At 63.4% G+C, this 56,151-nt stretch carries 51 protein-coding genes and 1 riboswitch (2 of these 52 running past the window's edge); of the genes, 34 read left to right on the forward strand and 17 right to left on the reverse strand.

What is annotated here, in order from left to right:
• On the reverse strand, positions 1-1,194 hold the 5' portion of the coding sequence (locus ACGYK2_RS13540) for a nitrilase-related carbon-nitrogen hydrolase (protein ID WP_271688957.1). 237 nt of this gene lie to the left of the window's left edge; the window shows 1,194 of its 1,431 coding nt (coding positions 1-1,194); it begins with the start codon at positions 1,192-1,194; the stop codon falls past the left edge of the window.
• A 205-nt stretch (positions 1,195-1,399) separates the two neighbouring features.
• Between ACGYK2_RS13540 and ACGYK2_RS13545 the strand changes: the two genes are divergently transcribed.
• Both ACGYK2_RS13545 and gltX read left to right on the forward strand, forming a co-directional pair.
• On the forward strand, positions 1,400-2,944 hold the full coding sequence (locus tag ACGYK2_RS13545; RefSeq protein ID WP_271688958.1) for an MORN repeat-containing protein: 1,545 nt from the start codon (positions 1,400-1,402) through the stop codon (positions 2,942-2,944).
• A gap of 65 nt (positions 2,945-3,009) precedes the next feature.
• Entirely contained in the window at positions 3,010-4,347 is a 1,338-nt protein-coding gene (gene gltX / locus ACGYK2_RS13550) for a glutamate--tRNA ligase (protein ID WP_271688959.1), read from the forward strand.
• Between the two features lie 107 nt (positions 4,348-4,454).
• Here the strand turns inward: gltX and ACGYK2_RS13555 are convergent, their stop codons facing one another.
• The gene (locus tag ACGYK2_RS13555; RefSeq protein ID WP_271688960.1) at positions 4,455-5,045 is read right to left on the reverse strand and encodes a gamma-glutamylcyclotransferase family protein; all 591 of its coding nucleotides are present in this window, start codon (positions 5,043-5,045) and stop codon (positions 4,455-4,457) included.
• A gap of 101 nt (positions 5,046-5,146) precedes the next feature.
• Positions 5,147-5,233: riboswitch (glycine riboswitch) on the forward strand.
• 149 nt (positions 5,234-5,382) lie between these two features.
• Here ACGYK2_RS13555 and gcvT point away from each other — a divergent pair.
• The 3 genes from gcvT (at position 5,383) to gcvP (ending at position 9,851) form a co-directional block, all read left to right on the forward strand.
• Entirely contained in the window at positions 5,383-6,516 is a 1,134-nt protein-coding gene (gene gcvT, locus ACGYK2_RS13560; RefSeq protein WP_271688962.1) for a glycine cleavage system aminomethyltransferase GcvT, read from the forward strand.
• Between the two features lie 21 nt (positions 6,517-6,537).
• The gene (gcvH, locus tag ACGYK2_RS13565; RefSeq protein WP_271688963.1) at positions 6,538-6,897 is read left to right on the forward strand and encodes a glycine cleavage system protein GcvH; all 360 of its coding nucleotides are present in this window, start codon (positions 6,538-6,540) and stop codon (positions 6,895-6,897) included.
• 107 nt (positions 6,898-7,004) lie between these two features.
• The gene (gene gcvP, locus ACGYK2_RS13570; protein WP_271688964.1) at positions 7,005-9,851 is read left to right on the forward strand and encodes an aminomethyl-transferring glycine dehydrogenase; all 2,847 of its coding nucleotides are present in this window, start codon (positions 7,005-7,007) and stop codon (positions 9,849-9,851) included.
• Between the two features lie 34 nt (positions 9,852-9,885).
• Here gcvP and ACGYK2_RS13575 read toward each other — a convergent pair whose 3' ends face one another.
• Positions 9,886-12,417 (reverse strand): ABC transporter permease, encoded by a 2,532-nt coding sequence (locus tag ACGYK2_RS13575; protein ID WP_271688965.1) that lies wholly within the window; start codon positions 12,415-12,417, stop codon positions 9,886-9,888.
• Positions 12,414-13,082 carry an ABC transporter ATP-binding protein gene (locus ACGYK2_RS13580; RefSeq protein ID WP_271688966.1) on the reverse strand — a complete coding sequence of 223 codons (669 nt, stop codon included), beginning with the start codon at positions 13,080-13,082 and terminating at the stop codon, positions 12,414-12,416. The genes ACGYK2_RS13575 and ACGYK2_RS13580 overlap by 4 nt, the downstream gene beginning before the upstream one ends.
• 50 nt (positions 13,083-13,132) lie before the next feature.
• Here ACGYK2_RS13580 and ACGYK2_RS13585 point away from each other — a divergent pair, with 50 nt between their 5' ends.
• Positions 13,133-13,789: an arylesterase gene (locus tag ACGYK2_RS13585; protein WP_271688967.1), complete on the forward strand. Its 657-nt coding sequence runs from the start codon at positions 13,133-13,135 to the stop codon at positions 13,787-13,789.
• A gap of 50 nt (positions 13,790-13,839) precedes the next feature.
• On the opposite strand, the gene ACGYK2_RS13590 is transcribed toward ACGYK2_RS13585, so the two are convergent.
• A complete protein-coding gene (locus ACGYK2_RS13590; protein WP_209217039.1) occupies positions 13,840-14,046 on the reverse strand; it encodes a cold-shock protein in 207 nt (68 codons plus the stop codon).
• 331 nt (positions 14,047-14,377) lie between these two features.
• On the opposite strand from ACGYK2_RS13590, the gene ACGYK2_RS13595 reads away from it, so the two are divergent.
• The gene (locus ACGYK2_RS13595) at positions 14,378-15,709 is read left to right on the forward strand and encodes an NAD(P)-dependent oxidoreductase (protein ID WP_271688968.1); all 1,332 of its coding nucleotides are present in this window, start codon (positions 14,378-14,380) and stop codon (positions 15,707-15,709) included.
• 25 nt (positions 15,710-15,734) lie between these two features.
• Positions 15,735-17,048 carry an NAD-dependent dihydropyrimidine dehydrogenase subunit PreA gene (gene preA / locus ACGYK2_RS13600; RefSeq protein ID WP_271688969.1) on the forward strand — a complete coding sequence of 438 codons (1,314 nt, stop codon included), beginning with the start codon at positions 15,735-15,737 and terminating at the stop codon, positions 17,046-17,048.
• 336 nt (positions 17,049-17,384) lie between these two features.
• Here the strand turns inward: preA and ACGYK2_RS13605 are convergent, their stop codons facing one another.
• A complete protein-coding gene (locus ACGYK2_RS13605) occupies positions 17,385-18,023 on the reverse strand; it encodes a TetR family transcriptional regulator C-terminal domain-containing protein (RefSeq protein WP_271688972.1) in 639 nt (212 codons plus the stop codon).
• A gap of 156 nt (positions 18,024-18,179) precedes the next feature.
• On the opposite strand from ACGYK2_RS13605, the gene ACGYK2_RS13610 reads away from it, so the two are divergent.
• From ACGYK2_RS13610 to ACGYK2_RS13635, 6 genes are all read left to right on the forward strand, one after another.
• Positions 18,180-19,430 (forward strand): Zn-dependent hydrolase, encoded by a 1,251-nt coding sequence (locus ACGYK2_RS13610; protein WP_271688973.1) that lies wholly within the window; start codon positions 18,180-18,182, stop codon positions 19,428-19,430.
• 72 nt (positions 19,431-19,502) lie between these two features.
• Entirely contained in the window at positions 19,503-20,963 is a 1,461-nt protein-coding gene (hydA, locus tag ACGYK2_RS13615; protein ID WP_271688974.1) for a dihydropyrimidinase, read from the forward strand.
• A 74-nt stretch (positions 20,964-21,037) separates the two neighbouring features.
• The gene (locus ACGYK2_RS13620; protein ID WP_209217046.1) at positions 21,038-21,823 is read left to right on the forward strand and encodes an ABC transporter ATP-binding protein; all 786 of its coding nucleotides are present in this window, start codon (positions 21,038-21,040) and stop codon (positions 21,821-21,823) included.
• Positions 21,823-22,683 carry an ABC transporter permease gene (locus ACGYK2_RS13625; RefSeq protein ID WP_209217047.1) on the forward strand — a complete coding sequence of 287 codons (861 nt, stop codon included), beginning with the start codon at positions 21,823-21,825 and terminating at the stop codon, positions 22,681-22,683. Before ACGYK2_RS13620 ends, ACGYK2_RS13625 begins: the two co-directional genes overlap by 1 nt.
• Positions 22,683-23,522: an ABC transporter permease gene (locus ACGYK2_RS13630; RefSeq protein WP_271689920.1), complete on the forward strand. Its 840-nt coding sequence runs from the start codon at positions 22,683-22,685 to the stop codon at positions 23,520-23,522. The genes ACGYK2_RS13625 and ACGYK2_RS13630 overlap by 1 nt, the downstream gene beginning before the upstream one ends.
• 27 nt (positions 23,523-23,549) lie before the next feature.
• The gene (locus ACGYK2_RS13635) at positions 23,550-24,530 is read left to right on the forward strand and encodes an ABC transporter substrate-binding protein (RefSeq protein WP_271688977.1); all 981 of its coding nucleotides are present in this window, start codon (positions 23,550-23,552) and stop codon (positions 24,528-24,530) included.
• 243 nt (positions 24,531-24,773) lie between these two features.
• Here ACGYK2_RS13635 and ACGYK2_RS13640 read toward each other — a convergent pair whose 3' ends face one another.
• Both ACGYK2_RS13640 and ACGYK2_RS13645 read right to left on the reverse strand, forming a co-directional pair.
• Positions 24,774-25,325, reverse strand: coding sequence for a L,D-transpeptidase (locus tag ACGYK2_RS13640; protein WP_067265327.1), 552 nt, complete (start codon positions 25,323-25,325; stop codon positions 24,774-24,776).
• Positions 25,326-25,466: 141 nt separating this feature from the next.
• On the reverse strand, positions 25,467-25,673 hold the full coding sequence (locus ACGYK2_RS13645; protein WP_067265226.1) for a cold-shock protein: 207 nt from the start codon (positions 25,671-25,673) through the stop codon (positions 25,467-25,469).
• A 374-nt stretch (positions 25,674-26,047) separates the two neighbouring features.
• On the opposite strand from ACGYK2_RS13645, the gene ACGYK2_RS13650 reads away from it, so the two are divergent.
• Complete coding sequence (locus ACGYK2_RS13650) at positions 26,048-27,025, forward strand: response regulator (protein WP_271688979.1); 978 nt, start codon at positions 26,048-26,050, stop codon at positions 27,023-27,025.
• A 287-nt stretch (positions 27,026-27,312) separates the two neighbouring features.
• Here ACGYK2_RS13650 and ettA read toward each other — a convergent pair whose 3' ends face one another.
• On the reverse strand, positions 27,313-28,968 hold the full coding sequence (ettA, locus tag ACGYK2_RS13655) for an energy-dependent translational throttle protein EttA (RefSeq protein ID WP_271688980.1): 1,656 nt from the start codon (positions 28,966-28,968) through the stop codon (positions 27,313-27,315).
• 353 nt (positions 28,969-29,321) lie between these two features.
• On the opposite strand from ettA, the gene ACGYK2_RS13660 reads away from it, so the two are divergent.
• The 3 genes from ACGYK2_RS13660 to ACGYK2_RS13670 all read left to right on the forward strand — a co-directional run bounded on the left by ACGYK2_RS13660 (position 29,322) and on the right by ACGYK2_RS13670 (position 31,994).
• Positions 29,322-29,759 (forward strand): universal stress protein, encoded by a 438-nt coding sequence (locus tag ACGYK2_RS13660; RefSeq protein WP_168612985.1) that lies wholly within the window; start codon positions 29,322-29,324, stop codon positions 29,757-29,759.
• A gap of 11 nt (positions 29,760-29,770) precedes the next feature.
• Positions 29,771-31,318 carry an alanine/glycine:cation symporter family protein gene (locus ACGYK2_RS13665; protein WP_394374317.1) on the forward strand — a complete coding sequence of 516 codons (1,548 nt, stop codon included), beginning with the start codon at positions 29,771-29,773 and terminating at the stop codon, positions 31,316-31,318.
• 82 nt (positions 31,319-31,400) lie between these two features.
• Positions 31,401-31,994 carry a nicotinate-nucleotide adenylyltransferase gene (locus ACGYK2_RS13670; RefSeq protein ID WP_271689921.1) on the forward strand — a complete coding sequence of 198 codons (594 nt, stop codon included), beginning with the start codon at positions 31,401-31,403 and terminating at the stop codon, positions 31,992-31,994.
• Here ACGYK2_RS13670 and ACGYK2_RS13675 read toward each other — a convergent pair.
• Positions 31,986-32,819, reverse strand: coding sequence for a DMT family transporter (locus ACGYK2_RS13675; protein WP_271688982.1), 834 nt, complete (start codon positions 32,817-32,819; stop codon positions 31,986-31,988). The two genes, ACGYK2_RS13670 and ACGYK2_RS13675, sit on opposite strands and share 9 nt — an antisense overlap.
• Positions 32,820-32,919: 100 nt before the next feature.
• Between ACGYK2_RS13675 and dacB the strand changes: the two genes are divergently transcribed.
• The gene (gene dacB, locus ACGYK2_RS13680) at positions 32,920-34,533 is read left to right on the forward strand and encodes a D-alanyl-D-alanine carboxypeptidase/D-alanyl-D-alanine-endopeptidase (protein ID WP_394374318.1); all 1,614 of its coding nucleotides are present in this window, start codon (positions 32,920-32,922) and stop codon (positions 34,531-34,533) included.
• Between the two features lie 7 nt (positions 34,534-34,540).
• Here the strand turns inward: dacB and ACGYK2_RS13685 are convergent, their stop codons facing one another.
• Positions 34,541-34,963, reverse strand: a complete 423-nt coding sequence (locus ACGYK2_RS13685; RefSeq protein ID WP_067268129.1) for a tellurite resistance TerB family protein — start codon at positions 34,961-34,963, stop codon at positions 34,541-34,543.
• A 122-nt stretch (positions 34,964-35,085) separates the two neighbouring features.
• On the opposite strand from ACGYK2_RS13685, the gene ACGYK2_RS13690 reads away from it, so the two are divergent.
• From ACGYK2_RS13690 to ACGYK2_RS13700, 3 genes are all read left to right on the forward strand, one after another.
• Positions 35,086-36,666, forward strand: coding sequence for a lysine--tRNA ligase (locus ACGYK2_RS13690; RefSeq protein ID WP_276154941.1), 1,581 nt, complete (start codon positions 35,086-35,088; stop codon positions 36,664-36,666).
• A gap of 60 nt (positions 36,667-36,726) precedes the next feature.
• On the forward strand, positions 36,727-37,140 hold the full coding sequence (locus ACGYK2_RS13695; RefSeq protein WP_271688986.1) for a DUF4864 domain-containing protein: 414 nt from the start codon (positions 36,727-36,729) through the stop codon (positions 37,138-37,140).
• A 148-nt stretch (positions 37,141-37,288) separates the two neighbouring features.
• Positions 37,289-39,577, forward strand: coding sequence for a glycosyl hydrolase family 28-related protein (locus ACGYK2_RS13700; protein WP_271688987.1), 2,289 nt, complete (start codon positions 37,289-37,291; stop codon positions 39,575-39,577).
• 59 nt (positions 39,578-39,636) lie between these two features.
• Here ACGYK2_RS13700 and ACGYK2_RS13705 read toward each other — a convergent pair whose 3' ends face one another.
• Together ACGYK2_RS13705 and ACGYK2_RS13710 are read right to left on the reverse strand one after the other, a co-directional pair.
• Entirely contained in the window at positions 39,637-40,308 is a 672-nt protein-coding gene (locus tag ACGYK2_RS13705; protein WP_271688988.1) for a hypothetical protein, read from the reverse strand.
• 128 nt (positions 40,309-40,436) lie between these two features.
• Complete coding sequence (locus tag ACGYK2_RS13710; protein WP_067268122.1) at positions 40,437-40,622, reverse strand: PLDc N-terminal domain-containing protein; 186 nt, start codon at positions 40,620-40,622, stop codon at positions 40,437-40,439.
• 181 nt (positions 40,623-40,803) lie between these two features.
• Between ACGYK2_RS13710 and ACGYK2_RS13715 the strand changes: the two genes are divergently transcribed.
• Positions 40,804-41,160: a PRC-barrel domain-containing protein gene (locus tag ACGYK2_RS13715; protein WP_067268120.1), complete on the forward strand. Its 357-nt coding sequence runs from the start codon at positions 40,804-40,806 to the stop codon at positions 41,158-41,160.
• Between the two features lie 232 nt (positions 41,161-41,392).
• Entirely contained in the window at positions 41,393-41,662 is a 270-nt protein-coding gene (locus ACGYK2_RS13720; RefSeq protein WP_271688989.1) for a GlsB/YeaQ/YmgE family stress response membrane protein, read from the forward strand.
• Between the two features lie 60 nt (positions 41,663-41,722).
• On the opposite strand, the gene uvrB is transcribed toward ACGYK2_RS13720, so the two are convergent.
• Complete coding sequence (uvrB, locus tag ACGYK2_RS13725; protein ID WP_271688990.1) at positions 41,723-43,927, reverse strand: excinuclease ABC subunit UvrB; 2,205 nt, start codon at positions 43,925-43,927, stop codon at positions 41,723-41,725.
• 87 nt (positions 43,928-44,014) lie between these two features.
• Positions 44,015-44,299, reverse strand: coding sequence for an antifreeze protein (locus tag ACGYK2_RS13730; protein ID WP_271688991.1), 285 nt, complete (start codon positions 44,297-44,299; stop codon positions 44,015-44,017).
• 141 nt (positions 44,300-44,440) lie between these two features.
• On the opposite strand from ACGYK2_RS13730, the gene ACGYK2_RS13735 reads away from it, so the two are divergent.
• Positions 44,441-44,752 carry an ETC complex I subunit gene (locus tag ACGYK2_RS13735; RefSeq protein ID WP_067268114.1) on the forward strand — a complete coding sequence of 104 codons (312 nt, stop codon included), beginning with the start codon at positions 44,441-44,443 and terminating at the stop codon, positions 44,750-44,752.
• Between the two features lie 240 nt (positions 44,753-44,992).
• A complete protein-coding gene (locus ACGYK2_RS13740; protein WP_271688992.1) occupies positions 44,993-46,447 on the forward strand; it encodes a sodium:alanine symporter family protein in 1,455 nt (484 codons plus the stop codon).
• A 58-nt stretch (positions 46,448-46,505) separates the two neighbouring features.
• Here the strand turns inward: ACGYK2_RS13740 and ACGYK2_RS13745 are convergent, their stop codons facing one another.
• Positions 46,506-47,888, reverse strand: coding sequence for an amidohydrolase family protein (locus ACGYK2_RS13745; RefSeq protein ID WP_271688993.1), 1,383 nt, complete (start codon positions 47,886-47,888; stop codon positions 46,506-46,508).
• On the reverse strand, positions 47,888-48,583 hold the full coding sequence (locus ACGYK2_RS13750; protein WP_271688994.1) for a GntR family transcriptional regulator: 696 nt from the start codon (positions 48,581-48,583) through the stop codon (positions 47,888-47,890). Before ACGYK2_RS13750 ends, ACGYK2_RS13745 begins: the two co-directional genes overlap by 1 nt.
• A gap of 200 nt (positions 48,584-48,783) precedes the next feature.
• On the opposite strand from ACGYK2_RS13750, the gene ACGYK2_RS13755 reads away from it, so the two are divergent.
• The 8 genes from ACGYK2_RS13755 to ACGYK2_RS13790 form a co-directional block, all read left to right on the forward strand.
• Positions 48,784-50,349: an ABC transporter substrate-binding protein gene (locus tag ACGYK2_RS13755; protein ID WP_271688995.1), complete on the forward strand. Its 1,566-nt coding sequence runs from the start codon at positions 48,784-48,786 to the stop codon at positions 50,347-50,349.
• Between the two features lie 66 nt (positions 50,350-50,415).
• Complete coding sequence (locus tag ACGYK2_RS13760; RefSeq protein WP_168613039.1) at positions 50,416-51,402, forward strand: ABC transporter permease; 987 nt, start codon at positions 50,416-50,418, stop codon at positions 51,400-51,402.
• Between the two features lie 12 nt (positions 51,403-51,414).
• Positions 51,415-52,338 (forward strand): ABC transporter permease, encoded by a 924-nt coding sequence (locus ACGYK2_RS13765; protein WP_168613040.1) that lies wholly within the window; start codon positions 51,415-51,417, stop codon positions 52,336-52,338.
• A gap of 9 nt (positions 52,339-52,347) precedes the next feature.
• Entirely contained in the window at positions 52,348-53,313 is a 966-nt protein-coding gene (locus tag ACGYK2_RS13770) for an ABC transporter ATP-binding protein (protein WP_394374319.1), read from the forward strand.
• Positions 53,310-54,347 carry an ABC transporter ATP-binding protein gene (locus tag ACGYK2_RS13775; RefSeq protein WP_271688997.1) on the forward strand — a complete coding sequence of 346 codons (1,038 nt, stop codon included), beginning with the start codon at positions 53,310-53,312 and terminating at the stop codon, positions 54,345-54,347. The genes ACGYK2_RS13770 and ACGYK2_RS13775 overlap by 4 nt, the downstream gene beginning before the upstream one ends.
• A 5-nt stretch (positions 54,348-54,352) precedes the next feature.
• Positions 54,353-54,985, forward strand: coding sequence for a flavin reductase family protein (locus ACGYK2_RS13780; RefSeq protein ID WP_271688998.1), 633 nt, complete (start codon positions 54,353-54,355; stop codon positions 54,983-54,985).
• The gene (locus ACGYK2_RS13785) at positions 54,985-55,725 is read left to right on the forward strand and encodes an aspartate/glutamate racemase family protein (protein WP_209217105.1); all 741 of its coding nucleotides are present in this window, start codon (positions 54,985-54,987) and stop codon (positions 55,723-55,725) included. The genes ACGYK2_RS13780 and ACGYK2_RS13785 overlap by 1 nt, the downstream gene beginning before the upstream one ends.
• Positions 55,726-55,737: 12 nt before the next feature.
• Positions 55,738-56,151 carry the beginning of an amidohydrolase family protein gene (locus ACGYK2_RS13790; RefSeq protein ID WP_271688999.1) on the forward strand. It continues 792 nt past the right edge of the window, so only the first 414 of its 1,206 coding nucleotides appear in the window; the start codon lies at positions 55,738-55,740; its stop codon lies beyond the right edge, outside the window.

Below are 56,151 nucleotides of genomic sequence, written 5' to 3' on the forward strand. Positions count from 1 at the left end.
CTTGCTGCGCCAGTCGCAAAGTGCCCGCACCTCGGTTTGGTAAAGGTCTTTGACCGCGTTAAATTCCCCCGGCAGGGCCACAGTCCCCATGGCGGCGGCGGATTTGTTCTGTGCCGTCAGCAGCATCTCCCCCGCGTCATCGGCCAAGGCGCGCAGCATCAGGCCGCGCAGGGGAGGGGTGAGCGTGTCTGCGCTGACTTCTGCCCCGAGCGCGGCCAGTTCATCCCGCAGCGCAGCGTGCAGATTGTCCGACAGCGGCACGTCAATTTGGCGGACATTCTCGGCCCCCAATGCATCCCGCGCGATTGCCGCCGCGAGCGCGGTATCGTTCCCCTCGGCCTGTTCGATCAGCACCTTGGAAGCGCGGGTTTTGGCAGCGTAGTCCCGCAGCCCCACGACCAAGGCGCGGTAGTCCCGTTCCAGCGCCTCCGGCTGCGGCGCCAAGGCGCTTTCCACGATCCGCCAGCCCTCCGGCCCGCGCTCCAGATCGACATGGGCAAACGCTGTGTCGAAGGCGGGCATCTGCAATGCCAGCTTGCCGCCGGGGTTCAGCGCGAATGTGGCGCCGTCGAAAACCGTCTCACCCTCGCCGCCGGTCATGTTGAGGTGGATCACCGGCAGTTCCGTCTCGATCACCCGCGCGACCATGTGGTTGAGGCGCCGCTCCATCGCGCCGCGCAAATGGGGCGTGGCATGGGGGATCAGCAGCAGTTCGGCCCCCGTCTCGGCCTGCGTTTCGGCCACGTCGCCCTCCCAACCGTCGGCGCCAATGGGGGAACCGATGCGCAGCCCCTCCACCACATAGGGGCCGCTGATCGGTGCGGGATCGAAAAGCGCGCGGGCGGCTGGGGCGTGTTGCAGCACTCTTTGGGCGATCTTTCCGTTCTGAAGGATGAGGTAGGCGTTATGAAGCTTGCCCCCCTCTCCCCAAGGCGCGCCGAGCGCCAAGGCGGGGCCGTCGGCGCAGTCAGCGGCTAACGCCTCAAGCTGCGCCACAACTTCGCGCTGAGAGGAAGGATTTTGCGACAGCCCTTGCGCGTCATGCCCGGTCAGGAAAAGTTCGGGCAGGGCGACCATCTGCGCGCCAGCATCGCGCCCGGCCTGCCATGCGTCGCGGGCCAATGCCGCGTTTCCGGGCAGATCACCGGCGGTGGGGTTCAACTGCCCGAGGGTGAGGCGGAAACGGTCTGGCATGGCAAGGCTCCGGGCTGGCTGGCGTGGGGTGGGTCTAGCAGATCGGACCGGGGGCGAAACCCCCGTGCGCAGAGCTGACCCGCAGCACCGGGTGCGCGGGATCCGCCCAAACCGGCGTGCCCCTCTTGCAAACACGTTGCCTCTGCCCTCTATCACCCGTAACCTCGGGCCAAATGCCACTTAACGAGATCGGGAATTTCCGCCCATGTTGCACCGCAGCCTGCCCCTCTGTCTGATCGCCCTTCTGGCCACGCCGCTTGCGGCGCAGGACGGGCAGGTGCTGACCAAGGAATATGACGACGGCGGCATCTATGAGGGCACCTTTCAAGGCGGTCTTCAGCATGGCACCGGCACCTATAAGCTGCCCAATGGCTATGAATACTCCGGCGAATGGGTCGAGGGGGAGATCAAGGGCGAAGGTGTCGCGCGTTTCCCCAATGGATCGGTCTATGAGGGCAATTTTGCCAAGGGCAAGCCCGACGGTCTGGGCAAGATCACCTTTGCCGATGGCGGCACCTATGAGGGCGAATGGGAAGCGGGCGCGATCATGGGGCAGGGCGTGGCGATCTACGCCAATGGCGTGCGCTATGAGGGCGAGTTTCGCAACGCCAAACACCACGGCAAGGGCGTGATGCAAAGCCCCGGTGGCTATGAATACAAGGGCGATTGGGTCGATGGCGTCAAACAGGGCGTGGGCACGATCACCTACCCCGATGGGGCGGTCTATGAAGGGGAGATCGAAGCCGGCAAACGCAGCGGCGAAGGCACGCTGACCATGCCCGACGGGCTGGTCTATGTGGGCAAATGGAAAGACGGCCAGATCGACGGCACCGGCACGCTGACCCAACCCAACGGCGATGTCTACGAAGGCACGCTGGTCGCGGGGCGGCGTGAGGGCAAGGGCAAGGTCACCTATGAAAACGGTGACACCTATGAGGGCGACTTCAAGGATGACCGCCGCGATGGGCAGGGCACCTTCACCGGCACCGATGGCTATGTCTATACCGGTTCTTGGGTTGCGGGGCAGATCGAAGGCGAGGGGCAGGTGACCTATCCCGACGGGTCGGTCTATGTCGGCACCTTCCGCAATGATCTGGCCGATGGCACGGGTAAAATCACCTATCCCGATGGCTCCACCTATGAAGGCGAATGGGTCGCCGCTGTGATCGAGGGCGAGGGCGTCGCCACCTATACCAACGGCGTGGTCTATGAGGGCGAGTTCAAGGACGCCCGCAACCACGGCCAAGGCGTGATGACCTATGCCGACGGCTACCGCTATGAGGGCGGCTGGCAGGACGGCCAGCGTCACGGGCAGGGCAAGGCGACCTATCCCGACGGCACCGTTTACGAGGGGGCCTTCAGGAACGGCCAGCGTCATGGGCAGGGCAAGATCACCATGGCCAGCGGTTTCGTTTACGAAGGCGAGTGGACCGAGGGCGAGATCGAAGGGCAAGGAGTTGCGACCTATGCCAATGGCGATGTCTATGAGGGCACCTTCAAAGCCGGCAAGCGGCAGGGCAGCGGCACCATGCGCTATGCCAGCGGCGAGGAAGCCTCGGGCGAATGGGAGAATGGCGCGCTGAGTGATGAGGCTGGCGAGGCCGAAGCCTCGGAAGCGGCGGAGGCGGCTTCGGAAGAGGCTGGCGGTGAGGACGCGGCCACCGAAACACCCGCCCCCGAAGACAGCACCGACGCGGATACGTCAGAGGCCACGCCCGCGCAGACCGGCACCGCTGCAGACGGGGGCTGAGCCCCGCCTTTGCTGGACAACGCCCGCGCCCTGTGGCAAGCCCGCGCGCAACAGGAGTACGCCAGATGTCCAACCCCACAATCACCCGTTTCGCCCCGTCCCCCACTGGCTATATCCATGTGGGCAACCTGCGCACCGCGCTGATGAACTACCTCATCGCGCGCAAGGCGGGCGGCACTTTCATTCTGCGCATCGATGACACCGATCCCGAGCGCAGCAAGGAAGAATATATCGACGGCATCAAGCAAGACCTCGAATGGCTGGGTCTGGAGTGGGACCGGGTCGAGCGTCAGTCCGAGCGGCTGGATCGCTACCACGCCGCCGCCGATGACCTGCGCGAAAAGGGCCGTTTCTACGAGGCTTTCGAGACGCCGACAGAGCTGGACCTCAAGCGCAAGAAACAGCTCAACATGGGCAAGCCGCCGGTCTATGACCGCGCCGCGCTGAACCTGTCGGACGAAGAGAAAGCCGCCCTGCGGGCCGAACGTGGTGATGGTGTCTGGCGCTTCAAGCTCGATCACGCGCGGATCGAATGGGATGACGGTATCCTTGGCGATATCTCCATCGACGCGGCCTCGGTCAGTGACCCGGTGCTCATCCGCGGCGACGGGCAGATCCTTTATACATTGGCGAGCGTTGTGGACGACACTGAGATGGGCGTGACCCATGTGGTGCGCGGCTCGGACCATGTGACCAACACCGCCACGCAAATCCAGATCATGCAGGCGCTTGGCAATGCAGCGGTGCCCTCCTTCGCGCATCACTCGCTGCTGACCGGCCCGCAGGGCGAGGCGTTGAGCAAGCGTTTGGGCACATTGGCGCTGCGCGATCTGCGCGAGCAGGGGGTCCAGCCCTTCGCGCTTCTGAGCCTGATGGCGCGGCTCGGGTCCTCCGATCCGGTGGAACTGCGCACGGATATGACAGAGCTGATCGACGGTTTCGACATCAACCGCTTCGGCTCGGCCCCGACGAAATTCGACGTGGCCGACCTCTTCCCGCTGACTGGGCGCTACTTGCAGCAATTGCCGCTGGAAGCCGTGAAAGACGACATCACCGCCCTCGGCGTGCCCGAGGACAAGGCCGCGCAATTCTGGGCCGTGACGCGCGAGAATATCTCGACCCTGAAAGACCTCGGCCCCTGGTGGGCCATGTTCCGCGACGGGGCGGAGCCGGTGATCGCCGAGGAAGACCGCGAATTCGTGGCGCAGGCCATGCTGCTGCTGCCCGAAATGCCCTTCGATGAGACCACTTGGTCCAACTGGACCGCAGCGGTCAAGGAAGCCACGGGCCGCAAGGGGCGCGGGCTGTTCCGGCCTTTGCGTCTGGCGCTGACGGGGCAGGAGCATGGGCCGGAGATGGCGCAGGTGATGCCGCTGTTGCAGGTGGTGAAGGCGCGCGGCTGATTGGCGGGCTTGGGGGCTTGAGGCAGCCTCCCGGGGGCGCTGCCCCCGGACCCCCGAGGGTATTTGAGAAAGGATGAAGGAAGTTTTGGGGGGCGTGTTTTCGGCCCTTAGAAGTTCCTTGCGGCGAAGGTTGTTTCGGCGCGTTCTTTGATCTGCACTGACAGGCGATCCATGTGCTGGTCGACCACGGCGGTTTCGGCTTCCGTCAGTGTTTGGTGGCGCGGGTAGAGGGGGGCTGCGCGGTCGTCGAGGATGGGCGTGTCCCAACCGTCGGTCGTGTCGAAGAAACGTGCCGCGCCCTCGGTGCCGAATTCGCGCAGGAAGCCTTGGACCACCACATCGAGGTAGCTGAGCAGGATGACGTGATCGCCGTGGGTCACCGCGATGTCGGCGGGGATGGCGTAATGAGCGATGTCGGGGGCGGGGGTCAGGTCATGCACCACCGCGCCGCCTGAGGCGTGGCGTTCGTAGCTGTATTCGCGTTTGTCCAGCGCTGCCCAATCCGCGCCCGGCACGGCGGCGATCAGCCCGTCGATCCGGGTGGCGGGGTGCTGCACTACGGAAAGATAGACGATATCGCGGCCTTCGGTGCGGACCCATTGGCGGCGCCAACCGTCGAGCTGCGCCGTGCGGGCATCGGGGTAGCTATGGGTGTTGCGGTTCACGAGGCTGCCGTAGCCAAAGAAATAGGGGGTCATGCGGGGTGCTTTCCATCTGCCGTGTTGCCGGTAAGAAAACATGTGTCGCATCCGCTCACAAGCATGCTTGACGCGGAGGTATGCCCCAGCATACGAAAGGCCCAATCGTCACGGGAGAATCGGTTAACACCGATGCCGAAGGAGCAACCGCCCCGGAAACTCTCAGGCCCCAGGACCGTGATGTGACCAAGACTCTGGAGAGGGGCGCGGATGCGCACGCCGAAGGGATAACGATCTCAGGCGGAAGGACAGAGGGGGCATCAGGCGCAGCATTTGCGGCGCCAAGGTGCCGGCATGGTCAAAAGGTCATCCGGAAGCGACAGGAAAGGCGAACCGGATGAGCGATCTCAAGCAGACGGCATTGCATGATTTGCATGTGGAACTGGGGGCCAAGATGGTGCCCTTTGCGGGCTATTCCATGCCCGTGCAATACCCTCTTGGCGTGATGAAGGAACATCTGCACACCCGTGCCGCCGCCGGGTTGTTCGATGTGGGCCACATGGGGCAGGTCGTCGTTCGCGCGAAGTCTGGCAGCTATGAGGATGCGGCCTTGGCGATGGAGCGGCTTGTGCCGGTCGATGTGCTGGGCCTTGGTGAGATGCGCCAGCGCTATGCCATGTTTACCGATCCCAATGGCGGTATTCTGGATGACCTGATGTTGGCCAATCTGGGCGACCATCTGTTTGTCGTGGTGAATGCCGGGTGCAAGGATGATGACATCGCCTTGATGCGGGAGGCCCTGTCGGACAGTTGCGAGATCGAGGTGCTGGACGACCGCGCGCTGCTGGCGTTGCAGGGGCCGCAGGCCGAGGCTGCCTTGGCGCGGTTGCAGCCCTCGGTGGCGGATATGAAATTCATGGATGTGGCGCGGGACGTCGATCTTGATGGGATCACCGTCACCCTGTCGCGCTCGGGCTACACCGGGGAGGATGGCTACGAGATTTCCGTGGCGAATGGTGACGCGGTGGCGCTGGCGCAGAAGCTGTTGGCGATTGAGGAGGTCGAACCGATCGGCCTTGGGGCGCGGGACAGTCTGAGGCTGGAAGGCGGGCTTTGCCTTTACGGCCATGACATCGACACCACCACCACGCCGGTCGAGGCGGCGCTGAACTGGGCCATCCAGAAGGTGCGGCGCGAGGATGGCGACCGCGCAGGCGGCTTCCCGGGCGCGGGGGTGATCTTGCAACAACTGGCCGACGGCGCGCCGCGCAAGCGCGTGGGGTTGCTGCCCGAGGGGCGCGCGCCGATGCGCGAGGGGGTCGCCATTTATGATGCCGCCGAGGGTGGCAATGAGGTTGGCCGCGTGACCTCGGGCGGCTTTGGTCCGACGGTTGGCGGCCCGGTTGCCATGGGATATGTCAGCGCCGAGCATGCGAAGGTCGACACGCCGCTTTGGGGCGAGGTGCGCGGCAAGCGCTTGCCACTGACTGTCACGAAAATGCCGTTCGTTGCGGCGAACTTTAAACGCTGAATCTACACAGGGAACTCCATTATGAAATTTACCGAAGAGCATGAATGGCTGCGCGTCGAGGGTGACGAAGTGGTCGTGGGCATCACCACGCACGCCGCGGAGCAGTTGGGCGATGTCGTTTTCGTGGAACTGCCCGACGAAGGCACCACCGTCAGCAAGGATGACGAGGTCGTGGTCATCGAATCCGTGAAGGCGGCGTCGGACATCCTTGTGCCCATCGACGGTGAGATCACGGAAGTGAACGGCGCGCTGACCGACAACCCCAGCATGGTCAACGACGACCCGCAGGGCGAGGCGTGGTTCTTCAAGATGAAGGTCTCTGACGCCAGCCAGATGGACGACTTCATGGACGAAGCCGCCTATCAGAAATTCATCGGCTAAACCGCCGCGCGCGCCGGGGCTCCGGCGATGCTGATCACCTGCGTCGCCCCATGGGCGGCGCGCCACAAACAGGGGGCGCCCTGCCGCGCCGTGACGAGGAACCCGACATGAGCTTCAAGCCCACCGATTATCTGCCCTATGATTTCGCCAACCGGCGTCACATTGGCCCGTCCCCTTCCGAGATGTCGCAGATGCTCGACACCGTGGGCGCCGAAAGCCTTGATGCGCTGATCGACGACACGCTGCCCAAGGCGATCCGGGCGAAACAGCCGCTGGATTTCGGCAAGGCGATGAGCGAGCGTGAAGTGCTTGAGCACATGCGCCGCGTGGCGGGCAAGAACAAGGTGCTCACCAGCCTGATCGGCCAAGGCTACCATGGCACCGTCACGCCCCCGGCGATCCAGCGCAATATCCTCGAGAACCCGGCGTGGTACACCGCCTACACCCCCTATCAGCCCGAGATTTCGCAGGGCCGTCTCGAAGCGCTGCTGAACTTCCAGACCATGGTGAGCGACCTCACCGGGCTGGAGATCGCCAATGCCTCGCTGCTCGACGAGGCCACGGCCTGTGCCGAGGCAATGACCATGGCGCAGCGCAGTTCGAAATCGAAGGCCAAGGGTTTCTTCATCGACGTGAACTGCCACCCGCAGAACATCGCGGTGATGAAGACCCGCGCTGAGCCTCTGGGCATCGAGGTCATCGTCGGCGAACCCGAGGAGATGGAGGCCGAGAAGGTCTTTGGCGCAATCTTCCAGTATCCCGGCACCTATGGCCGTGTGCGCGACTTCACCGACCACATGGCGGCGCTGCACGAGGTCAAGGCCGTGGGCATCGTCACCGCCGACCCGCTGTCGCTGACCCTGCTGAAAGAACCGGGCGCCATGGGCGCCGACATCGCCGTGGGCAGCACCCAGCGGTTCGGCGTGCCCGAGGGCTACGGCGGCCCGCATGCCGCCTATATGGCTTGTAAGGATTCCATGAAGCGTGCCATGCCCGGCCGGATCGTCGGTGTCTCCATCGACGCCCATGGCAACCGCGCCTACCGTCTTTCCTTGCAGACCCGCGAGCAGCACATCCGGCGTGAGAAGGCCACGTCGAACGTCTGCACCGCGCAGGCGCTGCTGGCCGTCATGGCCTCGATGTATGCCGTGTTCCACGGGCCGGAAGGCTTGAAAGCCATCGCGCAGCGCATCCACCGCAAGACCGTGCGTCTGGCCAAGGGGCTGGAGGCCGCGGGCTTCGACGTGCAGCCCGATGCCTATTTCGACACGATCACCGTCGAGGTTGGCCCGCTGCAGGCCGCGGTGATGAAATCCGCCGTGGACGAGGGCATTAACCTGCGCCGCGTGGGCGAGACCCGCGTCGGCATCACGTTTGACGAGCGCACCCGCCCTGACACGATCGAGGCGGTCTGGCGCGCCTTCGGCATCCGTCAGGCGGATGACGACTTCACGCCCGAGTACCGTCTGCCCGAGGGTCTGCTGCGGACAAGCGATTACCTCACGCACCCGATCTTCCACATGAACCGGGCCGAGACCGAGATGATGCGCTACATGCGTCGTCTCGCGGACCGTGATCTGGCGCTCGACCGGGCGATGATTCCGCTCGGCTCCTGCACCATGAAACTGAACTCGGCTGCCGAGATGATGCCGGTGACATGGCGCGAGTTCTCGCTCATCCACCCCTTCGTGCCCGCCGATCAGGCGCTTGGCTACCGCGAGATGATCGACGATCTCTCGGACAAACTCTGCGAAATCACCGGCTATGACGCGATTTCCATGCAGCCGAACTCCGGCGCGCAGGGCGAATACGCAGGTCTTCTGACCATCGCTGCCTATCACCGCGCCAAGGGCGAGGGGCACCGCAACATCTGCCTCATCCCGATGAGTGCGCATGGCACCAACCCGGCCTCGGCCCAGATGGTCGGCTGGAAGGTGGTGGTGATCAAGACCGCCTCTAACGGTGACATCGACCTCGATGATTTCCGCGCCAAGGCCGAGCAGCACAGCGAGAACCTCGCCGGCTGCATGATCACCTATCCCTCGACCCATGGTGTGTTCGAGGAGACCGTGCATGAGGTGACCAAGATCACCCATGACCACGGCGGGCAGGTCTATATCGACGGGGCCAACATGAACGCCATGGTGGGCCTGTCCCGCCCCGGCGATCTGGGCGGTGACGTCAGCCACCTGAACCTACACAAGACCTTCTGCATCCCGCATGGCGGCGGCGGCCCCGGCATGGGACCCATTGGCGTCAAGTCGCATCTGATCGCGCATCTGCCGGGCCACCCGAACGAGGAAGGCGCCGCTGTGTCCGCCGCACCCTACGGTTCGCCCTCGCTGCTGCCGATTTCCTGGTCCTACTGCCTGATGATGGGCGGGGACGGTCTGACGCAGGCGACCCGGGCGGCGATCCTCAACGCCAACTACATCGCCAAGCGGCTCGAAGGGGCTTACGACGTGCTCTACAAAGGCCCCTCTGGCCGGGTGGCGCATGAATGCATCATCGACGTGCGCCCCTATGAGGAAACGGCGGGCATCACCAACGAAGATGTTGCCAAGCGCCTCGTCGATTGCGGCTTCCACGCGCCGACCATGTCTTGGCCGGTGGCGGGCACGCTGATGGTGGAGCCGACGGAGTCCGAGACCAAGGCTGAACTGGACCGTTTCTGCGATGCCATGCTGGCGATCCGCGAGGAGATCCGCGAGATTGAGGAGGGCCGCATGGACCGCGCCAACAACCCGCTCAAGAACGCGCCGCACACGGTGGAGGATTTGGTGGTGGAATGGGGCGACCGGCCCTACAGCCGTGAGCAGGGCTGCTTCCCGCCCGGTGCCTTCCGCGTCGACAAATACTGGCCGCCGGTCAACCGCGTCGACAACGTGCATGGCGACCGCAACCTGATCTGCACCTGCCCGCCGCTGGAGGACTACGCCGAAGCGGCGGAGTAAGGTTCAGACCCAGACAACACCTAAGGGCGCGGGATCATTCCTGCGCCCTTAGCATATCCGCGGGCCGGGCGTTCAGCGCCTTCAGCGCAAAGCCCAGACCAGCCAGCACCGTGGCCAAGACGCCGCCCGTGATGATCAGCAGCGCATTGGGCCAGACCACGGCGAAATCAGTCTCCATAACAAAATGGCTCACTGCCCAGCCACCGGTGATCCCGGCCAGCAGCGCCACCGTCCCGGCAAAGAGACCGAGCAGCGCGGCGCGAAGCACAAAGCTGGTGGCGATGGCGCGGCGCGAGGCCCCCATGGTTTTCAGCAGCGCCGCCTCATAGCTGCGCGCGCCGGTGCCTGCGGCGGCGGCCCCGATCAGCACCATGAACCCCGTCGCCAGCGTGGCCAAGGCGCCAAAGGAAATGGCAGAGGCGAGCCCAGCCAGCACCGCGGCGACCCGGTCGATCGCATCGCGCACGCGGATGGCGGTGATGTTGGGGTATTCGCTGGCAAGATCGCGCAGGATCGCGGCCTCCGCCTCGGGTTCGGCATAGACGGTCGAGATGAAACTATGCGGCGCGCCTGCAAGGGCGGCGGGGTTCATCGTCAGCACGAAACCGATCCCGGCGGTCGAGAAATCGACCTCGCGAAAGCTGGTGATCGTGCCGGTGATGTCGCGGCCAAGGATGTTGACGCTGAGCGTGTCGCCCAGCTCCAGCCCGATCTCTTCGGCCTCTTCGGCGGCAAAGCTGATCTGCGGATCGCCACTGTAATCCTGCGCCCACCATTCCCCCGCAGTGATCCGCGTGTCTTCGCCCGGCTGCGCGGCATAGGTCACCCCGCGGTCGCCGCGCACGACCCAGTGATCGCCCGCGACCTCACGCGCGGGGCGTCCGTTGATCTGGGTGATCACGCCGCGCAGCATCGGGGCGCTTTCGATGCGCGACACGGCCGGATCGCCCTCAAGCCGCGCGGTATAGCCGGGCATCTGGTCTTTCTGAATATCGACGAAAAAGTAGGAGGGTGCGACGTCGGGCAGGTTGCCGGAAATCGCGCGGCGCAGGTTGCCGTCGATCTGACCCACGGCAGCCAGCACCGAGAGGCCGAGGCCAAGCGCCAGCACCACCGCCGTCGCCCCTTCGCCGGGGCCGCCGATGGCCGCCAGCGCCCACCGCAGGCGCGGATGGCCCCGCGCCCGGCGGGCCGTCGCACGGGCCAGCAGACGCAAGAGCGCCGCCGCCAGCGCGAGCACGGCGAGCGTCGCGGCCAATCCGCCCAGTGTCCAAAGCGTGAGCGACCACGAGCCGTTGAACCAACCCGCCAGCGCAAGCAGAGCGGCCAGCAGCAGCGCCATCGCGACGAGGTAGGGCGCGGCGGGCCAAGGTGATTGCCGTTGCCAATCGTCGCGGAACAGGGTCGCGGCGCGGACATCAGCGCTGCGCGCGAGCGGCCAGAGGGTGAAGAGAGCGGCGGTTAGCAGCCCGTAGAGTGCGGCCTCAATCAGTGGGGCGGGGTAGATGGTGAAACGCGCGGGCAGGGGCAGACTTGCTTCGATCAGCGGCGACAGCAGCAGCGGCAGGCCTGCGCCGATCAGCAGACCAAGAGCGACGCCAGCCATGGCCAGAATGCCGACTTGTATGAAATAGGTCTGAAAGATCGTCGCTCTCGACGCCCCCATGGCGCGGAAAGTGGCGATGACGGCGGTCTTGCGTTGCAGATAGGCCCGCACCGCTGCCGCCACGCCGACCCCGCCGACGGCAAGGCCCGAGAGCCCGACGAGCACCAGAAAGGCGCTCAGGCGTTCGACGAAACGCGCCACGCCTGGCGCGCCGTTGCGCGCGTCGGTCCAGCGCATCCCGGCATCGGCAAAACGCGCTTTGGCCTCGTCTTCGAGCGAGGCGAGGGCGGTGCCCTGGGGCAATTCGAGACGGTATTTGCTATTGAAAAGCGTGCCGGGGGCAAGCAGGCCTGAGCCTTCGAGCGCCGCGCGTTTGACCAGTGTGCGGGGCCCAAGGGAAAAGCCGCTGGCGGCGGAATCCGGTTCGCGTTTGATCAGCGCGGTCAGGGTGAACTCCGCCTCGCCAAGTGCGAAAGTGTCACCGGGGGAGAGGGCCAGCCGATCCGCCAGTGCCCGTTCCATCACCGCGCCGGGCAGGGCGGTGGCCTCGGGCGAAAGGGCATCTTCCAACGGCAGGGCGGGGTCCAAGACCATCTCGCCGATCAGCGGATAGAGGTCATCGACCGCCTTGACCTGCGTGAGCGCGCGTTCTGAGGTCTCGCCCGCGCCGGTGACGGCCATGGAACGGAACTCGACAATCTCGGAGACGCGCGTGGCGCGTTCGGCCATCCAGTCGCGCTCTTCGGGGGTGGCGAAACGGTAGGTGAAATCCAGCTCGGCATCGCCGCCAAGAAGGGCCGCGCCCTCGGCCTCCAACCCGGCTTCGATCGCCGCGCGGACAGTCCCGACAGCGGCCAGCGCGGCCACGCCAAGCGCAAGACAGGCCAGCAGCAGGCGAAAGCCGCGCAGGCCGCCGCGCATTTCCCGACGGGCGAAACGGGCGGCAAGGCGCAGGCTCATGCGAGGCGCCCGTCGCGGAGTTCCACCACCCGGTCGCAGCGCTGCGCCAGATCATCGGCGTGGGTGACCAACACCAGCGTCGCGCCATGGCGGTCGCGCAGTTCAAACAACAGGTCCATGATCGCGGCCCCATTGCGGCTGTCGAGACTGCCCGTCGGCTCATCCGCCAAGAGGATCGCGGGGCGGGGTGCTGCGGCGCGCGCGAGTGCCACGCGCTGTTGCTCGCCGCCCGACATCTGCGCGGGGTACTGGTTGATCCGGTGGCCCAGCCCCACGGCCTCAAGCTCGGCCCGGGCGCGGTCAAAGGCGTCATCGGCGCCGGAAAGCTCCAGCGGGGTGGCGACATTCTCAAGCGCGGTCATGGTGGGGATGAGGTGGAAAGACTGAAAAACAATCCCCATGCGCCCCTGCCGGAACTGTGCCAACCCGTCTTCGCGCAGCGCGCTCAGGTCATGGCCGAGGGCGGTGACCTTGCCGCCGGTGGCGCGCTCCAGCCCGCCCATGACCATCAGGAGCGAGGATTTGCCCGACCCGGAAGCGCCGGTCAGCGCGATGCTCTCCCCTTGCTGGACCTGCAACGAAATGCCGCGCAGAATATCGACGGGGCCGGCATTGCCCTTGAGGCTCAGCGTGACATCTTGAAGGTCATAGACAGGGTCGCTCATCGGGTCGCCTTTGGCTTGGGATACGTGATGGATATGGAGGTCCGCGAAGGATGCGCAAGGTATTGATCTGTTTTGCCTTTATTTTAGGCAGCGCGGCGCGGGCCGAGGAGGTGGTGATCGCCGCCCTCGGCGACAGCCTGACCCAAGGCTACGGGCTGCCCGCCGAGGAGGGGTTCGTGCCGCAATTGCAAGGCTGGCTGGATGCCGAGGGGGTCGAGGCCAAGATCCTCAACGCGGGCGTGTCGGGCGATACCACCGCTGGCGGGCTGGCGCGGGTCGACTGGACCCTGACGCCCGAGGTGGACGCGATGATCGTGACGCTGGGGGGCAACGACCTGCTGCGCGGGCTGGACCCGGCGCAGGCGCGCGGCAACATGGACGGCATCCTTTCGGCTGCAAAGAAGGCGGAGGTTGAGGTGCTCTTGGTCGGCATGAGCGCGCCGGGCAACTACGGGGCGGGCTATAAGGCAGAGTTCGAAGGGCTCTACCCCGATCTGGCCGAGGCTTACGGCACGCTGTTCTACCCGGACTTCTTTACCGGCCTGCTGGCCGAGGAAAAGAAAGCCGCCAGCGCGCGGAGCGAGACGGTGCAGCGCTATTTCCAAGGCGACGGCATCCACCCCAATGCCGAAGGCGTGGCCCTGATTGTGGAAGACATCGGCCCGGCGGTAGCCGAGCTGGCAGCGCGGGCTGCTGACAGCCGCTAACAAAAAACGGACGCCGCAGCGTCCGTTTCGATCATCATGATGTGGCCCGTTCAGGCCAGTGCGATGTTGCTCGCGCTTTCGCGGCCATCGCGGCCCGCTTCGACGTCAAAAGTGACCTTTTGGTTGTCGGCAAGCCCGGTCAGCCCGGCGCGTTCCACGGCGGAAATATGGACAAAGATGTCTTTGCCGCCCGCATCCGGTGCGATGAAGCCGTAGCCTTTTGTCGTGTTGAACCATTTTACGGTGCCAGTAGCCATGCCCCGTGTCTCCCTTTCTTTGATCTGCCCGCAACATGCGGCAGCGCGGCTCGGTCGAATTCGTGATCGCTGGAGCCTTAGGGCAGCCGGGTCGAAAAGTCTTCGCGTCGCAGTTGTGATATTGGAATCTCTATTTTTAAAATCAAGGATTTTTACGGGGCGAGGGGCCGCAAGCAAGGAAGCGCCCATGAAATATAACCTGCCTGTTACAAAACTGGCAGGCATCTCGGGATTTTTCGGAAGGCGCGTTTTTCAAAAATTTACCAGTTGATAAAAAAATGATTCCATGAGAGCGTTTTCAAAACACCAAGAAAACGACAGGGATTTTGATATGGCACGAGATGTGTTTGAGCCGGGGATCGTTCCGGGGCGGTTAGAACCGCAGAGCTATGCCGAGGGGTTTTCGGATCTTCATCCGCCCTTGGATGAACATGAGGCGCTGGTCGCGGCGGACCGCTGTTACTTTTGCCACGACGCGCCCTGCATGACGGCCTGTCCGACCGACATCGACATTCCGCTGTTCATTCGGCAGATCGCCACTGGCACGCCCGATGCGGCGGCCAAGACGATCCTGAGCCAGAACATCCTCGGCGGCATGTGCGCCCGGGTCTGCCCAACAGAGACGCTTTGCGAAGAGGTTTGTGTGCGCGAGGTGGCCGAGGGCAAGCCGGTGTTGATCGGCCAGTTGCAGCGCTATGCGACGGATCATTTGATGGCGCAGGGCGTGCATCCCTTCGAGCGGGCCGCAGCCACGGGCAAGCGCATCGCAGTGGTGGGCGCGGGGCCGGCGGGTCTGTCCTGCGCGCACCGTCTGGCGATGCTGGGCCATGATGTTGAGATCATCGACGCGCGGCCCAAGCCCGGCGGGCTGAACGAATATGGCATCGCGGCCTATAAGACCCCGAACGGCTTCGCGCAGGCCGAGGTGGATTGGCTGATGCAGATCGGCGGGATCACCTTCCGGCATGAGGTTGCCGTGGGCCGGGATGTCACTCTCGATGAACTGAAGGCCGATTACGACGCGGTTTTCCTCGGGATGGGGCTGGTCGGCGTTAATGCCCTTGGGGCCGAGGGCGAGGATAAGGCAGGGGTTGCCAATGCGGTCGATTTCATCGCCGAACTGCGGCAGGCCAGCGATATCTCCGGCGTGCCGATTGGCCGCGATGTGGTGGTGATCGGCGGCGGGATGACGGCGGTGGACGCGGCGGTGCAGGCGAAACTGCTGGGCGCGCTCAATGTGACGCTGGTCTATCGCCGCGGGCGCGACCGGATGAACGCAAGTGTGTTTGAGCAAGACCTCGCCGCCTCCAAGGGCGTGCGGATCGTGACCCATGCGGTGCCGATTGCCGTGCATGGCAACGGGTCGGTGCGCGAGATCGAGTTCGAATATGTCGATGAAGCGATGAAGGGCACCGGCCAAACCCTGCGCCTGCAAGCGGATCAGGTGTTCAAGGCCATCGGTCAGACGCTGTTGGGCGAGGGCCTGCCCGAACTCGACGGGCGCAAGATCAAGGTCGACGGCACCGGACGTACCAGTCTGGAAGGCGTTTGGGCCGGGGGCGATTGCGCCAGCGGTGGTGATGACCTCACTGTGACCGCCGTGGCCGAGGGCCGCGATGCGGCGATGGACATTCACACCACATTGATGGGGGCGGCGGGCTGAGGCCGCGCCGAGAGGGAGACATAACATGGCTGATCTGAGAAGCGACTTCATCGGGATCAAATCCCCCAATCCGTTCTGGCTGGCCTCCGCCCCGCCGACGGACAAGGAATACAATGTGCGCCGCGCCTATGAGGCGGGCTGGGGCGGGGTGGTATGGAAGACCCTCGGCTCCGAAGGGCCGCCGGTGGTCAACGTCAACGGCCCACGCTACGGCGCGATCTGGGGCGCGGATCGGCGGCTGTTGGGGCTCAACAACATCGAGTTGATCACCGACCGCCCGCTAGAGGTGAACCTGCGCGAGATGAAGTCGGTGAAGCGCGACTACCCCGACCGCGCGCTCATCGCCTCGATCATGGTGCCTTGTGAGGAGGAGGCGTGGAAAGCCATTCTGCCGCATGTGGAGGAGACCGGCGCCGACGGGATCGAGCTGAACTTCGGCTGCCCGCATGGCATGGCCGAGCGGGGCATGGGCTCTGCCGTGGGGCAGGTGCCGGAATACATCGAGATGGTCACCCGCTGGTGCAAGATGTACACCCGCATGCCGGTGATCGTGAAGCTGACGCCGAACATTACCAACGTGGTTTACCCTGCCGAGGCCGCCAAGCGCGGCGGCGCGGATGCGGTGAGCCTGATCAACACGATCAACTCGATCACCTCGGTCGATCTCGACCTCTTCGCGCCTGAGCCCACGATCGACGGCAAGGGCACCCACGGCGGCTATTGCGGCCCGGCGGTCAAACCCATCGCGCTCAACATGGTGGCCGAGATCGCCCGCAACCCCGAGACCCACGGTCTGCCGATCAGCGGCATCGGCGGCGTCACCACATGGCGCGACGCGGCGGAGTTTCTCGCCCTTGGCGCGGGCAATGTGCAGGTCTGTACGGCGGCGATGACCTATGGCTTCAAGGTTGTCCAAGAGATGATCTCGGGCCTGTCGGAATATATGGACGAGAAGGGGCTGACCTCGGTCGACCAACTGGTGGGACGCGCGGTGCCGAATGTCACTGACTGGAACCAGTTGAACCTGAACTACGTCGCCAAGGCGAAGATCGACCAAGACCTGTGCATCTCCTGTGGGCGTTGCTTTGCGGCTTGCGAGGACACCAGCCACCAAGCCATCGCCATGTCCGAAGACCGCACCTTTACCGTGATCGAAGAGGAATGCGTCGCCTGCAACCTCTGCGTCAATGTCTGTCCGGTCGAAGACTGCATCTCGATGGAGGAACTGGCAGCGGGCACCACCGACCTGCGCACGGGCAAGACGGTGACGCCGGACTATGCCAATTGGACCACGCACCCCAATAACCCCTCCGTCCACGCGGTCGAACCGGCGGAGTAAGACAAGTGCCACCGCGCCCCGGGTTCAGGACTTTCTGCGGGGCGGGGTGGCGGTATCGGCAGCGGGGGGCGGTATCTCTGACATCTCCCGCCGCGCCACGATCAGCGCCATTGCCGCATCCCGGGCCATCTCTTCGCGGGTGACGGGCGGTGCGCCCGCTGGTTCATCGGACGCTTTCGGATTTGCGCCCTTCGCATCCCGCGCAGCCCCTGCGCCCTTTATATCGCCTACATTCATCACTGCCCCTTTACCTTGGAAGGAGCCCGCACCCGCCAGTCAGACTGGGTGTCATGTGTTAACGGGGGATTAAACGCTGGGCGCCACTGGCCGTTATGGTTAACCGTTTGGCGTTGGCGCGGGCTGGTCCAAAAGCGCGCCGAACATCGCCTGAAGATGGGCCTGCGCGCGGGGGCGGGGGTCGGTCTCGGGACCGAGCAGGATCTGCGCCTGCGCCTCGAAATCCGCGTAGTGCTGGGTCGTCGCCCAGATTGAGAAGATCAGGTGCTGCGGGTCCAGCGCGGGCAGTTTTCCCGCCGCCACCCAGCCCGCGATCACGGCGCATTTCTCATCGAACAGGGGTTTGAGATGGCTATGCAATTCCGGCTCGATCCGCGGGGCACCTTGCAGGATTTCATTGGCAAAAAGGCGGCTCTCGCGCGGCAATTCGCGCGACATGGTCAACTTGCGTTCGACATAGTCCAAAATCTCGCGCCGGGGGTCGCCGTCGGGGTCTAGCTCCACCAACGGGTCGAGCCATGTTTCCATCAGTTGCGACAGCAAAGTGACATGAATGTCTTCTTTGCCATTGAAGTAATAGAGAATATTCGGTTTGCTCAGCCCAGCTTCGGCGGCGATCTGATCCAGCGTGGCGCCCCGGTAGCCGTGTTTGGAAAAGACTTCGAGCGCGGCATCCAGAATCACCCGGCGGTTGCGCTGCTGGATGCGGCTGGGTTTCTTGGCGGTGCTTTCGGGCAAGGCAATGATCCTTGGTGCTGCTAAAAAAGGCGTTTGCCGGATCGGCGGCGGGTTGTTTCAAACCAGTTCTTGACAGAGCCTAACCTAATCGCAATCGTGGATTTACCAAATGGTAAAAAAACAACACGGCCCAAGCCGATGACAGAGGAGTGACCTATGCCCGCGCCCGGAGAGAACCTCAAGATTGATCCCGACCGTCTGTGGGATTCCTTGATGGAAATGGCCAAGATCGGCCCCGGCGTGGCGGGGGGCAACAACCGCCAGACGCTGACGGACGAAGACGCCGAGGGCCGCGCGCTGTTCCAAAAGTGGTGCGAAGCGGCGGGCTGTACCATGGGGCTCGACCAGATGGGCAATATGTTCGCCCAGCGGGAGGGCACCGACCCCGATGCGCTGCCGGTCTATGTAGGCAGCCACCTCGACACCCAGCCGACGGGCGGGAAATACGATGGCATCCTTGGCGTGCTCGGCGGGTTGGAGATCATCCGCACGATGAACGATCTGGGCATCAAGACCAAACACCCGATCGTTGTGACCAACTTCACCAACGAAGAAGGCACCCGTTACGCCCCCGCGATGCTGTCGTCGGGGGTTTTTGCTGGCATCCACACCCAAGACTGGGCTTATGCGCGCACCGATGCTGAGGGCAAAAGCTTTGGCGACGAATTGCAGCGCATCGGCTGGAAGGGCGACGAGGAAGTCGGCGCGCGCAAGATGCATGCCTTCTTCGAGTTGCACATTGAACAGGGCCCGATCCTCGAGGCCGAGGGCAAGGACATCGGCGTCGTGACCCACGGGCAGGGGCTGAGCTGGACGCAGGTGACGATCACCGGCAAGGACAGCCACACAGGCTCCACCCCCATGCCGATGCGCCGGGACGCGGGGCTGGGCATGGCGCGGGTATTGGAGAAGGTGAACGAGATCGCGCTCAGCCACGCGCCCCATGCGGTCGGCGCGGCGGGCCATATCGAGGTCTATCCGAACTCGCGCAATGTGATCCCCGGCAAGACGGTCTTTACCGTCGATTTCCGGTCGCCCGAACTGTCGGTCATCGAGGATATGGAGGCCCGTCTGCGCGAAGAGGGTCAAAAGATCGCCGACGATATGGATGTGCAGATCGAATTTGAAAAGGTCGGCGGCTTTGATCCCGTGGCCTTTGACGAGGGTTGCGTGACGGCTGTGCGCAACGCTGCCGAACGGCTGGGCTACAGCCATATGAACCTGATCTCTGGCGCGGGCCATGATGCCTGCTGGATCAACCGCGTGGCCCCCACGGCGATGGTGATGTGCCCCTGCGTCGATGGTCTGAGCCATAACGAGGCCGAGGAGATCACCAAGGATTGGGCCAAGGCGGGGGCGGATGTGCTGCTCCATGCGGTGCTGGAGACAGCGGAAATAGAGGGCTGAACACTCGGGCGGAGGTCGGGGGTGCTGCCCCGGCCCCCCGATGTAAACAGCCAGAAAGATGGGGAGAGAAAGATGAGCAAGGTAATCAAGGGTGGCATGGTCTGCACGGCGGACCGGACGTGGAAGGCCGACGTGCTGATCGAGGGAGAGAAGATCAAGCGCATCGGCGAGGACCTCACGGGTGACGAATACATCGACGCGGAAGGCGCCTATGTGATCCCCGGCGGGATCGATCCGCATACGCATCTGGAGATGCCCTTCATGGGCACCACTGCGGCAGAGACTTTTGAGTCCGGCACATGGGCCGCGGCGGTGGGCGGCACCACGATGGTGGTCGACTTCTGCCTGCCCGGCGCCGATGGCAGTATCAAGAACGCGATCAACGAATGGCACCGCAAGTCGGCGCCGCAGATTTGTTCGGACATCGGCTATCACATGGCCGTCACCGGCTGGGACGAGACCGTCTTTAACGAGATGAAGGACGCGGTCGACATGGGGGTGAACAGCTTCAAGCACTTCATGGCCTACAAAGGCGCCTTGATGATCGAGGACGACGAGATGTTCGCCTCCTTCAAGCGCTGTGCCGAGTTAGGCGCGCTGCCGATGGTCCATGCCGAGAACGGCGATCTGGTGGCGGAGTTGCAGCAGAAATATTTCGATCAAGGCATCACCGGGCCGGAGGGCCACGCCTATTCCCGCCCGCCCGAGCTTGAGGGCGAGGCCGCGAACCGCGCCATCACCATCGCCGACACGGCGGGCGTGCCGCTTTATATCGTGCATGTCTCTTGCGAACAGACCCACGAGGCGATCCGGCGTGCGCGGCAAAAGGGGATGCGGGTTTATGGCGAGCCGTTGATCCAGTTCCTGACGCTGGACGAGTCTGAGTATTTCAACAAGGATTGGGACCATGCCGCGCGCCGCGTCATGTCGCCGCCCTTCCGCTCGAAGGACCATCAGGACAGCCTTTGGGCCGGCCTGCAATCGGGCAGCCTACAGGTGGTGGCGACCGACCACGCCGCCTTCTCGACCGAGCAGAAACGCGCGGGCCGCGATGATTTCCGGATCATTCCCAACGGCTCGAACGGGCTGGAGGAGCGTCTGGCGGTGCTCTGGACCGAAGGGGTGGAGACGGGCCGCCTGACACCAAACGAGTTCGTCGCCGCGACCTCGACCAATATCGCCAAGATCCTCAACATCTACCCGCAGAAGGGCGCGATCGTTGAAGGGGCGGACGCCGATATCGTGGTATGGGATCCGAAGATCACCAAGACGATCAGCCCCGCGAACCACCATTCGGTGCTGGATTACAACGTCTTCGAGGGCTTCGAGGTCAAGGCGCAGAGCCGCTATACCCTGAGCCGCGGCGAGGTGATTTGGGCCTGGGGTCAGAACAGCCAGCCGCAGCCCGGCCGGGGCCGTTTCGTGCCGCGCCCGGCCTTCCCGAGCGCCAATGTCGCCCTCAGCAAATGGAAGGAACTCAACAGCCCCAAGATGATCAAGCGCGACCCGCTGAACATCCCGGCGGGGATCTGAGCCATGTAGAGCCGCCACGACAACCAGGTAAAGTGCCGCGCTAAAAGCGGCCGACCAACAGGGAAGTAAAATACGTGAATGACAGCCAGAGCGTGATCAGCGCCAGCAATCTTGACCTGACCTTTCAAACCAATGACGGGCCGGTCCATGCGTTGAAAGACGTGAACCTCGAGATCCACAAAGGGGATTTCGTCAGCTTCATCGGCCCCTCGGGCTGCGGCAAGACGACCTTTCTGAGGGTCATGGCCGACCTTGAGCAGCCCACGGGCGGCAGCGTGACCATCAACGGCGTCTCGCCCGAGGAGGCGCGTAAATCGCGGGCCTATGGCTATGTTTTCCAGGCGGCGGGACTGTATCCGTGGCGCACCATCGGCGGCAACATCCGCTTGCCGCTGGAGATCATGGGCGTGCCCCGGGCCGAGCAGGCCGAGCGGGTGAAACGGGTGCTCGACCTCGTGGAGCTATCGGGGTTCGAGAAGAAGTTTCCCTGGCAATTGTCGGGCGGGATGCAGCAGCGCGCCTCCATCGCGCGGGCGCTGTCCTTCGATGCCGACATCCTGCTGATGGACGAACCCTTCGGCGCGCTCGACGAGATCGTGCGTGACCACCTCAACGAGCAGCTCTTGAAGCTCTGGGCGCGCACCGAAAAGACCATTGCCTTCGTCACCCATTCGATCCCCGAGGCGGTGTATCTTTCCACCAAGATCGTGGTGATGAGCCCGCGCCCTGGACGGATCGCCGACGTGATCGAAAGTCCGCTGCCGCGCGAACGGCCTTTGGAGATTCGCGAGACGCCGGAATTCCTCGAGATCGCACACCGGGTGCGCGAGGGGCTGCGCGCCGGGCATGGGGACGATTGATGCGTAACATTATCCCCGTTCTCACGGTCGTGGGTCTGTTGATCGTCGTCTGGTATGGCGCGGCTGTCGCGCTCAACGCGCAATGGGCGCGGGATGTGGCGGCACGGGCCGACAAAACGCTGACATTCTCGGAATTGGTGGCCGACACCTGGTCGCAGGAGAAACCGAAACTTCCCGCGCCGCATCAGGTCGGCGCGGAACTGTGGAAGACCACGGTGGAGAAGAAGGTCACCTCGAAACGCTCGCTGATTTATCACACATGGGTCACCTTCAGCGCGACCTTTTTGGGCTTCGTCATGGGCACCGCGCTCGGCACGCTTCTCGCCGTCGGCATCGTGTTCAACCGCACGATGGACATGAGCGTGATGCCTTGGGTGATCGCCAGCCAGACGATTCCGATCCTCGCCATCGCACCGATGATCATCGTGGTCTTGAATGCCGTGGGCCTGTCGGGCCTGCTGCCCAAGGCGATCATCAGCATGTATCTGTCGTTCTTCCCGGTGGTCGTGGGCATGGTGAAGGGGCTGCGCAGCCCCGACCAGATGCAGCTTGACCAGATGCGGACATGGAACGCGAGCGGCTGGCAGACCTTCTGGAAACTGCGGCTGCCGTCCTCGATGCCCTATTTCTTCACCTCGCTGAAGGTCGGCGTCGCGGCCTCGCTGGTGGGGGCCATCGTGGGCGAGATGCCGACGGGGGCTGTCGCGGGCCTCGGCGCGCGCTTGCTGGCGGGCAGCTACTACGGCCAGACCGTTCAGATCTGGAGCGCGCTTCTGATGGCGGCGGCGCTTGCGGCGGCCATGGTGGGGCTTATCGGGTTGGTGCAGCGGCTGACCTTGAAACGGATGGGGATGGCATGATGGGCTGGGTTCTTTTTGCCATCGTCGCATGGGTCGCGGGCCTGTCGCTCAACGTCTGGCTGGCGCGGCAGCGGCCCTCGCGGGGGGCGTCACTGGCGGCACCGCTGGTCTTCGGAGTCACGCTCATTGCCGTTTGGGAAGGCGTGGTGCGCGGGTTCGAGATTAACCAAGTGCTTCTGCCCGCGCCTTCGGTGATCGCGGCGCGCATGGCCACGTCGCTCGATATCCTGTGGATCGACTTTGTGCAGACCGTCATCAAGGGGGCGCTGAGCGGCTACATCATCGGCTGCGGCGCGGCCTTCCTGACGGCGCTGGCGATTGACCGCTTTCCCTTCTTGCAACGCGGCCTTTTGCCGGTGGGCAACTTCGTGGCCGCGCTGCCGATCATCGGCATGGCGCCGATCATGGTGATGTGGTTCGGCTTCGGCTGGCAGTCCAAGGCGGCGATTGTCGTGGTCATGGTGTTCTTCCCGATGCTGGTGAACACGGTGCAGGGGCTGCAGGCCAGCGACGCGATGCAGCGCGACCTGATGCGCACCTATGCGGCGGGTTACTGGCGCACGCTTCTGAAGCTGCGGCTGCCCGCGGCGATGCCCTTTGTCTTCAACGGGTTGAAGATCGGCACCACCCTTGCCCTCATTGGCGCCATCGTTGCTGAATTCTTCGGCTCTCCGGTGCTGGGGATGGGCTTTCGCATCTCCACCTCGGTGGGTCAGCTTGCGCTTGATCTGGTCTGGGCCGAGATTGTTGTCGCGGCAATAGCCGGATCGGCGTTCTATGGTATCATGGCCCTTATCGAAGGACGGGTGACCTTCTGGCACCCCAGCCAAAGGAACTAGAGACGACCAACCAACAGGGAGATAAAAATGAAAACCATCACGAAGATCGCTGCCGGGGCGGCCTTGGCCCTCTGGGGGGGCGTGGCGCAGGCCGCCGACGACCTGACGCTACAACTCAAATGGGTCACGCAGGCCCAGTTCGCGGGCTATTACGTGGCCAAGGACAAGGGGTTCTACGAAGAAGAGGGGCTGGATGTCACGATCAAGCCCGGCGGGCCGGATATCGCGCCGGTGCAGGTGCTTTTGGGCGGTGGGGCCGACGTGATGGTGGACTGGTTGCCTTCGGCGCTGGCTGCGCGCGAGAAGGGTGCGCCGATCGTGAACATCGCACAGCCTTTCGCGAAATCCGGCCTGATGCTGACCTGCCTCAAGGAACATGGCATCGAAAGCCCCGAGGATTTCCCCGGCAACACGCTGGGCACATGGTTCTTCGGCAATGAGATCCCGCTAATGAGTTGGATGGGCAAGCTGGGCTATCCCACCGATGGCTCCGACGGTGGGGTGACGATCCAGAAGATCAACTTCAACGTCGACCCCTTGCTGCAAAAGCAGGTCGAATGCGCCACCACCATGACCTACAACGAATATTGGCAGGTGATTGACGCAGGGCTGACGCCCGAGGATCTGGTGGTCTTCAAATATGAGGATGAGGGCATCTCCACGCTGGAGGACGGTCTTTATACCACCGAGGAGAACCTCGAAGACCCCGAGATGGTCGACAAGCTGGCGCGTTTCGTCCGGGCCTCCATGAAAGGCTGGAAATACGCCGAGGAGAACGTCGAAGAAGCCGCTGAGATCGTGCTGGAAAATGACCAGACCGGCGCCCAGACCGAGAAGCACCAGACCCGCATGATGGGCGAGATCGCCAAGCTGACCGAGGGCAGCGACGGGCGGCTGGACGAGGCGGCCTTTGATCGCAGTGCGGCGATCACCATGGAAGGTGGCATGATCACCAAGGCGCCTGAGGGCGCTTGGACACATGATGTGACGGATAAGGCGCTTCAATAAGCTTTGGCGTATATGATGAGGGGAGGGGCCGGCGCTGCGCTGGCCCTTTTTCTTGGTGGGAAGGGTCAGCGCCTGCACGCGGGTCGGCGATACGACGGAGCCTCGTGCCACTTTATGGTTCAGCCGTGATGCGCCTTCGCAATGGCGCACCCGAATTCACTAAATCGCCTACCCGTCCGGGCGGGCAGGCGATGGCCCGGCGCCTGCGGCTTGATTCCGGGCTGGGTGTTGTCGAAAGGGGCCTTAGAGCACCGTGACCTTTGTCCCAATCGGCACCCGCTGGTACAGGTCGATCACATGCTCGTTCAGCATCCGGATACAGCCGTTCGACACGGACCGCCCGATGGAGTTCGGCTGCGTGGTGCCGTGGATGCGGAAATAAGTGTCCCGCCCGTTCTGGAACAGGTAGAGCGCCCGCGCGCCCAAGGGGTTGCCGGGGCCGCCGGGCTGGGCGTCGGTGTTGCCGATGAAACGTTTGTAGGCCTGCGGATCGCGTTCGATCATCTCATTGGTTGGCCGCCACGTGGGCCATTCCTTTTTCACGTCGATGGTCGCGGTGCCGGTGAACTCCAGCCCCGCTTTGCCGACGCCCACGCCATAACGCATCGCTTGGCCCGGCGACGTCACGAAATAGAGGTAATGGCTCCGCGGCAGGATCAGCAATTGCCCGGGCGCATATTGCGCCTTGACCGGGACCATCTGCGGGGCGGGGTCATAGGCGGCGGTGCGCGCCTGCGCCATCAAGGGAAGGGCGGCTGCGGCCACGGTGCTGGTCAAAAAGGTACGGCGGCGCATGGCAGGCTCCATCAAAATAATGCGTTTCGCCCGCATTTTGCCATGGGAGGCCATTTTAGCAAGGCTGGACATAAAAAAACCGACCTGCCGGTGTCAGCAGGTCGGTTCGAATTCTTGCATCAGGGCCGAAGCCCCCGGGCCTTAGGCCAGCGCGAGGTTGGTCGCGGATTCACGGCCGTCACGGCCAGCTTCGATGTCGAAGGTCACTTTCTGGTTGTCGGCCAGGCCGGTCAGGCCAGCGCGCTCAACAGCGGAAATGTGCACGAAAACGTCTTTGCTGCCGCCGTCGGGTGCGATGAAGCCGAAGCCTTTAGTTGTGTTGAACCATTTTACGGTGCCAGTGGCCATATCCGTAGTCTCCATATTGATGCCATCCGCGTTGGTGCGATGGCCCGGCGTGGTTGGTCTGGATCGATAGACTGAGCGCCGTATGAGGGAGACAGTGGGTCGAAAAAGATAACGTCTGCACCGTCTATATTGCACTCGGGGGGGATTCGTTCAAGGGGCATCGCATTTTGGCGGGTTTCGGCGGGTCCGGCAGCGCGAATTTCGGCAAATTCCCGCCACGAAGTTTCGTGATCCCCATATTTTACGGGAAACGCGCCAAATTTCACCGTCCCGAGTTTGCCGCAAACCGGTCTCATTACTGCCCGGCGTAGGTGGTTTTTTGCCAGAAAGCCCCAAGTGCGCCTGCCAGCGCCCCCCATGTGGAGTAACGAGACATGATGCGTATCCTTGCCGTAGACGATGACCCGGTCATCCTTGATCTGCTCACAGGTTGCCTGACCGAGAATGACAATTACGAGCTGACCTGCTGCGAAAGCTCGGAAGAAGCGCTGGAGATCATGCAGGAGTCGAACCGGCCCTTCGATTCCTTCCTGCTTGATATCATGATGCCGGGCATCAATGGGATCAGCCTGTGTGAGATGATCCGCGATGTGCCGTTTTACCGCGCCGTGCCGATCATCATGATCACCGCCAGCAAAGAGCCTGCGATGATGCAGCGGGCCTTTGACGCGGGTGCCACGGATTTCCTTTGCAAACCGTTGGATGGTGTCGAACTCAGCGCGCGGATCAATGCCGCCAGCATGCTCAACGCGTCATTGCTGCGTGAGCGTGAGGCGCAGCATACGCTGGCCGAGTTGACGCAGATGATGCAGATCCGCTTTGACGAGGATTTCGACCTCGATGTCTCGGCCTGTAGCAATGTCTCCGCGCTTGAGAATTACCTGCTGCGCCTGCCGAGCGGCTGTTTCTCGATGAGCCTGTTTTCGATCTCGGTCGAGGGGGCGCGCGGCATCTACCGCGCGGTCAAGGCGCCGGCCTTCCGCCGCCAGATGGAGCAGGTGGCCCGCGCTTCGGTACATTCGCTGGAGGGCATGCGTTTTCATCTGGCCTATGCGGGCAGCGGGCGTTTCATCGGCGTGGTGATGAGTCGCGCGCGGTTGAACACCGCCTCTATGGCCGAGCGGATGCGCGAGCATCTGGAGAAGAACTGGGATGGCAAGGGCATGAACGGCGGGCTGCCCCCGTCCTTGCAGGTGCATTCGGTGACCGAACAGCGCCTCTGGTCGGGTCTGTCGGCAAGCAATAAGCTGCGCGAATATCTGCAAAGCTGGGATCCGCTGCATGGTTTGGTGCGGCATGATGAGGATAACCTCTTTGCCCAGCTGGAAACGGCGATCGACGACGAACGCTGAGGGCAGGAGCCTTTGAAGGGATAGACCCGTCCGCATTGCGGGCGGGTTTTTGCGTTGAAGGTAAGCGGTAAGGGCATCGCCCTCCCTGGGGGGCGATCCGCTACCGCGCTGTTTGGCAGGGCGCTGCAAGATGTGGAGGTCTGGCAAGCTGTTGTAGCGTTGCAAAATCGTCCTCCGGGGGGAGGGAGGGCGATGCCCGGTGTGTCACCGGGCGGCCCAGTGGCAAAGTAGCGCACGAAAAAGGGCGCCGGAAATCCGACGCCCTCCAAATTGCTAAGTCGCAAGGGTTACCGCGCGAACTTCTTGTGCTTCAGGCGCTTGGGCTCCAGCGCATCGGCACCCAGACGGCGCTTCTTGTCTTCTTCGTAGTCCTCGAAGTTGCCCTCGAACCATTCCACATGCGCTTCGCCCTCGAAGGCGAGGATGTGGGTGCAGATACGGTCAAGGAAGAAACGATCGTGCGAGATGACCACGGCGCAGCCAGCGAAATCTACCAGCGCATCTTCGAGCGCGCGGAGGGTTTCGACATCCAGATCGTTGGTCGGCTCGTCGAGCAGCAGCACGTTGCCGCCCTCTTTCAGCAGCCGCGCCATGTGCACGCGGTTGCGCTCACCGCCCGACAGGAGGCCCACTTTTTTCTGCTGGTCGCCGCCCTTGAAGTTGAAGGACGAGCAATAGGCGCGGGAATTCACCTCGGCGTCGCCGAGCTTGATCAGTTCCGCCCCGCCTGAGATCGCCTGCCAGACGGTGTCTTCGGGGTTCAGGTCGTCGCGGCTCTGGTCGACGTAGGACAGCTCAACCGTGTCGCCGTATTCGATGGTGCCCTCGTCGGGTTTCTCATGGCCGGTGAGCATCTTGAACAGCGTCGATTTACCGGCGCCGTTGGGGCCGATCACGCCGACGATGCCACCGGGCGGCAGGGAGAAGTCGAGCCCGTCGATCAGCTGCTTGTCGCCCATGTGCTTCTTCAGACCTTCGACCTCGATCACCTTGTTGCCGAGGCGCGGACCGTTGGGGATGACGATCTGGGCGCGGGAAAGCTTTTCGCGTTCGGATTGTTCGGCCATCTCGTTATAGGCCGCGATACGGGCCTTGGATTTCGCCTGACGTGCCTTGGCGCCTTGGCGCATCCATTCAAGCTCGCGCTCCAGCGTCTTTTGCTTGGACTTGTCCTCGCGCGCTTCCTGCGCCAGCCGCTTGGCCTTCTGCTCCAGCCAGTCGGAGTAGTTGCCCTCGTAGGGAATACCGCGGCCACGGTCGAGTTCGAGGATCCAGCCGGTGATGTCGTCGAGGAAGTAGCGGTCATGGGTGACGCAGAGGATGGTGCCCTTGTAGTCGATCAGGTGCTGCTGCAGCCAAGCGATGGTCTCGGCGTCGAGGTGGTTGGTCGGCTCATCGAGCAGCAGCATGTCGGGTGCTTCGAGAAGCAGCTTACAGAGCGCCACGCGGCGCGCCTCACCGCCCGAGAGGTTTTCCGGCATCGCGTCGTCCGGCGGGCAGCGCAGCGCTTCCATCGAGACGTCGATCTGGCTGTCGAGGTCCCAGAGGTTCTGCGCGTCGATGTCGTCTTGCAGCTTGGCCATCTCCTCGGCGGTCTCATCCGAGTAGTTCATCGCCAGTTCGTTGTAGCGGTCGAGGATCGCCTTCTTCTCGGCCACACCTTCCATGACGTTTTCGCGCACGGTCTTGGTCGGGTCGAGCTTGGGTTCCTGCGGCAGGTAGCCGACCTTGGCACCCTCGGCAGCCCATGCCTCGCCCGAGAAATCCTTGTCGAGCCCGGCCATGATCTTGAGCAGGGTGGACTTACCCGCGCCGTTGACGCCGACAACACCGATCTTCACGCCGGGCAGGAAGTTTAGGTGGATGTTTTCGAATGTCTTTTTGCCCCCGGGATAGGTCTTGGAGACGCCGGACATGTGATAGACGTATTGATAGGCGGCCATTGGAGAATCCTTGCAACGCGTTTTGGGGTTTGCAGTGCAATATCGCCCGGACGGCGCAATATCAAACACTCTGTACCGCACAGGCACCTTGCCCGGCGGCGGTTTGCGTGGCGCGCCCGTGGCGCGCGCAGGCGGCATGGCTGGGCAGGCTATTGGATGGTTTTGCAAGGGTTTGGCAGGCGATCCGCGTAGTCGATCAGTGAAATTCGGTCGACTTTTCTGCCGTTTTCGCGCTAGAATTTATTCAATCTGCGGTTGGACGGTAAAAACCGCCTACCGCAGAGTAGGGAGGTTGAAGGCGGTTCTCACCGTTCGCGGTGCGCCGGTTTCAGCGCAACAACAGGGAAATACTCATGACAAAATCCACCATCGTTGTGGGTCTGGACGGGTCGGAGGCCGGCGCGCGAGCCTTGGCGTTTGCCCAGTCACAGGCCAAACAGATCGGGGATTGTTCGATCACGGTTTGCTTTGTGATCGAATGGTCGCCTTTCACCTTTCAGACCAAGGAAGAGAACGAGCAGCGTCACAAACGGCGCGAGCAGGAGTTGCAGCGCGCCCATGACGTGGTGCTCGACCCTGCCGTGGCCGAGGCAAAGGCTGCCGGTGTCGAGGTTGAGGGGATCGTGCGACACGGCGACGTGGCCGATATCCTCGAAGCGGTGGCCAAGAAGCGCGGCGCGGTTCAGATCGTCGTCGGGCGGGTTGGAGAGCGGGGCCTCAAGCGGCTCTTTGGAGGGGTGACGGGCCGGTTGGTCGCGGGCTCCAGCGTGCCGGTCACGATCATTCCCTGAAAGGAAACGCCATGAACAAGTTACTGACCTTTGCGATGGCGGCCTTTGCGTCATTGCTGCCGAGCCTTGCCGCCGCGCAAGAGGCTGCGGGCATCGACCAACGTATCAACCAGATCTTTGCCGATTACACCGGCTGGTATGTGTCATTCATCTTTGCCCCGCTGCCGGGGACGAATTTCTCTTGGATCGCGCTTTGGCTGGTCGTAGGGGCCGTGGTCTTCACCGTCTATTTCGGGGCCATCCAGCTCAAAGGGTTCTGGCATTCGATCCAGCTTGTGAAGGGGGATTACTCCGATCCCGACGACGCGGGCGAGGTGAGCCATTTTCAGGCGCTGGCGACGGCGCTGTCGGGCACTGTGGGTCTGGGCAACATCGCGGGCGTCGCGGTGGCGGTCAGCATCGGCGGGCCGGGGGCGACCTTCTGGATGGTGATCGCGGGCCTGTTCGGCATGGCGACCAAGTTCACCGAATGTACGCTCGGGGTGAAATACCGTAACGAATTCCCCGACGGCCATGTCTCGGGCGGGCCGATGTATTACATCGTCAAAGGCTTTTCCGAGAGGGGCTTGCCACTGGGTGGCTTCATGGCGGTGCTCTTTTCGATCTTCACCATCCTCGGCGCGCTTGGCGGCGGCAATATGTTCCAAGCCAACCAAGCCCATGCCCAGCTTGCCGGTGTCTTGGGTGACTATCCGGGCTGGATCACCGGGGTTGTCCTTGCGGGCGTGACCTTTGCGGTGATCGCGGGCGGTGTGAAATCCATCGCGCGGGTGACTGAAAAGATCGTGCCTTTCATGGGCATCTTCTATGTGCTGGTCTCGATCCTGATCCTGATCATTAACTGGGATATGATCGGCTGGGCCTTTGGCCAGATCTTCATGGGCGCCTTTACCGGCCTTGGCGTGGTCGGCGGCTTTACCGGCGCGCTGATCCAAGGTTTCCGCCGCGCGGCGTTTTCCAACGAAGCGGGCATCGGTTCGGCGGCCATCGCCCACTCGGCGGTGCGCACCAAGGAGCCGGTGACCGAAGGTTACGTGGCCCTTTTGGAGCCCTTCATCGACACGGTGGTGATCTGCACCATGACCGCGCTGGTCATCGTAATCAGCGGTGTACTCAACCAAGACCCTGAAACCGGTCTCTACATCTGGAACGCCGAGGCGGGCCGGATCGCGACCGAGGGCGACGTGAGCGGCGTGGCGCTGACCTCGGCGGCCTATGCGCGGGCCTTCTCGTGGTTCCCGGTGCTCTTGATGGTGGCGGTGGTGCTCTTTGCCTTCTCGACCATGATCAGCTGGTCCTACTATGGCCTCAAGGCATGGACCTATCTCTTTGGCGAGGGGGCGGCGAAGGAGCTGACCTTCAAGGTGATCTTCTGCCTCTTCATCGTGATCGGCGCGGCGGCGAGCCTTGGGCCGGTGATCGACTTCAGCGATGCGATGCTCTTCTCCATGGCGATCGTGAACATCATCGCGCTCTACTTCCTGATGCCGATCGTGAAGCGCGAGTTGAACAGCTATGTCGCGCGGCTGCGTTCGGGCGAGATCGTGAAGCACAAGTAAGGGCTTCGCATTGACAAAGGGCTGCAATGCCCCTCCTTTGGCCCCTGATTTCGGATCGGGGGCCATTTTCTTGCGTAATACCATGCCATTCGCCACCAAAGGGCAGGTCGTGGGCCTGTTGGGCGGGTCGTTTGACCCGGCGCATGAGGGGCATGCGCATATCACCCGTGAGGCGTTGAAACGGTTCGGGCTGGATCGGGTCTGGTGGCTTCTGAGCCCCGGCAATCCGTTGAAAAAGCATGGCCCGGCCCCCATGGCGCAGCGCATGGCGCGGGCGCGGGCGGTGATGGATCACCCGCGGGTCGAGATCACGGGGATCGAAGCACAGTTAGGCACCCGTTACACAGCTGAGACGCTGGCCGCGCTGCGGCGGCACTATCCCGGGGTGCGGTTCGTCTGGCTGATGGGGGCCGACAACCTTGCGCAGTTCCACCTCTGGCAAGACTGGCGGCAGATCATGGAGACGGTGCCGGTGGGCGTGCTGGCGCGGCCTGGGCAGCGTATCTCGGCCCGGATGAGCCGGGCGGCGGCGCTTTATGCGCCCTACCGGATCGCGGGGCGGAACAGCCAGTTGCTGGGCCGGGCCATGGCGCCGGCGTGGTGTTTCGTCAATGTGCCGATGGTCGATGTCTCTTCCACCGCATTGCGGGCCGCGGGCGGCTGGCGCTCAGCGTAGCCGGGCCGAGGTGATGCCCGCCGTGATGATTACTGCCAGCCCCGCCCATGTCAGCGCATCGGGCAGGGTGCTGAACAAGAACAGCCCCAGCAGCACCGCCGCGATCAGTTGGAAATAGACCAACGGCGCCAGCCGCGTGGCGGGGGCTCGGCGGTAGGCATAGAGTAGCAGCAGATTGCCCAGCATCGAAAACAGCGCGCTCGCGGTGGCCAGCCCCGCGACGGGCAGGGTGGCTTCGGGCAGGTTCATCAACCCCAAAGGCAGCAGCATCATCGCGCTCATCGCCAGTTGGGTGAAAGTCAGCGCCAGCGGCGGGGCGAGGTCAGACAGCCAGCGCGACATAGTGAGAAAGACGCCGTAGAACAGCCCCGCGGCCACGGCAAAGAGCAGCCCCGGCCCGCCCGTGCCACCGCCCAGCCCCGGGCGCACCACCAGCAGCACGCCGCAAAAACCCAGCAGGATCAACGCGCTGCGCAGCAGGCTGATGCGCTCGCGCAGAAAGATCGCGGCCAGCAGGTAGCTGATCATTGGCCCGATAAAGAAGGCGGCGAAGACATTGGCGATCGCCTCGGTCCTGAGCGCGGTTTGAATGCAGGTGATCCCCAAGGCCAAGGTGCCGGCCCGCAGCCAGAGCCGCCAATCGCGCATCAGCCCCCATGTGCCACGGGGCAGGAACGGCAGCACCATCAGCGCCCCGATGGCAAAGCGCGACCATGCTACAAAGACCGGTGCCACCCCCATGCCAGAGGTCAGGATTTTACCCGCGCTGTCCCCTGCGGGGATCAGTGACATGGCGATGAACATGATCGGAATAGCGCGTTGCATGACGTTGGGCTAGCAGGTCGGCGGTTTTGTGCAACCGCGAAAGCTCCACCCTTGTCAGACCGGTTGTGGCCGAACGCCGCTTGGGGTTTATATCAAGCCCATGAGCCAGAGTTTTTCACGACGTTTCACACGCCGCATTTTCCTTGGGACGGCTGCCGCTGCGCTGGCGGCGGCCTCTGCTTGGGCCGAGCCGCCGACCACTTCGTTGCGCCCCGTGGGGCGCGATGCCGACCTGTATAAACAGGCCATTCCCAATGTGTCCGAGATCATCGCCGACAGCGGGATCACCGGCACGGTGGCCTTTGCCGTGGTCGACGTCGACACCGGCATCTGGCTGGAGGCGTCCAACGCCACCGATGGCATCCCGCCCGCCAGCAGCATCAAGGCGATCACCGCGCTTTATGCGCTGGATCAACTGGGGCCGGATCATGTGTTCGAGACGCGCCTTTTGGCGACCGGCGGTGTCGTCGATGGTGAGGTGCAGGGCGATCTGATCCTCGTCGGTGGGGGGGATCCGACCCTCGACAGTGACAATCTGGGGCAGATGGCCGAAGACCTGAAAGAAGCGGGCATCATCGGCGTGAAGGGCGGTTTCAAGGTCTATGAGGGCGCGCTGCCCGCGACCTTTGCGATTGACCCCGAACAGCCTGACCATGTCGGCTACAACCCCGGCGTCTCAGGCATCGCGCTGAACTACAACCGCGTGCATTTCGAGTGGAAGCGCAGCGGCGACGGCTATGACGTGACGATGGAGGGCCGCGCGGCGCGCTATGCCCCCGCCGTGCGCGTCGCCACGATAGAAGTCGTGGACCGTAGTGGGCCGGTTTATACCTACGAAAACCGGCCTGAGCGCGATGTTTGGACGGTCGCGGAAGGGGCCTTGGGCTCTGGCGGGGCGCGTTGGCTGCCGATCCGGCGGCCCGGTGTCTATGCGGGCGATATCTTTGCCACCATCGCCCGGAGCCATGGCATCAAACTGGGCGATGCGGAGCTGATCGAGACGCTGCCAGAGGGCGAGACCCTCGTTACCCACCGCAGCACCAAGCTGCGGCCCATCCTCAAGGACATGCTGAAATACTCCACCAACCTCACCGCCGAGATGGTCGGCATGGCCGCCAGCGCCAAACGGTTGGGCGCGGTGCCCAGCCTGCGCGCCTCTGCTGCCGAGATGAACAAATGGGCGATTGAGGAACTGGGCATGGAAAACCCGGCGATGATCGACCATTCCGGCCTTGGCGATGACAGCAAGATGACCGTGCATGACATGGCCGGGGGGCTGGCGCGCATCCACGGCACGGGGCTGCGGCCTATTCTCAAACCGGTCTATCTGCGCGATGATCGCGGTCGTCCTGAACGGGATAATCCGATTGAGATCGACGCGAAGACCGGCACGCTGAACTTCGTCTCGGCGCTGGCCGGGTTCCTGACCACACCCGAGGACCGGGTGCTGGCCTTTACGATCCTGACCGCGAATATCGAGGAACGGGCCAAGATCAGTCGGGCCGAGCGAGAGCGTCCGCCGGGGGCGCGGGCTTGGAACGCGCGGGCCAAACGTGTGCAACGTGGGCTGCTGGAGCGGTGGGGCCTGTTGTATAACGTCGCCGTGAAGCCCGAGCCGGAGGGCGAAGCCGCGCCTAAGACGCCAGCTGCGCCCGACCCTGATGCCGAAGCCGAGGTCGGGGCCGAGCCGGCAGTCGCGCTGGAAGAGTCCTAACCCGCGCTCAGGTCAGGTGCCGCGCCCGCGCGCCGCGTTCGATCGCGGCGGCGTGGAGCCGGTCGATGTTAAGCTCATAACGGATTTCTTCGAGCAGGCGCAGCTCGGCCTCGTCCAGCGTGCCATCGGCGGCGGCCACATCGCAGGCCAGCGCATAGGCCGTTTCATGCAAACGCTCCGGCAGGGCCTCGCGGATCAAGCCAAAGAGGGCATCCAATCCGTCCTCCTGTTCGAACAGGTCAAAGACCGTTTTGCCAATCGTCGAGACGCGATCATTGTCATAGCCCGAGAAGACCGGCAGCAGGTTCAGCGCGGATTCGATTTTGACCAGTTCGGCGGTGCGGATGTCCTCATCCGAGGCCGAGACCGCGATCATCAGCGCGACAAGGCTGTCTTGGGCGCTGAGCGAGAGGGAAGATGTGTCGGGCATCGCGGTATCCTTTGCACAGGTATGTTGCGGTGCAGAATATTGACCCTCAGGAAGTGAAGCAATAGGAACGGGCGACCCCGTGCGCATTGGGCGCAGGGACGCCAAAAGATGGATGATCTGACATGTCCGAGACCCGAGCCGCGGCACTCAGCAGCAAAGCATGGCCCTTTGAAGAAGCGCGCCGGGTGCTCAAACGCTATGCCAAGAAGCCGCCAGAGAAGGGTTACGTCCTGTTCGAGACGGGCTATGGCCCCTCGGGCCTGCCGCATATCGGCACCTTCGGCGAAGTGCTGCGCACCACGATGATCAAGCGCGCCTTTGAAGAGATCAGCGACATCCCGACCAAGCTGGTGTGTTTCTCGGATGACCTTGACGGTATGCGCAAGGTGCCGGGCAACGTGCCGCAGCAAGAGATGCTGGCCGAGCATATGCACAAGCCGCTGACCTCCGTGCCAGACCCTTTCGGCACGCATGAGAGCTTTGGCCATCACAACAACGCCATGCTGCGCCGCTTCCTCGACACCTTCGGTTTTGAGTACGAGTTCTATTCCGCGCGCGAATTCTACCGCTCGGGCCAGTTCGACGAGGTGCTGCTGCGCGCTTGCGAGAAGTACGACGAAATCATGGCGGTGATGCTGAAGTCCCTGCGCGAAGAGCGCGCGCAAACCTATTCGATCTTCCTGCCGATCCACCCCGAGACGGGGCGCGTGATGTATGTGCCGATGAAGGAGGTCAACGCCAAGGACGGCACGATCACCTTTGACGACGAGGACGGCAACGAAATGACGCTGCCGGTCACCGGTGGCAACGTGAAGCTGCAGTGGAAGCCTGACTTCGGCGCCCGCTGGGCCGCGCTCGACGTGGATTTCGAGATGTACGGCAAGGAGCACGCCACCAACACGGCGATCTACGACCGCATCTGCGAGATCTTGGGTGGCAAGAAGCCCGAGCATTTCAGCTATGAGTTGTTCCTCGACGAGAACGGGCAGAAAATCTCCAAATCCTCGGGCAATGGCATTTCGATCGACCAGTGGCTGACCTATGCCAGCACCGAGAGCCTGTCGTATTTCATGTTCCTCAAGCCGAAGACGGCCAAGCGCATGTATTTCGACGTGATCCCCAAGGCGGTCGACGAGTATCACCAGCAGCTGCGTGCCTATGAGACGCAGGACGTGAAGGCGCGGCTGAATAACCCCGTCTGGCACATCCATGGCGGTGATGTGCCGAAGTCGGACATGGTGGTGCCCTTCTCGATGCTCTTGAACCTCGCCTCCGTGTCGAGCGCCGAGGACAAGTCGCAGCTTTGGGGTTTCATCCAGCGCTACGCGCCCGAGGCCACGCCCGAGACCAACCCGGGCATGGATGCCGCGGCGGGCCACGCGGTGCGCTATTTCAACGACTTCGTGAAGCCCACGAAGGTGTTCCGCGCGCCCACCGAGCTTGAGCGCGAGGCGCTGGAAGACCTGCGCGACCGGCTCAAGGTTTGGGACGGCGGGCTGGATGCCGAGGCGCTGCAAAGCATGGTCTTTGCCGTCGGCAAGGAGCGTTTCGACCCGCTGCGCGACTGGTTCAAGGCGCTGTACCAAGTGCTTCTGGGCGCCGATCAGGGGCCGCGGTTTGGCGGCTTCATCGCGCTTTATGGCGTGGAAGAGACCGTCGCGCTGATCGACGATGCGCTGGCGGGCAAGCTGACCAGCGCGTGAAACTTTTGCCTCTGCCCTTGCGTGACTTAGATCATTCAGCAAGGGCAAGGGGGAAAGGCAATGCGCAAAGGGATGTTCACGTTTTTCGGAGGGCTGGTGTTATCGGCCCTCCTGAGCTTTGGCGCGATGGCGCAGCAGGCTGAGATCGAAGAGACGATCAACCGCCAGTTCGACGCTTTTCGCGCGAATGATTTCGCCGCCGCATTAGAATTCGCCACGCCGAATTTGCAGCGCTATTTCCAGACCCCTGAGAACTTTCGCAGCATGGTGAGCAATGGCTACCCGATGGTGCAGAACCCGGCGGAGGTGCGGTTCCTCGACCGGCGCGCGGATGGGGCGCGTTTTTATCAGGTGGTGCAGGTGGTCGATCCTCAGGGGTTCACGCATTTGCTGGGCTATCTGATGGAACGGACAGAGGCAGGCTGGCGCATCGGCGGGGTGCAAATCCTCGACGCGCCGGGGGCCAATGTCTGACCATTGTTGCGCCGCCTCCGCGCGGCGGGCCAAGTGTGGGTTAATGCATCGTTGATACTTCCCTGACCTCGCGGTTCGGCCCTCGCCGAGCCTGAGCAGTTGAGCGGCGCGCCCCGGTGGGAGGTGCGGACCGGGGAAAGGAAAAGCGATGAACAAGGCGATTACCGATGGCGTGGTGTTGATGCCCACCCCCTTTGCGGCGGGGCTAAATGTCTGGTCGAGCGGCGACGGCACGCCGGGGTCGGACACCTATGAGAACGCGGCCAATGCCGCCTTTGTCCCCGCGGATCAGGATTTTGGCGGGGCGCTGGAACTGCTAAAGACGCAGGCCACGCAGCGGCTGCGCTACATGGGGCAGACCCCGCTGCTGCCGGGCTGCTATCTGCGGGTCACGGCGCGGGTGAAGGCGGTGAGTGGCAACCTGCCGACGGTGCGGATCGCAGGCTATCCGGCGCAGGCGGGCGGGGGCCGGGTGAGCGGCGTGACAGAGGCCGGGCCGGCGGTCACGCTGACGGCCTATGGCGAGGTGGTCGAGGTCAGCGCGATCATCGGCAGCGGCGACCGCGGCGGGGTCGATATGGTCTGGGGCACCGGGGCCGTCTATGGGCATTTCGGGCTGGACCTGACCGGGCCGACGGGCGGCGTGGTGCGGATCGACGATATCGTGATCGAGGATGTCACCTCGGTCTTTCTGCGGGACATGCTGGCGCAGGTCGATGTGCGCGACTTTGGTGCGGTGGGCAACGGGGTGAGCGACGATACCGCCGCCTTCGAGGCGGCAAATGCCGCCGCGGCGGGGCGCACGGTGCTGGTGCCTGCGGGGAACTACCTGCTGAACGGGGATGTGACCTTTGACACGCCGGTCAAATTCGAGGGCCATGTGACCATGCCGGTGGGGGCGGTGCTATTGCTGCGCCGCAATTTCGATCTGCCTAGCTATATCGAAGCCTTCGAGAATGAAGAGACCGCTTTTCTGAAAGCCTTTCAGGCGCTTTTGAACAACGCGGATCACGACTCGCTCGATATGGGGGGGCGCAAGGTGAATGTGACCGGGCCGCTCGACATGCAGGCGGCGGTGCCGGACAAGACCAGCTATGCCACCCGTCGGGTGATCCGCAACGGCCAGCTTGAGGCCGCGTCGAGCAGCGCTTGGGACACGGTGGTGGTGACCTCGCAGGCGCGCTATGCGGCCGCGGACGCGCGCAAGCTGACCAATGTGACCAATATCGCCAATGTGCCGGTGGGCGCACTGGTTGAAGGGGCCGGGGTGGGGCGCGAGATTTATGTGCGGTCCAAGAATGTCGCCACGCAGGAGATCACGCTCAACGCGCCGCTTTACGACGCGGAAGGGACGCAGAATTTCACCTTCCGCAAGTTCCAATACATGGTGGATTTCAGCGGCTTCGCCTCGCTGTCGAAATTCGTGCTCGATGATATCGAGTTCCAGTGCAACAACCGGTGCAGTGCGATCAACCTCGCGCCCTCGGGGCTGATCTTTCACCTGCGGGACTGTTTTGTCAGCCGCCCGAAAGACCGTGGCGTCACCTCGATCGGGGGCGGCTGTCAGGGCATGTTGATTGACCGCTGCCAGTTCCTGTCGGCGGAGGATGCGCTGACGGTGCCGAACCGGACCTCCATCGCGCTTAACACCAACGCCAACGACGTGAAGCTGCGCGACTGCCGCGCCACCAAGTTCCGTCATTTCGCGCTGCTGGCGGGGGGCAACAGCATCGTGACGGGCAATCACTTCTTTCAGGGGGATGCGGTCGACAACGGTGTGCGCTCGGCGGGGCTGATCCTTGCTTCGGCCCATACCAGCGCGGTGGTGACTGGCAATTACGTCGATAACTGCTTTATCGAATGGACGAATGAGCAGGACCCGACCCCGGCCTTCACCACGGGCTATTCGTTCAGCGCGCTCAGCATCAGCGACAATATCTTTCTGTCCGGGGAGGTGGCCCCGTGGTTCAGCTATATCGTGGTTAAACCGCATGGTGCGGGGCATTTCCTGAGCGGGGTGACCATCACCGGCAACCGGTTCCGCAGCCTTAACGGCAGCATCGACCGGGCCGAGCGGGTGGATACGACCTTTGCCGATCTTAACCTGTCGCGGTGCAAGAACGTGGTGATGAAGGGCAATTCCTTCCATGCGGTGACCACGCAGGTTGAGAATATGGCCGAGATCGAGTTCACCCAGTCGACCCCGTCAGAGACTTGGGTGATTGATACCGCTGGGCATCTGCCGTTCGAGGGGCAAGCGCTCAACAGCGATGCGGTGGTGGCCCATGGGGCGATCCGCAACGGCAACAACGTGGCGCAGTTCGACATGCCTTATGTGAAACACGCGGAAGGGCCAGACCGGGATCAGTTGCACGTGGTTTGGCCGACGCCGGTGAAGGGCAAGGTCTCTGTCATGGTGCGGATGGACAACCGCTGACCGTGGCGCTGCGCTGAGGTGTGAAGAGGCCCTGCCGGAGATCGGCGGGGCCATTTGTTTTAGAACTCCCGCCAGAGGCTGAGGGTGAGGGCCGAATTCTCTGGCGCGTCGAAGGGGATTTCGCTGCCCAATTGCAGACGGTATTTGGTGAAGCTGGGCGACAGGACGATGGAGGGGGCGAATTTGGCATAGGTCTCACCCCCGGTGTAGGTGAGAAAGACCTGCGCCATTCCGGTGGTCACGGGGGTGAAGTCGAGCCCCACGGTGCTGTCGATCTTAATGACCTCTTGCGAAAAGCCGAACTCCCACCTTGCGGAGGCATCGACGGTAAGCCAGCCATTCCGTTCGCCCAAGGTGAAGCCGCGGCCCCAAGACAGCCCGGCCCTGAGGTGGGGCGAGATGAACTCCCCCGACCAGCTTGCCCCGGCGCCAATGTCATAGGCCCAGCGGCCCGTGTCACTCGGCTCTCCCAAGGGGAAGCGCAGGAAGACGGTGGCATGGCCGCTTTGCAGGCCAAAACGGCTTTGTGCGGTGTTGAGGTCGAAGCCGAGTGTGAGCCGCTCGCGCAGCCCGTATTCGATATAGGTGCTTTGGGAGAGGTCGTAGAAGTAAGTCGCCGAGAAGGAGCTTGAGATGAAGGTCGTGCCTTCCTCGCGCAGCCACGGCCCGGCGTGGGCGGCGGTGGGGCTGAACTGGCAGGCCAGCAGGGTAAGGCAAAGGGCAGATCGCATGGCAGGCTCCTGCTGCGATCTTGGTTAATAGCGGTTAACAAATCGTTGCTTGCCGGGAGGAAGGTGAAAACCCGGCGCCGAGGGCACCGGGTTTCGCAGTTGCTATGTCAGGGTCGCCCGGCGTGGGCTCAGACGTGGGCCTTGTTGCCGCGGGGGCCTGCGATGAGCCAGACGATGAAGCCCAGCACCGGCAGGATGATGATGCCCAAGACCCATGCGATCTTGGCCGCGCCCGAGGCGCTGGAGGTGACGACCTGATAGATGGCGTAGATGTCGGCGATGAGGATGATGAGCCCTAAAAGTCCATATTCCATTGTTTGATCCCTCTCGAATGGGTGCGTGTCTATTGAGTGATCAACCCAAGCGCGCGCCCAATTGTTCCCGGACCGCGCCGCGCTGGGCCTAAGCCGATCCCCGCCGGTCTGCCCGTATTGCGGGAACCGGTGCCGCCTGCCTTGGGTTTTGTTGGTACAGCAATCATGAGAGGAACAAGCCATGACTGACACGACAGCACCCGCATCGCTGGTTTCTTCGGACAACGTGAACGGCACCGCCGTTTTCGGCGCAGATGGGACCGAAATCGGCCATATCGACCACCTGATGATCGACAAGAAATCCGGCAAGGTCGCCTATGCCGTTATGGGCTTCGGCGGCTTTCTGGGGCTCGGGGAAGAGCATTATCCGGTGCCGTGGAACGCGCTGAACTATGACCCCTCGCGCGATGGTTTCATGACCAACATCGACGAGGCCACAGTCAAAGGCGCGCCGGAGCGGACCGAGCAGTGGCACAGCGACCGCGCGTGGCAAGAGCGGACGTTCGATCACTACGGCGTGCCTTATTACTGGATTTGATAGGCGCTCTAGATGGTTAAGGGAGGCGATGACGCCTCCCTTTAGCTGTGGCGATAGTCTGCGCAGCCCATTGTTTTCGCGCAGCGGATCGGGTCTGATGAGAGTGCGGCTGGTTTGGCCGTGATTGGAAAGGAACCCCGATGCGCCGAATGATCGCTCTCGGCCTGCTGCTGACCCTTGGAGCATGCGGCGTGCCATTCGTACCCTTCATTTGATTTAGGAGAACCCTTCGATGGAAGCCTTTCTTGATACGCTTGGCGCGGTGGCGCTGATCGCGCTCGTGGTGGTCGGGCTTGCCGCCGGGGCCATTGCCGGGGCCGTGGCGGGCCGGAACCGAGTTCTTTACCTTGGTCTGGGGGTCGTCGGCGCCGTGGCGCTGCCCTTCATCCTTGCCGCGCTGGGCGTGACAGTGGTGGCCGCGGGGGGCTTGCTGTTGCTGCTGGTCGTCGCCGCAATCGGTGCGGCGCTGGTGTTGGCCTTGGTGGCGGCGCTGCGACGGTAGCTGCGGCGTTTCGGTGCTGGATTGTGTAGGGGCCACCCTGAGCAGGGCGGCCCTTTTTCTTTAGCGTTTACGGCGTTTTACATTGCCGCCGCGCATCCCGCCGCGGCCTGAGGTGCTGCGGCCCGAGGCTTGCTGCGCGGCATCGACGGCGCGGTCGACTGCCTGCTGGCGCGCCATCGGATCGTCGGCGACGGCAAGGTCCACAGCCTCCAGCCGTTTGACCTCGTCACGCAGGCGCGCAGCCTCTTCGAACTCTAGGTTCTCGGCGGCCTTGCGCATATCGGCGCGCAGCCCGTCGAGCACGGCTTGCAGGTTGCCGCCCGCCATCGGCTTGTCGACCTTGGCGGTGACGCGGTTCATGTCCACGTCGCCCTTGTAGAGCCCGGCGAGGATGTCCTCGACGTTCTTTTTCACCGTGGCGGGGGTGATGCCGTGTTCCTCGTTATAGGCGATCTGCTTGGCGCGGCGGCGCTCGGTCTCGCCCATTGCGCGCTCCATCGAGCCGGTGATGCGGTCGGCATACATGATCACCCGGCCTTCGGCGTTGCGCGCGGCGCGGCCGATGGTCTGGATCAGCGAGGTCTCCGAGCGCAGGAAGCCTTCCTTGTCCGCGTCCAGAATGGCGACCAACCCGCATTCGGGGATGTCGAGCCCCTCGCGCAGCAGGTTGATCCCGATCAGCACGTCGAAGGCGCCTAGCCGCAAGTCGCGCAGGATCTCGATCCGCTCGATTGTGTCGATGTCGGAGTGCATGTAGCGCACGCGGATGCCCTGTTCGTGCATATATTCGGTGAGGTCTTCGGCCATGCGCTTGGTCAGCACGGTGCAGAGCGTGCGGTAACCGTCGGCGGCCACTTTGCGCACCTCATCGAGCAGATCGTCGACCTGCATCTCCACGGGCCGGATCTCGACCTTGGGATCCAAGAGGCCGGTGGGACGGATGACCTGTTCGGTGAAGACGCCGCCCGATTGCTCGATCTCCCATGCCGCCGGGGTGGCGGAGACAAAGACCGATTGCGGGCGCATGGCGTCCCATTCCTCGAACTTGAGGGGTCGGTTGTCCATGCAGGAGGGCAGGCGGAAGCCGTGTTCGGCCAGCGTGAACTTGCGCCGGTAGTCGCCCTTGTACATGCCGCCGATCTGCGGGACCGAGACGTGGCTTTCATCCGCGAAGACAATAGCGTTGTCGGGGATGAACTCGAAGAGAGTGGGGGGCGGCTCGCCCGGGGCGCGCCCCGTCAGATAGCGCGAGTAGTTCTCGATCCCGTTGCAGACGCCGGTGGCCTCCAGCATCTCGATGTCGAAGTTGGTGCGCTGCTCCAGCCGCTGCGCCTCCAGCAGCTTGCCGTCGGCGACAAGCTGGTCAAGCCGGGTGCGCAGCTCTTTCTTGATGCCCTGAATGGCCTGCTGCATCGTCGGCTTCGGCGTCACATAGTGGCTGTTGGCGTAGACGCGGATCTGGTCGAATGTGTCGGTCTTCTCGCCGGTGAGCGGGTCGAACTCGGTGATGCTCTCCAACTCCTCGCCAAAGAACGACAGCCGCCAAGCGCGGTCATCAAGGTGGGCGGGGAAGATCTCCAGACTGTCGCCGCGCACTCGGAAAGAGCCGCGCTGAAAGGCCGCGTCGTTGCGCTTGTACTGCTGGGCCACCAGATCGGCGATGACCTTGCGCTGGTCGTACATGCTGCCCGCTTTCAGGTCTTGGGTCATCGCGCCATAGGTCTCGACGCTACCGATGCCGTAGATGCAGGAGACCGAGGCCACGATAATCACGTCGTCACGCTCCAAAAGCGCGCGGGTGGCGGAGTGGCGCATCCGGTCGATCTGCTCGTTGATCTGGCTCTCCTTCTCGATGAAGGTGTCGGAGCGCGCGACATAGGCCTCTGGCTGGTAGTAGTCGTAGTAAGAGACGAAATATTCCACGGCGTTGTCCGGGAAGAAGCCCTTGAACTCGCCGTAAAGCTGCGCCGCCAGCGTCTTGTTGGGGGCAAGGATGATGGCGGGGCGCTGCGTCTCTTCGATGACCTTGGCCATGGTGAAGGTCTTGCCCGTCCCGGTGGCGCCCAGAAGCACCTGATCGCGCTCGCCCGAGTTCACCCCTTCGGTCAGTTCCTTGATCGCCGTGGGCTGGTCGCCCGCCGGGTCGAATTCGGTGACCAGTTTGAACTTATGGCCGCCCTCCAGTTTGGGGCGGTTGCGCACGTCTGGGGCGGGGTTTGCCAGCATCGGCATCCCCTCGGTCTTGTCGGAATGGGCATAGGGCATCGCGGGTATCCTTCGTCAAGCTTCCCATAGGTGCCCTCTTTCACGCGGGGTTCAAGGGGCAGGGGGCCGCGAAGGGCGCATTTGCCGCTACTTCATCAGCCGTTTGCGATTCTGTCGCACCTTGCGGGCTAGAGGGGCGAGCGAGGCGTCCATGATCTGATCGGGGCGTTTGCCCAGCATCATGGCCTGCGTCCCGGCGGTGAAGGCTTTGAATATGGCCGGGCCTTTCTCGGCCACCATGCGGTTGTTCTCACCGGGGCGGGCGGGCAGCGCGCCTGCCATGCCCAAGAGGCGCAGCGACATTACGATCTGGGTTTCCACCGCAAGGGCGGCGATCTGGCTTTGCAGGGCGAAGAGGGCGAAGGGGGTCATATGGAATACTCCAACGGGGTGGTCCTGATGTAGTCTCTGCACCGCAGCATGGTAGGGTTTATTTGCGCGGGCCTGCATTCCCTTGCCCCTTGGCACGGAATATTAGATAAAGCCCGAGGTTATTGAAGCGAGAGTCCCGAAATGCGCGCACGTATCTATCAACCCGCCCGTACAGCGATGTCCTCCGGCACGGCCAAGACCCGTGTCTGGCTGCTTGAGTTTTCGCCCGCGGAAGCGCGCAGGGTCGATCCGCTGATGGGCTGGACATCTTCCGATGATACGCAAAGCCAAGTGCGCTTGCAGTTCGACACCCGCGAAGCCGCCGAAGAATACGCCCGCGATCATGGCATCGACGCGCAGGTGCAACTGCCCAACAAGCGCAAGCCCAACGTCCGCCCCGGCGGCTATGGCGAGAATTTCGCGACCGGCCGCCGTGGGGCGTGGACGCACTGAGGGTGTGAAGACTGGGGGTGTGAAGGTGGTCGCTTGCTTGCGCGGGCCATGCGCCCGCCCTTCGGCCCGCGCCAGTATTCATCTGACCGCGTAGCAGGTAGCACCACATTTTCGCGCGGTGGCGTGCAGCCCTGCGGCGATCGATACTGACGCCCGCCGGGCGTTTTCATTTCGGTTTAAAGCTTTCCCTTGTCTGCCGACGCGTTAGTTGTTGAACATGCAAACGAGGGGGACAAGAATATGACCGCAATCGTCGATTTCCTGAACACCGTCTTATGGGGCTACGTCCTCGTATATGGCCTGCTGGCTGTCGGGCTTTACTTCACCTGGCGCACTGGTTTCTTGCAATTCCGGCATTTCGCCGAATTCTTTCGCGTGGTCAGATCCTCGCGTGACACTTCCGCCGCGGGCATTTCACCATTTCAGGCGCTGACGATCTCTCTCGCCAGCCGGGTCGGTACGGGCAACCTCGCCGGGGTGGCCGTGGCGATCTATCTCGGCGGGCCGGGGGCTGTGTTCTGGATGTGGGTTGTGGCGCTCGTCGGCATGGCGACGGCCTATGCGGAATCGACCTTGGCGCAGCTTTACAAGGTTCGGAACGCGGATGGGCAATACCGTGGCGGGCCGGCCTTCTACATGTCCCGGGGCATCGGGTCGAACGCCATGGGCTATGTCTTTTCGGTCTGCCTCATCATCAGCTTCGGCCTGATCTTCTCGGCGGTGCAGGCAAACTCGATCTCCGTCGCGATGGAGGAAGCCTTTGCCATTCCCAAACTCGTCACCGGCCTTGTCGTCGGCGGTTTTGCGGGCATCGTCATCTTCGGCGGGATCAAATCCATCGCGCGGGTCGCGGAAAAGATCGTTCCCGCTATGGCCGGGCTCTATATCGTCGTGGCGTTGCTCGTCGTGGTTCTGAACATCGCCGATGTGCCCGCCATGCTGGCCCTGATCGTCAAATCGGCCTTTGGTTTCGAAGCGGCGGCAGGCGGCTTTACGGGGGGCTTCATGGTGGCCCTGCTCAACGGTGTGAAGCGCGGTCTGTTCTCGAATGAGGCGGGCATGGGCTCGGCCCCGAACATCGCCGCCGTCGCGGTGCCCGATCCGCACCATCCGTCCAGTCAAGGGCTGGTGCAGGGGCTTGGCGTCTTTATAGATACGCTGGTGATCTGCACGGCCACAGCGCTGATGATCCTGCTCTCGGGCGTGGTCGACCATTCCGAAGGTGCGGCGACCGGCATGGCGCTGACCCAGATCGCTCTGGAGCAGCATATCGGCGCATTCGGCCCGATCTTCATCGGGATCGCCATCTTGTTCTTCGCCTTTACCTCGATCATCGGGAATTATTCCTATGCCGAGAACGCGATGGAGTTCCTTGGGATGGGCAAGCGGATCCCGCTTCTCGTGCTGAAGGCGCTGGTGATCGCGATGGTGGTCTGGGGCTCGTTGCAGGCGGTCACGACCGTGTTTAACTTCGCCGATGCCTCCATGGCGCTGATGGCGACGGTCAACCTGATCGCTATCCTGATCCTGTCCAAGACCGTTGCCAAACTCACGCGGGATTATTTCGCGCAGCGCAAGGCGGGGAAGGAGCCGATGTTCAGGATCGCCGAATATGCCGAGCTTGGCGATGGCGTCGACCATACGATCTGGAACAGCAATGTTGCCCGTGAAACGGAAGGCGCCAAGCCCGACTGAACGCAAGGGAAGGCGAGGGGGTGACCCCTCGCCTTTCCCCTTTCGCGCGTGATTTCCGTTATTCTGTGAGAAGATGCGACAGGTCGCAGCGGGCGAGGGCCGCGTTCAGTTCCCCCGCAGCGGCATCGAGTATGCCGGCTTCGTCCAGTGCCGTTTTGCGGTCTCTCATGCGGACTTCCCCATTGACGATGACCGTATGTACATCCGCGGCATTGGCGAATTGCGCGACCGTGGTCAGGGGCATCATCGGCGGGTAGAGATGCGGTTTGCGGCGGTCGAGCATGACGATATCCGCCTTCTTGCCCGGTTCGAGTGAGCCGAGGTCCGCATCCATCCCAATCGCCTTGGCGGCGTCGATGGTGCACATTTCCAGCACGTCACGCGGCATCATCACCTCCGGGTCGCGGAAGTGGCGGCGGTGGTAGTGCAGGCATTGGGCCATGTGGCGGAACATGTCATAGCCCCGGTCCGGCGCTGCGGCGTCCGAGCCGAGGGCGACGTTCACCCCCATCTCGCGCAGTTCGGGCGCGGGGCAGCGGCCCAGAACCGACATGATGGCCGAGGGGTTGTGAACGATCGACGCGCCGCTGCGTTTGGCCGCGTCCATATCCTCGGGGGTGAGGTCGACCGAATGGGACAGATAGGCCCATGGGCCGAGGATGCCGAGGTCTTCGGCCAGCGCGATGGAGCCGGACCGGTGCCCATCCTGAGTGAACAGCAGCCCATGTTTTTCACGCAGGTCCATCGCGGCGCGGCACATCGCGCGGATGTCCTCCGGGGCCTGCGCAAAGTCCTCGGGCGAATAGACCGGCATGATGAGGCAGACCCCCGCGCCATCGTTCAAGAAATCCCCGTTGGTTTGCGCGAGTTCACCGCAGACCTCTAACTGATCCTCGAAGGACAGGCTGACCTCCCGGTCAAGGTCCAGACTGCGGTAGGGCTTGGGGAAGGGGCGGCGGTTCAGGCCCGCGGCCAGCATCGTTCGGATGCCGATCTCACGCGTGGCATCGCAATGCAGATTGCCCGCTTCGGCCGTATCGGTGCGGTAATGATCCGCCCCGCCGCCGAGCAGCATCGTGCAGGTGGTGATCCCCGCCTTCAGCCGCTCAAGCCCCGAAAGCCGGGCTTCGGCCTGCCAGAACGCGGGGGTGGAGCCGCGGGTGTAGATCGTCTCGCAGGCCTGAAACCACGCATCGCCATCGCCGCTGCCCAGGTTGCGCGTCAGCCCGTGGCCCGCATGGGCATGGCTGTCGATCAGCCCCGGAAGGGTGATCATATCGCGCCCGTCGATCACCTCGGCGGTCTCGGGGAGGGGCACATCGCCCGCGGGGCCGACGGCGGTGATACGGTCGTTTTCGAACAGCACGGTGGCATCGTCGATGATACGTCGCTCCGCGTCCATCGTGATCGCGGTGGTGTGGATGATCGCATGGCTGGTCATTACAGGTCCTCGCTCAACGCGGCCCCGAGGACATCGTCCTGCGCCGCAGCGCCGTCTTGCGAGGCTTCAAGTTTCAAAGTGCGCTCCGCTTCCAGAAGGTGGGCTTCCATCTCCATCATCGCGGTTTCGAAATCCCCTGCTGCGAGGGCCGCGACAATGGCGGCATGTTCGTCCGGGCCGCATTGCGTATCGCATTTCGGTTTGAACACAGCCGTGACCAAGGTGCTTTTTGAAACGAGGTCGCGCAGGATATCGGCCAAGAGGGGAGAGGCGGCGAGTTCGGCCAGCAGCATATGAAAGGCGCCCGAGAGCCGGATGATGCGCGCCGTGTCTCCTGCTGCCAGCGCTTCGCGTTCTTCGGCGATATGGGCTTCCAAGGCGGCCAGTTTCTCTTGCGCGCCGTGTTTCTTCAGCGCTTCGATCACGCCGCGTTCCACGACGCGGCGGGTGAAAAAGACATCGCGGGCTTCGTCGACCGATGGTGTGGTGACAAAGGCGCCGCGGTTCGGGATGTGGCTGACCAACCCGTCATGGGTCAGTTGGTCCAATGCCCGGCGAATGCGCGGACGGCTGGCGCCAAAGATTTCGCACAGCCGTTCCTCTTTCAATCGCGTGCCGGGCGGCAGGCGACGTTCGGCGATGGATTTCCAGATCCGTTCATAGATCTGCTTCTCCGTGAGCTTTGCTCCTGTCACCTATCGGCCCCCCTCAAATCTTTATTTACTGAATTTGCCTCAATAGTCGTCGAAACGCCCGATAAAGTGCAAGCAATTTATGTCAGCACAGATTGTTAACAATAATTGTAGACAGAAAAATGGAATCGTGCCAGCCTAGCTTTAGTCGCTGTGATGCAGGTCCGCTGTGCTCGCAGGGCGGCACGAACAGGGAGATAACAATGACACCGCGCAAATTTCTATTCACCTCGGCTCTGGCGCTCAGCTGTGCCAGCATGGCGCAGGGCGAGACCTTCCGTCTTGGCACCAATGGCGACCTTTACGGTCTCGACCCGCATTCGATGACCGACAGTTTCACCGTCTCATTCTTGAACCACGTCTATGAGGCGCTGGTCCGCTACGACGCCGATCTCAAGATCGAACCGGCGCTCGCCACCAGTTGGGAACAGATCGACGAGACCACGGTGCGCTACAAACTGCGCGAGGGGATCAAGTTCCACGACGGGCAGGATTTCTCAGCCGAAGACGTGGTGGCATCGGTCAAACGGGCCGCACATGAAGATTCCCCCATTCGCGGCAATATCGCCGGTCTGGTCGATGCCAAGATGGTCGATGAGATGACTGTCGATCTGATGCTCGACGGCCCGAACCCGCTTTTGAACAACTTCCTGACCAATGTGCTGATCTTCGACAGCGGCTGGCTTGAAGAACATGACGCGCTTGACCCGATCGACGCGCAGAAAGGCGAAGAGGGCTACACCACCTCCAACGCCAATGGCACCGGCCCCTTCCGCTTTGAATCCCGTACCCCGGACGCGCAGACCGTGCTGACCGTGAACGACGATTGGTGGGACGAGCCGCAGCACAATCTGACCCGGATCGAGCTGAACCCGATCAATTCGGACGCGACCCGTGTCGCGGCAATGCTCTCGGGGGAGCTGGACATGATCGTGCCCTCGCCCTTGCAAGACGCCAAGCGGATCGAGGCCACCGAGGGCATGCATGTGCTCGAAGCGCCGGGCCTGCGCGCGATCATGATGGGCATCAATATGTCCGACACGTCGAACAACCCCAACCAAGACGACAACCCGCTGCAAAAGGTCGAGGTTCGTCAGGCGCTGGTTCATGCGATCAGCTATGACCTGCTGCGCGAGAAGATCATGCGCGGCAAATCCCGCAACCTCGGCGGTTTGCTGGCCCCGCAGGTGCCGGGCTTTGACGAAGGGGTCGATGAAATCCCCGCCTATGATCCCGAAAAGGCCAAGCAGATGCTGGCCGATGCCGGATACCCCGAAGGCTTCAGCCTGAACATGAACTGCCCCAATGATCGCTACGTCAACGACGCGGCGATCTGTCAGGCGCTGGCGGCGATGTTTGCCCGCGTCGGCGTCAAGGCAGACCTCACGGCAGAGACCAAGGCGATCCATTTCGAGCGCGCCCGCGCCAATGAGACCGACATGTTCATGCTGGGCTGGGCCACGCTGCCGATGCTCGACGGCTTCTCGGTGCTCTCGGCGATGCTGCACACGCCCGAAGGGCAGATGGGCACATGGAACCCCGGCGGCTACTCCAACCCCGAGGTTGACCGTCTGACCAAGGCCGTGGCGACCGAGCTGGATGCCGAAAAGCGGATGGAGATGATGGTCGAAGCCTTCCGCATCGCCGATCAAGAGGTGGCATGGTTGCCGCTGCACGCCCAGCCCCTGTCCTGGGCCGCGCGCGATGCCGTGAAGATCCCTCAGACCGCAGACGACAAGCCGCGCCTCTGGCTTGCCCGGATCGAGTAACCTGCCCCCGGGCGGGCGCCCCTCCTCACGCCCGCCCACCGATAACCTTGCCAGCCGGAGGCCAGCATGTTCGCCTTTCTTATCCGCCGCATCATACAGGCCGCGCTGGTGATGCTCGTCGTCGCCTCGATCGCCTTTCTGATGTTCCGCTTTCTGGGTGACCCGATTTCCAACCTTCTGCCCGAAGATGCCACCGTGCAGGACCGCGCCGAAATGCGCGAGAAGCTGGGGCTCAACGACCCCGTTCTGGTGCAATACGGGCGTTTCATCGCAGATGCGGCGCAGGGCGACTTTGGTCAGTCCTATCGCAACAACCGCCCCGTCTCGGACCTTCTGGCCGAACGCTTTCCCGCCACCGCCGAACTGGTCTTGGTCGCCGCCGGTCTGGCGCTGGCACTTGGGGTGCCCTTGGGCATCTATACCGCCCTCAACCCGCGCGGCTGGCTGAGCCAAGGGTTGCAGGTGATCTCGCTCCTGGGGATCTCGGTGCCGACCTTCGTCACCGGCATTCTGCTGATCCTCGTCTTCTCGGTCTCGCTGGGATGGCTGCCAAGCTTCGGGCGCGGCAAGGTGGTCGATCTCGGCTGGTGGACCACGGGATTCCTGACGGTATCGGGCCTCAAGGCGCTGATCCTGCCCGCGATCATGCTGGCGCTGTTCCAGATGACGCTGATCATGCGGCTGGTGCGGGCCGAGATGCTGGAGGTGCTGCGCGCGGATTACATCAAGTTCGCCAAGGCCCGCGGCATCCCGAACCGCATGCTGCATTTCAAATATGCGCTGAAGAACACGCTCATCCCGGTGATGACGATCTTTGGTCTGCAACTGGGGGGGCTCATCGCCTTTGCCATCATCACCGAGACGGTCTTTCAATGGCCGGGGATGGGCTTCTTGTTCATTCAGGCGGTGAACTTCACCGATGTCCCCGTGATGGCCGCCTATCTGGTGCTGGTGTCCTTCATCTTCGTCGTCATCAACACGCTGGTCGACCTTTTGTACAATGTCGCCGACCCGCGCCTGCGGGCCGAAAGAACGCCCGCGCGCGGCGTCTGAGGAGGTTTCCCTATGTCAAACTTCATGCCCATGCTCTATGCCTTCTGGGACAGCGATATCACCTACAGCTTCCGCAAGTCGCGCGTGGCGGTGATCTCGGCGCTGGTGCTGCTGGCGATGTTCCTCACGGCGATCTTCGCCCCCAGCCTTGCCCCGCAGGACCCGTTCAACATCGCCGAGCTGGACCTCTTCGACAGTGAGTTGCCCCCGGCCTGGGCCGAGGGCGGCAGCGCCGCCTACCTGCTTGGCACCGACACGCAGGCCCGCGATGTGCTCTCGTCGATCATGTACGGGATGCGGATTTCCCTGCTGGTCGGTTTCGCCAGCGTGATCCTTGCCGCCGTGATGGGCGTGGCGCTTGGCCTTTTGGGCGGCTTTCTCGGCGGGATCGTCGATGCGGTGCTGATGCGGATCGCCGATGTGCTGCTAAGCTTTCCGCCGATCCTCGTGGCGCTTTTGATCAACGGCATTCTGCGCGGTGCGCTGCCCAGTTCGGCGCAGGCCGAGTCGGCGCTCATTGTGCTGATCCTGTCGATCGGGCTGACCAACTGGGTGCAATACGCCCGCACCGTGCGCGGCTCGACCATGGTGGAGCGCCGGAAGGAGTATATCGAGGCGGCGCGCACCTTGGGCACCGGCAAGCTGGCAATCATGATCAAACATATCCTGCCCAATGTGCTCGGCCCCGTGCTGGTCATCGCGACGATCAACCTCGGCATGGCGGTGCTGACCGAGGCGACGCTGAGCTTTCTCGGTGTCGGCATGCCGCCCACCCAGCCCTCGCTCGGCACGCTGATCCAGATCGGCAACGAATTTCTGTTCTCGGGCATCTGGTGGGTCGTCGTCTTTCCCGCCGCGGCGCTGGCGATCCTTGTGCTGGCGGTCAACTTGCTGGGCGACTGGCTGCGCGATGCGCTCAACCCCAAACTGCGCTGAGGTAATCCCATGTCACTTCTCGAACTGGACAACATCGTTGTCGAATTCCCCACCCGGCGCGGCCCGCTGGAGGCCGTCAAGGGGCTGAGCCTCGACCTCGACGAAGGCGAGATCCTTGGGCTGGTGGGTGAATCCGGCGCTGGCAAGTCGATCACGGGGGCCGCGATCACCGGGTTGATCGAACCGCCCGGCCTGATCCGCTCGGGCGAGGTGCGGCTGCGCGGCGCGCGGATCGACAATCTGCCCGCCGACAAGATGCGCCGCATTCGCGGTAAGGAGATCGGCGCGATCTTTCAAGACCCGCTGACCAGCCTGAACCCGGTCTATACCGTGGGCGAGCAACTTGTCGACACGATGCGCGTGCATCTCGGCCTCGACCAGAAGACCGCCCGCCAGCGGGCCATTGACTGGCTGGCCGAAGTCGGCATCCCGGCCCCCGAGGCGCGGCTTGACCAATATCCGCACCAGTTCTCGGGCGGGATGCGGCAGCGGGTGGTGATCGCGCTGGCGCTCTGCGCCGAGCTCAAGCTGATCATCGCGGATGAGCCGACCACGGCGCTCGACGTCAGCGTGCAGGCGCAGATCCTTTCCCTGCTGAAGCGGCTCTGCCGCGAGAACGGCACGGCGGTGGTGCTGGTGACCCACGACATGGGCGTGATCGCCGAGACGGCGGACCGCGTCGCGGTGATGTATGCCGGGCGGCTGGTCGAGATCGGCGATGTGAAACAGGTCATCGAAGAGCCGCTGCACCCCTATACCCGCGGCCTCATGGCCTCTATCCCGCAGATCGGCATTCGCGACCGGCGCCTCACGCAGATCGAAGGCGCCATGCCCGGGTTGCGCAACCCCGCGCCCGGCTGCGCCTTTGCACCGCGCTGCCCCCGGGCGATGGACCACTGCCACAGCATCCGCCCCGCGCCGCAGGACGCCGGCACCGGCCAAGTCGCCTGTCACCTTTACGGAGAGACGTCATGACCCCGCAGATCACCCCCGACGACATCCTCAGCGTGCAGAACATCTCGAAACGCTTCGACGTGTCCGAACCCTTCCTCAACCGGCTGCTGGAACGCCGCCCGCGCCGTATCCTGACGGCGGTGAACGACATCAGCTTTGAGGTGCCGCGCGGCAAGACCTTTGCCGTGGTGGGCGAGTCGGGCTGCGGCAAATCCACCGTGGCGCGGCTGTTGATGGGATTGCACAGCCCGAGCGGCGGCACGATCCGCTTTGAGGGGGACGACATCACCCATATGCCTCCCGGCAAACCCGCCGCCCTGCGCCGTCGAATGCAGATGATCTTTCAAGATCCCTATGCCTCGCTCAACCCGCGCTGGCGGGTGCGCGACATCATCGGCGAGCCGCTTAAGAACTTCGGCATCTGCAAGACCCGGGCCGAGGTCACCCGCGAGGTCGAGAAACTGCTGAGCCAGGTCGGTCTGAACCCCGCCGATGCCAAGAAATTCCCGCATGAGTTCTCCGGCGGCCAACGCCAGCGCCTGTCCATCGCGCGGGCGCTTACGACACGCCCCGAACTGCTGATCTGCGACGAGCCGACCTCGGCGTTGGATGTGAGTGTGCAAAGCCAGATCCTCAACCTGATGAAGGACCTGCAAGACGAGTTCAACATGAGCTACATCTTCATCAGCCACGATCTCGCGGTCGTCTGGTACATGGCGGATGTGCTGGCGGTGATGTATCTGGGCAAGATCGTAGAGGTCGGCCCGAAAGAGGAGATCTTCGGCAACCCGCAGCATCCCTACACGCGCCTGCTGATGGAGACGGTGCCCAAGCTGACCGTGGGCGGCGCCGAACGCGCGCCCGTGGCAGGGGAGGTGCCGAACCCGATCTCGCCGCCGCCCGGTTGCGCCTTTCACCCGCGTTGCCCGATGGCGAATGATACCTGCCGGAGCGTGGCCCCCGCGCTCAACCTGCGCGAGGGCGGGCAGAAGTCGGCTTGTCACGCGGCGGACGAGGGGCGGCTGAAGCCGTGGCTTCGTTTGGCGGCGGAGTAGGGGGGATGGAGTTCGATTTCACCACCCTGCCAGAACGCGACCGCTACCGGCTGCTGTCGAGCTTCGTGGCGCCGCGCCCCATCGCGCTGGTCACCACGTTGAGCGCCGATGGTGTGCCCAATGCCGCGCCGATGAGCTTTTTCAACGTCTTCTCGCAGGAGCCGCCGATCGTGATTCTCGGCATCCAGTGCCGTCCCGATGGCAGCATCAAAGACACGGTCACCAACATCGACCGGCGTCAGAGCTTCTGCGTCAATATGGTCGACATGGCGCTGGCCGAGGCGATGATTACCTGCGGGATCAGCTATGAGCCGGACGTGGATGAGATCGCGACCGCCGGGCTGACCATGACCCCCGCCAGCCAGATCGACGGTGGCTGGATCGCGGAAAGCCCCTGCGCAATGGAATGCGTGGTCGAAGAGACCATCCGCTATGCCCGGCGCGAGATCATTCTGGGCCGTGTCGTGCAGATGCATGTGCGCGACAACTGCCTTGACGAGGCGGGCCGCTATGTCCGGCCCGAAAATTATCAGCCCATCGCGCGGCTGCATGCCGACAATTACATCACCTCCGACCGGCAGTTCGAACTCAAGGTTCCCGAGACGCCGCCGGTTGGCGTGACACAGAAAGCCAATTGATGAAAATTCACCTGATCAATCCAAACTCGACCGCGGGCATGACCGAGGCCATCGCCCGCACCGCCCGCGCCCAAGCCGGGCCGGGGGTCGAGGTTGTTGCCGCCACCGCGCGGGCGACACCGCCCAGCATCGAAGGCTATGCCGATGAGGCGCGCGCCGTGCCCGCCATGCTCGACGCCATTCTTGAGGCCGAAGCGGCAGGGGCTGCGGCCCATGTGATCGCCTGTTTCGATGATCCCGGTCTTGATGCTGCCCGGGCCGTGGCCAAGGGGCCGGTGATTGGTCTGTGCGAAGCCGCGCTCATTGCAGCCGGGCGGATCGCCAAACGCTTTTCGGTCGTCACCACCTTGCCCCGGGCCGTGCCGATCATCGAAGACCTTGGCGACCGTTACGGCTGTGGCCGTGCGCTTTGCGCCGTACATGCCGCCGACATCCCGGTGCTCGACCTCGAATATGCGCCGGTGCAGACCCTGCCGCTGATCGCCCGCAAGATCCGCCAGACGGTCGAGGAAGACCGGGCCGAGGCCGTGGTGCTGGGCTGCGCGGGCATGAGCGCGCATTTGGAGCAATTGGGCCGCGACGCGGGCGTGCCGGTGATCGACGGTGTGGGCTTTGCCATCCGCATGGCCGCTGGCCTTGCCGCGACCGGGCTGGTGACCGCCAAGACCGGCGCCTATGCCCTCCCGCGGGTCAAGCAAGTCGCCGCACCGCAAGCGCGTGTCGCCCCTCTGACACGATAGACAGGACAAGACATGACCAAGCCTTTGCTGCTCAAGAACCTCCGCCTCATGGGGGCGGATGCCGCCGATGTGCTAATCGAAGGCGGGCGCATCGCGCAGATCGCGCCTAAGATCACGCCGACCGGGGAGGTCTCCGTTGAGGATTGCGGCGGCGCGCTGGCGCTGCCGGGCCTCGTCGATGCGCATGCACATCTCGACAAGACGCTCTGGGGCATGCCCTGGCATCCGCATCAGCAGGGCAAAAGCCTGCAACAGATGATCGACACCGAGCGCAAGCTGCGTCACGAGTTGGACATGGACGCAGAGCGGCAATCGGCACGGCAGGTGGCGCTGGCGCTATCCAAGGGCACCACGGCGATCCGCAGCCATGTCGATATCGACACCGAACATGGGTTGAGCCTGCACCGGGGCGTGGCCGCCACCCGG

The sequence above is a fragment of the Sulfitobacter sp. 1A10359 genome (assembly GCF_043558145.1).
GTDB classification, from domain to species: Bacteria; Pseudomonadota; Alphaproteobacteria; order Rhodobacterales; family Rhodobacteraceae; genus Sulfitobacter; species Sulfitobacter faviae.

Excerpts from the sequence above, each read along its gene's own strand:
- ACGYK2_RS13545 (WP_271688958.1), top strand. The coding sequence starts at position 1,400 with ATGTTGCACCGCAGCCTGCCCCTCTGTCTGATCGCCCTTCTGGCCACG.
- gltX (WP_271688959.1), top strand. The coding sequence starts at position 3,010 with ATGTCCAACCCCACAATCACCCGTTTCGCCCCGTCCCCCACTGGCTAT.
- ACGYK2_RS13555 (WP_271688960.1), bottom strand. The coding sequence starts at position 5,045 with ATGACCCCCTATTTCTTTGGCTACGGCAGCCTCGTGAACCGCAACACC.
- gcvT (WP_271688962.1), top strand. The coding sequence starts at position 5,383 with ATGAGCGATCTCAAGCAGACGGCATTGCATGATTTGCATGTGGAACTG.
- gcvH (WP_271688963.1), top strand. The coding sequence starts at position 6,538 with ATGAAATTTACCGAAGAGCATGAATGGCTGCGCGTCGAGGGTGACGAA.
- gcvP (WP_271688964.1), top strand. The coding sequence starts at position 7,005 with ATGAGCTTCAAGCCCACCGATTATCTGCCCTATGATTTCGCCAACCGG.
- ACGYK2_RS13575 (WP_271688965.1), bottom strand. The coding sequence starts at position 12,417 with ATGAGCCTGCGCCTTGCCGCCCGTTTCGCCCGTCGGGAAATGCGCGGC.
- ACGYK2_RS13580 (WP_271688966.1), bottom strand. The coding sequence starts at position 13,082 with ATGAGCGACCCTGTCTATGACCTTCAAGATGTCACGCTGAGCCTCAAG.
- ACGYK2_RS13585 (WP_271688967.1), top strand. The coding sequence starts at position 13,133 with ATGCGCAAGGTATTGATCTGTTTTGCCTTTATTTTAGGCAGCGCGGCG.
- ACGYK2_RS13590 (WP_209217039.1), bottom strand. The coding sequence starts at position 14,046 with ATGGCTACTGGCACCGTAAAATGGTTCAACACGACAAAAGGCTACGGC.
- ACGYK2_RS13595 (WP_271688968.1), top strand. The coding sequence starts at position 14,378 with ATGGCACGAGATGTGTTTGAGCCGGGGATCGTTCCGGGGCGGTTAGAA.
- preA (WP_271688969.1), top strand. The coding sequence starts at position 15,735 with ATGGCTGATCTGAGAAGCGACTTCATCGGGATCAAATCCCCCAATCCG.
- ACGYK2_RS13610 (WP_271688973.1), top strand. The coding sequence starts at position 18,180 with ATGCCCGCGCCCGGAGAGAACCTCAAGATTGATCCCGACCGTCTGTGG.
- hydA (WP_271688974.1), top strand. The coding sequence starts at position 19,503 with ATGAGCAAGGTAATCAAGGGTGGCATGGTCTGCACGGCGGACCGGACG.
- ACGYK2_RS13625 (WP_209217047.1), top strand. The coding sequence starts at position 21,823 with ATGCGTAACATTATCCCCGTTCTCACGGTCGTGGGTCTGTTGATCGTC.
- ACGYK2_RS13630 (WP_271689920.1), top strand. The coding sequence starts at position 22,683 with ATGGGCTGGGTTCTTTTTGCCATCGTCGCATGGGTCGCGGGCCTGTCG.
- ACGYK2_RS13635 (WP_271688977.1), top strand. The coding sequence starts at position 23,550 with ATGAAAACCATCACGAAGATCGCTGCCGGGGCGGCCTTGGCCCTCTGG.
- ACGYK2_RS13640 (WP_067265327.1), bottom strand. The coding sequence starts at position 25,325 with ATGCGCCGCCGTACCTTTTTGACCAGCACCGTGGCCGCAGCCGCCCTT.
- ACGYK2_RS13645 (WP_067265226.1), bottom strand. The coding sequence starts at position 25,673 with ATGGCCACTGGCACCGTAAAATGGTTCAACACAACTAAAGGCTTCGGC.
- ACGYK2_RS13650 (WP_271688979.1), top strand. The coding sequence starts at position 26,048 with ATGATGCGTATCCTTGCCGTAGACGATGACCCGGTCATCCTTGATCTG.
- ettA (WP_271688980.1), bottom strand. The coding sequence starts at position 28,968 with ATGGCCGCCTATCAATACGTCTATCACATGTCCGGCGTCTCCAAGACC.
- ACGYK2_RS13660 (WP_168612985.1), top strand. The coding sequence starts at position 29,322 with ATGACAAAATCCACCATCGTTGTGGGTCTGGACGGGTCGGAGGCCGGC.
- ACGYK2_RS13665 (WP_394374317.1), top strand. The coding sequence starts at position 29,771 with ATGAACAAGTTACTGACCTTTGCGATGGCGGCCTTTGCGTCATTGCTG.
- ACGYK2_RS13670 (WP_271689921.1), top strand. The coding sequence starts at position 31,401 with ATGCCATTCGCCACCAAAGGGCAGGTCGTGGGCCTGTTGGGCGGGTCG.
- ACGYK2_RS13675 (WP_271688982.1), bottom strand. The coding sequence starts at position 32,819 with ATGCAACGCGCTATTCCGATCATGTTCATCGCCATGTCACTGATCCCC.
- dacB (WP_394374318.1), top strand. The coding sequence starts at position 32,920 with ATGAGCCAGAGTTTTTCACGACGTTTCACACGCCGCATTTTCCTTGGG.
- ACGYK2_RS13685 (WP_067268129.1), bottom strand. The coding sequence starts at position 34,963 with ATGCCCGACACATCTTCCCTCTCGCTCAGCGCCCAAGACAGCCTTGTC.
- ACGYK2_RS13690 (WP_276154941.1), top strand. The coding sequence starts at position 35,086 with ATGTCCGAGACCCGAGCCGCGGCACTCAGCAGCAAAGCATGGCCCTTT.
- ACGYK2_RS13695 (WP_271688986.1), top strand. The coding sequence starts at position 36,727 with ATGCGCAAAGGGATGTTCACGTTTTTCGGAGGGCTGGTGTTATCGGCC.
- ACGYK2_RS13700 (WP_271688987.1), top strand. The coding sequence starts at position 37,289 with ATGAACAAGGCGATTACCGATGGCGTGGTGTTGATGCCCACCCCCTTT.
- ACGYK2_RS13705 (WP_271688988.1), bottom strand. The coding sequence starts at position 40,308 with ATGCGATCTGCCCTTTGCCTTACCCTGCTGGCCTGCCAGTTCAGCCCC.
- ACGYK2_RS13710 (WP_067268122.1), bottom strand. The coding sequence starts at position 40,622 with ATGGAATATGGACTTTTAGGGCTCATCATCCTCATCGCCGACATCTAC.
- ACGYK2_RS13715 (WP_067268120.1), top strand. The coding sequence starts at position 40,804 with ATGACTGACACGACAGCACCCGCATCGCTGGTTTCTTCGGACAACGTG.
- ACGYK2_RS13720 (WP_271688989.1), top strand. The coding sequence starts at position 41,393 with ATGGAAGCCTTTCTTGATACGCTTGGCGCGGTGGCGCTGATCGCGCTC.
- uvrB (WP_271688990.1), bottom strand. The coding sequence starts at position 43,927 with ATGCCCTATGCCCATTCCGACAAGACCGAGGGGATGCCGATGCTGGCA.
- ACGYK2_RS13730 (WP_271688991.1), bottom strand. The coding sequence starts at position 44,299 with ATGACCCCCTTCGCCCTCTTCGCCCTGCAAAGCCAGATCGCCGCCCTT.
- ACGYK2_RS13735 (WP_067268114.1), top strand. The coding sequence starts at position 44,441 with ATGCGCGCACGTATCTATCAACCCGCCCGTACAGCGATGTCCTCCGGC.
- ACGYK2_RS13740 (WP_271688992.1), top strand. The coding sequence starts at position 44,993 with ATGACCGCAATCGTCGATTTCCTGAACACCGTCTTATGGGGCTACGTC.
- ACGYK2_RS13745 (WP_271688993.1), bottom strand. The coding sequence starts at position 47,888 with ATGACCAGCCATGCGATCATCCACACCACCGCGATCACGATGGACGCG.
- ACGYK2_RS13755 (WP_271688995.1), top strand. The coding sequence starts at position 48,784 with ATGACACCGCGCAAATTTCTATTCACCTCGGCTCTGGCGCTCAGCTGT.
- ACGYK2_RS13760 (WP_168613039.1), top strand. The coding sequence starts at position 50,416 with ATGTTCGCCTTTCTTATCCGCCGCATCATACAGGCCGCGCTGGTGATG.
- ACGYK2_RS13765 (WP_168613040.1), top strand. The coding sequence starts at position 51,415 with ATGTCAAACTTCATGCCCATGCTCTATGCCTTCTGGGACAGCGATATC.
- ACGYK2_RS13770 (WP_394374319.1), top strand. The coding sequence starts at position 52,348 with ATGTCACTTCTCGAACTGGACAACATCGTTGTCGAATTCCCCACCCGG.
- ACGYK2_RS13775 (WP_271688997.1), top strand. The coding sequence starts at position 53,310 with ATGACCCCGCAGATCACCCCCGACGACATCCTCAGCGTGCAGAACATC.
- ACGYK2_RS13780 (WP_271688998.1), top strand. The coding sequence starts at position 54,353 with ATGGAGTTCGATTTCACCACCCTGCCAGAACGCGACCGCTACCGGCTG.
- ACGYK2_RS13785 (WP_209217105.1), top strand. The coding sequence starts at position 54,985 with ATGAAAATTCACCTGATCAATCCAAACTCGACCGCGGGCATGACCGAG.